The organism is Actinomadura chibensis NBRC 106107 (assembly GCF_001552135.1).
Classification (GTDB): domain Bacteria; phylum Actinomycetota; class Actinomycetes; order Streptosporangiales; family Streptosporangiaceae; genus Spirillospora; species Spirillospora chibensis.
The window spans coordinates 1-55,526 of sequence record NZ_BCQP01000029.1; the positions used below are offsets into that span (position 1 = coordinate 1).

Consider the following 55,526-nt stretch of genomic DNA (forward strand, 5'->3'; position numbering starts at 1 on the left):
TGCCGGGCGAGGTCGTCGTGGATGGCGGCGCAGTCGTCGAGGATCGCGGCGGCGTGGTGCAGGACGACGCGGCCGAGCGCGGTCGGGCGGACGCCGCCCGGGTGCCGGTCGAACAGCGTCCCGCCGAACAGGTCCTCCAGCCGCCGCAACTGGCGGCTCAGCGCGGGCTGCGGCAGCTGGAGCTGTTCGGCCGCCCGGTTGAGGCTGCCTGCCGCGGACACGGCCCGCAGGGTTCTGAGGTGATGCAGTTCCAACTGCATGTCCGCTCCCAAGGGGGGATCGGGACGGGCGCAGGGGAGCACGGCGCGGATCCGGGTCGGGGCTCGCTCTCCGGCCCCACCGGTCGCTTGGTCGCGAGCATTTTGACACACATCCCCGGCGCGGCAACGGGACGGAGCGGCCTCAACCGGCCTGCAGGAGAAGGTTCGGCGTGCCCTCCCCCGGGTCCTGGACCTTCTCCTTCGCCGCCTTCTCCCCGAGCGCCCTGTCGAGCTCCTCGGGCTTCGTGTCCGGGTGCGCGGAGAGGTACATCGCGGCGACGCCCGCCGCGTGCGCCGCCGCCATCGACGTGCCGCTCGCCCGCGTGTAGGAGACGTCGCAGGTCGCGCTCGCGGTGACGATGCCGTCGCCGGGCGCGAACAGGTGGACGCACGTGCCGACGTTCGCGGTCGGCAGGCGCCGGTCGGCCCGGTCGGTGGCGGACGCGGTGATCGCGGTCGTCTGCCGTCCGGGAGTGGTCATGCAGCCGTCCGTGCCGTCGTTCCCGGCCGCCGCCGTGTACGCCAGGCCCTTCTCCGTCATGCCGTAGAGGGCGAGGTCGAGCACCGACTCCGACGGCCCGGAGAAGCTGAGGTCGAGCAGCGCCGGACGCTGCGCGTGCGCGTCCACCCAGTCGACGGCCGTCATGATCTGCTCGCCCGTCCCGGTGCCGTCGCAGCCGAGCGCCCGCACCGACTCGATCCTTACGCCCTTGGCGACGCCGGTGTACCGTCCGCCGATCGTGGCGGCGACCCGCGTGCCGTGCCCGTTGCAGTCCGTCCCGCTCCTGCCCGCGGAACCGGCGGGGTCGAGGGCGTCGAAGGCGGCGCGGGCGCGCCCGGCGAACTCGCGGTGGCTCGTCCTGACCCCCGTGTCCAGGACGTACACCCGCACGTTCGCGGCGTCGCCCGGATACCGGTAGACGCGGTCGAGCGGAAGGGAGGGCTGGTCGATGCGGTCGAGCCCCCACGACGGCGGGTCGTTCTGCGTCCCCGCGACGCGGAACGTCTTGTCCGCCGTGATGGACTCGATGCGGCTGTCGGACAGGTACGCCATGTACTGGTCCATGGTGAGGTCGGCGGAGAAGCCCTGGATGGCGGAGTAGTACGTGCGCCGCAGCCGCCCGCCGTACTTCCCGGTCATCTCCTTCGCGGTCGCGTCCACCTGGGCCGGGTCGGCGGGGACGCCGCGCAGCCAGACGATGTAGACCTTGGCGTCGTCCTGCCGGACGGCGGGCGGGGACGCCGCCGCCTCACCCGCCTGGACGAGCGGGAGCGCGAGCGAGGCGGCGAGGAGCGCGGCCGCCCTCCGGTGCTTTCCGTTCATGGCGTTCTCCTTGGGAGCCTTCGGGAGGTGCCGGGGCCCGGGGGGCGCCGGGCCCCGGCACGGAGTGGGGGTGGGACCGATCGGGTGCCCGGCGCAGGCGGGGCCCGCCGGGAGTCCCGGATCAGTAGGTGCGGACGACGTTCGTCAGCCAGGCGCGCAGCGCCTCCGGCGACGACGGGTCGAAGCCGACGGACCGGCTGCCGTACTCGGCGCCCTTGCGGACGCTGACCAGCGCCGGGATGCCCCGCACCCCGTACTTGCTGGTCAGGTCCCTGTTCTGGTCGACGTCGACGCGGGCCCAGACCCAGGCCCCGTTGTCCGCGTCGTGGTACTTCTGCAGGTACGGCTTCTGCACCTGGCACCAGTGGCACCAGGTGGCGGTGAAGTCCAGCACGACGGGCTTCGTGTTGGACATCTCCATGACCTGCTGGTAGTTCGCCGACGTGACGTCGACGATCGTCTCGTCCGCGAACGACGCGGAGGCGGGACGGGGGGCGGGGGCGGCGACGGCGGGCGCCGCGAGGCCGGTGGCGAGCGCGCCGGCCAGGGACAGCGTCCCGGTGAGGAGGGCGATCGTGCGTTTCACGGTGGTACTTCCTTCCATGGGGGTGCGGGATATCCGGGCCCGGCGGCCCGGACGCTCAGCTGGCCGACGATTCGGTGGGCAGACCGGCGGCGACCCAGTCCTCGATCCCCTCGCGGTACTTGCGGACGTCCCGGTAGCCGAGTTCGAGCAGCCGCGCGCCGACCAGCCCGCTGTTGCGGCACGGCACGTTCGCGCAGTACACGACGACCGGCACGGACTTGTCGGGCAGCACGCGGGGCGCGTGCTCGTCGGTGGACTCGGCGGCCCGCTCGTAGGGGAAGCCGGGGATGTTGCGGGCGCCGGGAAGGTGCTCCTTCGCGTAGTAGGCGGGCGGCATCGTGTCGACGACGACGACCGTCCCGGCGTCCATCTCGGCGGCGAGGCGCTCTCGGGTGATCAGGGGCAGCACGTCAGGTTCCCTTCGGGGTCGCGGCGGTGACGGCGTGGGCGGACGCCTCGCCGCCGCCGCGCCGCAGCCGCCCGGTACGGAGCCGTCCGAGGGGCGCGCGGCCGAGGACGGCCTGCACGGTGAACGCGACGGCGACCGAGGTGAGGGCGGCGCTGCCGAGTCCGGCGACGGCGGCGGCCGTGCCCGCCGCCCAGCTGACCAGGGCGCGCGGCGCCCAGTCGGCCGGGTCGGGGGGCGGCGTGCCGGCGCGGCGGGCGTCCTGGAGCACCGGCCGGCACGCGCGTACGAGGTGGTACTCGGCGATGACGATCCCGGCGACGGGCGGCGCGAGCATCCCGACCGCGGTGAGGAACCCGGCGAAGGCGTGCACGATGCCGACCGCGGAGAGCAGCGTCCCGGCCGCGCCGAGCGCGACCGTGACCGGGACGCGGCCGACCCGCCGCCCGGTGAGCACGTGGACCGCGTTGACCAGGCCGAGCGAGGACGAGTACAGGTTCCAGTCGTTGATCTTCAGGATCGCGGTGGCGAGGACCAGCGTCCCGAGCACCCCGGACGAGGAGGTGACGATCCCGACGACGTCGTCGGTGCGGGCGGCGTGCGCGAGCAGCACGCCGATCAGCCCGATCGCGTACTCGCCGAGCGTCACCGACAGCAGCGTCTGCTTCACGACGTCGGAGGGCCGCCGGTTGAACCGGGTCATGTCCGGCGTCATGATCGCGCCGAGCACGAACGCGCCGGACACGAGCGTGACGCCCGCGCCGAGCGACAGCGGCGGCCCCGGCGGCTCCGCCGCGACCAGTTCGGACAGCGGGTGGCTGCGCAGCGCGTCCACGATGGAGACGAGCGCGAGCGCGAGGAACGCCGGGACGGTCAGGTACCCGACCCACGCCATCGTGCGGAACCCGTAGGTGGTGACGGCGGTGATGGCGGCGCCGCCGAGCAGGGCCCACTGCCATTCGGCCGACCACGGCGCGAGGTCGTGCATGCCCTGCGCGAACACGCCGTTCTGGACGCCGAACCAGCCCGCCAGGCTGATCGCGACGAGCATCCCGACGAGCGCGGAGCCGCGCCGTCCGAACCCGGCCCAGCGGGCGAGGACGGACGTCGACAACCCCTCCCGCACACCCGCGACGCCGAGCAGGATCGTGATCGCCTCCAGCAGGACGGAGCCGACCGTGATGGCGAGGACGGCGTCCCAGAACGTCATGCCGTAGCCGAGAATCGCGCCGACCATGAACTGCTGGAAAGACGAGACCTGGCCGAATCGCTGCACCGCGACGGAAATCCAGGAACGGCGCGCGGATTCCGGAACGGGGACGAGCGAGTAGTCGTCGTGGCCGACCGTCCGGCCACGGGAGGTCGGATCAAGGGCGGGGTGGGAGTTCACGATCTTTCACCCGGTCCTAGCTCGCATTTCCGAGCCGGGAAAGCGTTCGCTCGTCCTGCCGCGCCTCGCGGACGACGAGGAATCCCTGCCCGTCCCGGGGCGTCCACTCCAGCTCGCGGTTGAAGAACCTTTCGAGAAACCGCACCCGCTGGTGGTAGGCGAACACCGAGTGCGCCGCGCCGACGATGTGTCCCGATCCGGCGAACAGCGGCAGCTCGGCCAGGAAATAGCGGACGCCGAGCCGGAGTTCCTCGGCCGTGGCGGGCCGGCCGTCCGGGAGCTTGCCGTCCAGGACCCAGCGGGTCGCCTCCAGGCACGCGTCCCGGAACTCGCGATTGCCCAGGAAAAGAATGTTCGCCTGGTCGAGCAGCGCCTGGTAGCGGGGATTGGCGTTGAGCCGCACCATGCTCAGCACGTGGCCGTCCGGGTCCGGGACCGACAACGCCACCAGCGCGGACCGGATCTTGTTGTGCGTGTACCGGGCCTGCCGGTGCGCCTTCTGCCGGGCCCGCGACGGCGGGTACCCGAGCGCCTCGAACGTGTACGCGGTGATCTCGTCCGGGACGAAGAAGTGGAAATCGGCGAACGCGGCCGACGCCCACCGGGCGAGGCTCGCCAGCCGTTCCGCGCTGAAATAGCTGTTAAAGGGGCTGACCCCGATGCACACGTGATCGTTATGCCGCAGCACGTTCGCGCATTCGTCCGACAGCGGTTCGATCTCATACGCCGCCATGACACCCTCCGTTCGTTATCGCGGTTCGGAAGGGAGTGTGGGCGGCGGCCCATCGGGCCGCTAATGCCACCGGGGTATACCGCGCCTGCATAACCCCGGGAAGAACGGGAGCCGATCCGTACGCTGGCGGCGGCCGCGGCGCCGGAACGGCGGCCGCGCCGCGTAATAGCCCCCGCCAATAGCTTCACTAAATAAACCCTGCTGGACGCTTCTTCCCACCGCTCCCGAGACGAGGTACAGCGTGCGAACGGACCACGACGTGCGAAATCTGATCATCATCGGGTCCGGCCCGGCCGGGTACACGGCGGCGGTCTACGCCGCCCGCGCCGACCTGGCCCCGCTGGTGATCGAGGGCACCGCGTTCGGCGGTGCGCTGATGACCACCACCGAGGTGGAGAACTTCCCGGGCTTCCCGGTCGGCGTCCTCGGGCCCGACCTCATGGACGCCATGCGCAAGCAGGCCGCGCGGTTCGGCGCTGACCTGCTGTGCGAGGACGCCGTCCACGCCGAACTGGACGGCGACGTCAAGCGGGTGTGCGCGGGCGACGTCGAGTACCGGGCCCGCGCGGTCATCCTCGCGACCGGCTCGGCGTGGCGGCCGCTCGGCGTGCCCGGCGAGCAGCGGCTCCTCGGCCGCGGCGTCTCGTCCTGCGCGACCTGCGACGGCTTCTTCTTCAAGGGCCAGCACGTCGCGGTGGTCGGCGGCGGCGACTCCGCGATGGAGGAGGCGACGTTCCTGACCCGGTACGCGGAGAGCGTCACGATCGTCCACCGCCGGGACGAGTTCCGCGCGAGCCGGATCATGGCGGAGCGGGCGCTCGCCGACCCGAAGATCGCGGTGCGCTGGAACACGGTGGTGACGGGGGTGGAGGGCGCCGACCGCGTCACCGGCGTGTACGTCCGGGACGCGCGCACCGAGGCGACCGGCGCCCTCGACGTCACCGGCCTGTTCGTCGCCATCGGCCACGACCCGCGCAGCGAGCTGTTCGCGGGCCAGGTGGACGTGGACGCGCAGGGCTACGTCCGCACCCAGGCCCCTAGCAGCCGGACGAACCTCCCTGGCGTCTTCGCCTGCGGCGACCTGGTCGACCACACCTACCGGCAGGCCGTCACCGCCGCCGGGACGGGCTGCGTCGCCGCGCTCGACGCCGAACGCCACCTGGCCGACCTCGGCCTCTAGGCAGGCGTCAGTCGCCGGGGACGTCGAGCATCCGCGGCCGGGAGTCCGGGTTGTCGGCGAGCCAGGGCAGCGTCATGCCGTTGCGCTGCACGACCGGCCGGTACAGCTCGTGGTACGTCCGGTGCAGGATGTCGATCTCGCTGGCCGGGACGGTCGACGTCCGCCAGCGGAGCACGCGGTAGGCGTCGGTGGCGTGCCCGGACAGCGCGACGATCGTGATCCCGTCGCCGGGCAGCCAGGTCGGGGACGCGAGCGTGATCGCGAACCCGGCCGCGACGAACCCGACCATGCTGGTGAAGTCGGTGTCGGCGTACCGGAAGCGCGGGGTGAACCCGGCGGCCTCGCAGGCGGCGCGGAGCATGGCGGTGCCGCCGTCGTCGCCGCCCTGCGGCGGGATCCACGTCTCCCCGGCGAGGTCGGACAGCGACACCCGGCCGCGGCGGGCGAGCGGATGCGACGACGCCAGCGCTATCCCGCACGGCTCGACGGTGATCACCCGCTCGGTCGTCCCCGGCGGGCACGGCGGCGCGTGGTGGTCGGCGACGCGTCCCATGAACACCACGTCGACCAGGTCATTGGCGAGCAACTGCGTCAGCACGGCGCCCGAATAGTCGAGGCTGGTCGTCACCTCGCGGTGCGGCAGTTCGGTCTCCAGGCTGCGCAGCCATTCCCCGAGAAGAATGTGCGGATGGGTGCCCAGCCGGATACCCGAGCGGGACCCGCTGCCCGGCAGCGTCGCCAGCAGGTCGTCCATATCGGCGAGGACGCCGCGCGCCCTTGCGAGAACATGCCGCCCCAGCGGAGTTGGCGTGATTCCGCCAGCTCCGCGCACGAAAAGGGGCCCGCCGAACGCCTTCTCGATCCGCCGCAACTGGTTGCTCAGCGTCGGCTGGGACACGCCGAGACTGGCCGCCGCGCGGGTGATGCTGCCCATCTCGGCCAACTGGGTGAGAACCCGTAAATGCCGCAGTTCAACCTGCATAGCGGTGAAGCTATGCCGAAGTGGAAGGGGCCGCAACCGATTCGTAGATGTCACTCTCATCTTCGCAAGGCGCGACAAACCGTCCGCCCGCCCCGGTGCCCGCCCCCCGTTTATCCGCATTTCACCTCCCAATTCGGGAGCCGGCTCGCTCTCGTCCGGCCCGTGTGACCGCGGGTTCCCGTCCGCCGGTGGCGGTCGTCGTGCCTGCGGCCGCCCCGTCCCCCCGCGGAGCGGCCTCCCCCGTGTCGATGGAGGCATGCGGCAGTGAAACGCAAACCGATTCTGGCGGTCCTTGTGGCCGCCGCTCTCGTGGTGGCCGGCCTGGTGCCGGTGGCCCTGAGAGCGCTCCCGAACGCGAAGGGCGCGACGCCCGATCCGAAGACGGCCGCCGTGGCGTCCGCCGAGCGGGTCGTGGCCGGACGAGTCGCCGAGCTTCACCCGAGCAAGTTCGACGGCTACGTCCGCACGCAGGTCACCGGAACCCCCTGGGGCCTGAACTACGTCGCGTACGAGCGGACGTACCGCGGGCTCCCCGTGGTCGGCGGCGACTTCGTGGTCGCGACCGACGACAAGGGCCAGGTGCGGAACCTGTCGGTCGCGCAGAAGCGCGCGCTCGACCTTCGCAGCGTCACCCCGAAGGTGGGCAAGGCGGCCGCCCTGCGCACCTCGCGCACCGCGCTGACCAAGCCGGACAAGAAGGCGCTCCAGCCGCGCCTCGTCGTGCACGCGCTGGCCAAGCCGCGCCTCGCCTGGGAGACCACGGTCTCCGGCCGGGACGGCAAGCAGCCGAGCATGAAGAAGGTGTACGTCGACGCGCTCACCGGCAAGAAGTTCGCCGAGCAGGAGCTCATCTACGCGGGCACCGGCACCGGCATCTGGGAAGGGTCCAACCTCACCATCGGAACGACCCAATCCGGCAGCCAGTACACGATGCGGGACCCGGCACGGCCCGGCATCACCTGCGCCGACCTCAGCACGAACCAGATCTTCTCCGGTCCGGACGACGTCTGGGGCAGCACGTCCAAGACGAGCAGGGAGGCCGGCTGCGTCGACGTCATGTACGCCTCGGCCGGTGAATGGGACCTGCTGAAGAGCTTCGGGCGCAACGGCCTGAACGGCAACGGCCAGTGGTACCCGGCGCTCGTCGGGCTCGACGAGGTCAACGCCTACTGGAACGGCTCCAACGCCCGTTTCGGCCACAACAACTCCGGCCAGTGGATCACCGCGACCGACGTGGTGGCGCACGAGTTCGGGCACGGCCTGGACAACTTCACCCCCGGCGGCATCTCCGGCGGCGGGACCCAGGAGTTCGTCGGCGACGTCTGGGGCGCGGCCACCGAGGCGTTCCTCAACAACCCGACGGACAAGCCCGACTACACCGTCGGCGAGATGATCAACCTGACCGGTTCGGGTCCGATCCGGAACATGTACCAGCCGTCGCTGGTCAACAACGACCCGAACTGCTACTCCAGCTCCGTCCCGAACATGGAGGTGCACAAGGCGGCGGGACCGGGCAACCACTGGTTCTACCTGCTCGCCGAGGGCTCCAACCCGGGCGGCGGCAAGCCGAGCAGCCCGACCTGCAACAGCAGCACGCTGACCGGCATCGGCATCATGAACGCCGCGAAGATCTTCTACAACGCGATGGCGATGAAGACCTCCGGCACCAACTACGGCCGGTACCGGGTCCTGACGCTGTCCGCGGCGAAGAACCTCGACCCGTCCTGCAACTACTACAACAAGGTCAAGGACGCCTGGAACGCCGTCAGCCTCGGCGCGCAGTCCGGCGAGCCGACCTGCACGCCGACCGGGAACGACTTCTCGATCTCGGTGTCGCCGAGCTCCGGCTCGGTGAAGCCGGGCGCGTCGGTGCAGGCCACGGTCAACACGACGGTCGCGGGCGGCACCTCGGAGCCGGTCGACCTGACCGCCACCGTGTCCCCCGCGAACAGCGGGCTGACCGCGACGTTCAGCCCGTCGACGGTGAACTCGGGCAGCACGTCCGCGCTCACCATCGCGGCGTCCGACACGGCCAAGACCGGGCCGTTCACGGTCACCGTGACCGGTAAGGGACGCACCAACACGCACACCGCGACGTACAACCTCACCGTCGAGGGCGGCGGCAACCCGGGCACGGGCAACCCGCCGGACGTCAACGTCGAGAACGTGAAGGCGCACCTGCAGCAGTTGCAGACCATCGCCACGCAGAACGGCGGCACGCGGTACGCGGCCAGCGGCGGCTACACGGCGTCGGTGTCCTACATCGAGCAGAAGCTGCAGGCGGCCGGGTTCACCGTGGCGCGGCAGACCTGCGCGTCCGGCTGCACGGCGGGCGCGGGCCCGAACCTGATCGCCGACTGGCCGGGCGGCAACGCCAACAGCGTCTACATGTTCGGCGCGCACCTGGACAGCGTCCGGGCCGGGCCCGGTCTCAACGACAACGGCAGCGGCTCGGCCGCGCTGCTGGAGACCGCGCTGACCCTGGCGCAGTCGAAGCCGTCGATGCTGAACCACGTCCGGTTCGGCTGGTGGACGGACGAGGAGCAGGGCCTCAAGGGCTCGACCTACTACGTCAACCAGCTCCCGAGCACCGAGCGGTCGAAGATCAAGGGCTACTTCAACTTCGACATGGTCGGCAGCCCGAACGCGGGCTACTTCATCGACGGCCTCAACTCGACGCTGTCGGCCAACCTGAAGGGCTACTTCGACTCGGTCGGCATCGCGCCGGACGAGATGTCCGAGTGCTGCAGTGACGACGGCCCGTTCCGCAACGCCGGAATCCAGACGTCGTTCCTGTCCACCGGCGCGTCCGCGGTCAAGACGACCACGCAGGCGCAGAAGTGGGGCGGCACCGCCGGGCAGGCGTTCGACCGGTGCTACCACCAGTCCTGCGACACCTACCCGAGCAACATCAACACCACCGCGCTCGACCGGAGCGCCGACGCCATCGCGTGGGCGCTGTGGAAGACGTCGGTGAACAGCACACCCACGGACGACTTCTCGCTCACCGCGGATCCGTCGTCCGCAAGCGTCCAACCAGGGCAGTCGGCCACGGCCACCGTCAACACAGCGGTGACCGCGGGCGCCACCCAGCCGATCGACCTGACGGCAACGGTGTCGCCGGGCGGGCCGAAGGTCACCTTCAGCCCCGCCTCGATCCAGGCCGGCGGCAGGTCCACGATGACGGTCGCCACCACGTCGGACACCCCGGCGGGCGACTACAACGTGACGGTCACCGGCACCGGGAAGTCCGCTTCGCACACCGTGTCCTTCACCCTGTCGGTGCAGGGCGCGGGGACGGACGACTTCTCGGTGTCGGTGGACCCGTCCACCAGCACCGTGGAGGCCGGCAAGCCGGTGACGGCGACCGTCCGCACCGCGCTGACCAGCGGGACGGCACAGCAGGTCGCGCTGTCGGCGGCCGTGTCGCCCGATGGGCCGACGGCCACCGTCGACCCGGGCTCGGTGAAGACCGGCGGCACGGCGACGCTGACCGTGGCCACCACCAGCAGCACGCCCGAGGGCAGCTACACGGTGACGGTCACGGGCAAGGGCTCGGTCACGCGGACGGCGACGTTCACCCTCTCGGTGACGAAGCCGACCAACGGCCGGACCGCCAGCAGCGACACCCAGTACCCGCTCGACGACTACACCTGGACGGTCAGCCCGATCCAGGCGAACGTGTCCGGTCAGGCGGCCTACCAGGTGACGCTGTCGATCGACGTCGACCACACCTGCATGGAGGACCTCGGCGTCTGGCTGGTCTCCCCGGCCGGTCAGACCTACCAGGTCAAGCGGCAGGGCACCGGTCAGTACGAGTGCACGCCCTGGAACGGCCCGAAGACGTTCTACGTCCCGGGTGTCAATTCCCAGGCGTCCGGCACCTGGCAGTTGTACTTCTACGACTACGGCCCAGGTGACACCGGAACGCTCAACGGCTGGAGCGTGACCCTCTGACGAGGGTGACCCGCTAGCCACACCGGACGTGTCCGGCCCGGCCTCCCTCCCCTTCCGGGGGGCGGACGCCGGGGCCGGGCCGGGCACGCCCATCCCCCCGCTCCCTCTTCCCCCGCTCCCTCTCCCACCGCTCCCTCTCCTCGCTCCCCCCGCTCGAAAAGAGGAAGTGCGTCGCATGTCCCGCCAACCACGCACCCGCGCCCTGTCGACGGCGATCGCGGTCGCCGCGACGCTGCTCCTGCCGGCCGCCCTCGCGCCCGCCTTCTCCTTCCCCCGCGCCGACGCCGCCGTGCGGTCGGCGCCGGCCGAACCCGCTCCGAAGCCAGACGCCGCCGGTGAGGCGAAGGCGAAGGACGCCGTGCTGCGGTACGCGTCCGGCGCCCGCTCCTCGCGGGTCACCATCAGCGATCCGGGCTCCTCCTACATCAAGGTGCACTTCGCGTCGGTGCGGCTGCTCCCCGGCGACCGGATCACGGTCGCCGACCCGTCCGGCCGCGAGGTGCACACCTACCACGGCGACCCGACGAAGGGCCGGGCCCGCGGCGACTCGCCGTTCACCGTCCACGGGCGGACGGGCTTCGCCGCGCTGTCCGTCGACGGCGACACGGCCGTCGTCACCCTGCGGTCCGCCGCGCGCCGGGCCGACGCCGCCGACCTCGCCGGGCGCGGGTACGGCGTCCGGATCGACTCCTACTACCGCGGCTACTCCGCGGCCGAGTTCGCGGCCGCGAATCCGCGCCCGTTCAGCGTGTGCGGCGCGGACGGACGGCGCGACGTCGCCTGCTACAAGGACAGCCACCCGACCGAGTACGCCCGCTCGCGCGCCGTGGCCCGGCAGCTCCTCAACGGGCTCGGCTCCTGCACGGCGTGGCGGGTCGGCGACACCAACCGCATGCTCACCAACCAGCACTGCATGGAGAGCGCGGCCGACCTGAAGGCCAGCGAGTTCCAGTTCGACTACGAGTGCGCGACGTGCGGCGGCAACAACCCGAAGCCGGGCGTCAAGGTCAGCGGCGCGGAGCTGCTCAAGCTCAGCCCGCTCAGCGCCCTCGACTACGCGCTGTTCTCCGTCACCGACTTCGCGAAGATCCAGCCGTTCGGGACGCTCTACCTGGAGACCCGCGAGCCGTCCGCGAACGAGCGCATCTACATCCCCGGCCACGGCGACGTGAAGCCGAAGCGCCTCTCCCTGTACGAGGACGCCGACGGCGGCGCCTACTGCAAGATCGGGACGGTCGCGTCCGGTGTGAACACCGGCTACATGTGCGACAGCTCCGGCGGGAACTCCGGGTCGCCGGTGCTCGCCGCGTCCTCGCACAAGGTGATCGCGCTGCACCACCTCGGCGGCTGCCCGAACTGGGGAACCCGGATCAGCCTCGTCTACAAGGAGATCTCCGGGCTGATCGACAACGACCCGGCCGCGCCCCGCACGCGAGCCCCTGGCCTGTAGGGAGGAGCACGACCTCCCGTCCAGGACGGATCTCCCCTCGGGTCCTGGACGGCCCCCGCGTCCGGCCGGTCTCTCGGCGGGGAGAGACCGGCCGGACGCCTCGCCGGTACCGCGCCGACCCGTGACCTGGCCCACGCGTCGGCGCGGTACCGCATTTCGGGGCCCGCCGCGTTCCGGTCATCGGGACCCGCCTTGGCCCGGCGCCCCGGCCCCTCTTACCATCGCGGCACCCATTCACGTCGCCCCTCGAACCGGCGGCGCCCCGACGGGCCAGGCGCGGGCCCTCTGAGCGCGGCCGCCCGGCCGAAGTCCCGGCCCGGCGTCCGCTGGAGGAACTCATGGACGTGACGGCCGACTACGTTGTCGTGGGGGCGGGCAGCGCGGGATGCGTGCTGGCGAGGCGCCTCGCCGAGTCGGGGGCGGACGTCGTCCTCGTGGAGGCGGGCGGGCCGGACCGGACGCCGCTCGTCCGCAAGCCGGGGCTGATCGCCGTGTTCCACAACGTCCCGCAGTTGAAGAAGCGGCTGGACTGGGGGTTCTACAGCGTCCCGCAGAAGAGCGCGCTCGACCGGAGGATCCCGCAGACGCGCGGGCGCGTGCTCGGCGGGTCCGGGTCGATCAACGGGATGCTGTTCGTGCGCGGCAACCGGAAGAACTACGACGACTGGGCGGCGGACGGCTGCGACGGCTGGTCCTACGGCGACGTCCTGGGCAGCTTCAAGCGCATGGAGAACTGGGAGGACGGCGCGACCGAGCTGCGCGGCGCGGGCGGTCCGATCCAGGTGACGCGGCAGCGCGACCTCACCCCCGCGTCGGAGGCGTTCATCGAGGCGCTCGCCGACACGGCCGGGGTGAAGCGCAACGACGACTACAACGGCGAGACGCAGGACGGCGCGGGCATCTTCCAGCAGAGCGTCGACAAGGGCCTCCGGTACAGCTCGTCGGTCGGGTACCTGGACGACCACGGCCTGCCGAACCTGACCGTCGTGACGAACGCGCTGGTCGAGCGGGTGGTCGTGGAGAAGGGACGCGCCACGGGCGTCGCGGTCGTGACGAAGAAGGGGCGCCGCTCGACGGTGCGGGCGTCGCGGGAGGTCGTCCTCGCGGCGGGCGCGTTCGGGTCGCCGCAGCTCCTCCTGCTCTCCGGGGTCGGACCGGCCGCCCACCTGCGCGAGCACGGCATCGACACGCACGCCGACCTGCCCGTCGGGGACAACCTGCACGACCACATGTTCGTCCCGATGACCTACGTCATGGACTCGGCCCGGCACCGCGGCACCGCGCCCTACTTCGCGTCGGGCGTCGTCCGGGAGTGGACGAAGGGCGGGACGTGGGTGGCGCGCAGCGTGTTCGAGGCGGTCGGGTTCGTCCGCACCGGGCAGGCGGACGGCGTGCCCGACCTGCAACTCCACGCGCTGCCGTGGTCGTACCCGTTCCCGAACCAGGACGCGCCCGTCCGGCACAAGGTCGACAAGCGCTCGGCGCTCACCCTCATGCCGACGCTGATCTACCCGAAGAGCCGGGGGACGCTGCGGCTCGCGTCGGCCGACCCGTCCGCCGCGCCGCTGATCGACCCCGGCTACCTCACCGACCCGGACGACTCCCGGCTACTGCTCGACGGCATCGAACTGGTCCGCTCGGTCATGGCCAACAAGGTCATCGCGGGCGACGTGAAGGCCGAGCTGTCGCCCGGCCCCGGCTTCCCCGACCGCGCGGCGCTCGCGAAGGAGCTGCCGAACCGGGCGACGACCGTCTACCACCCGGTCGGCACCTGCCGGATGGGCGCGGACGAGCGCGCCGTCGTCGACCCGGCGCTGCGCGTCCGCGGCGTCGAGGGCCTCCGCGTCGCGGACGCCTCGATCATGCCGACCATCGTCGGCGGCAACACCAACGCCGCCAGCATGATGATCGGCGAGCACGCCGCCGCCCTCATCCTCGGCGCCTAACCCGGCGGGAACCTGATCACCCAGCGGCGTTGCCAGGGGGTTTCGACGGCGCGGGGGTGGTGGTGCTCGCGCGCCCAGGCGACGGCGTCCGCCGGGGCGACGCCGGACAGGACGGCGAGGCAGGCGATCACCGTGCCGGTGCGTCCGACGCCGCCGCCGCACGCGACCTCCACGGACTCCCCGGCCCTGGCCCGCTCGTGCAGCGCGCGGATCTCCCGGACGGCGGCGTCGCGGTCGCGCGGCAGGCGGAAGTCGGGCCAGTCGAGCCACGCGGACGGCCAGGTCGGCGCGGGCTCGTGGCGGCGGCGCAGCCGCCCGGAGCCGAGGTAGAGGCCGAAGTCGGGGACGGGCCCGTCCGGCAGCGGGTGGCGCAGGCCGCGTCCCCGGACGCGCGTCCCGTCCGGCAGCTCGATGGCGCCCGTCAGCGGGGCGCCGTTCGGCGGGGCGGCGGTCATGGCGCGGCCGTCCGGTGGCGGGCGCGGTGGTTGGCGACGTTGAGCCGGTTGCCGCACAGCTCGGGCGTGCAGTAGCGGCGCCGCCCGGCCCGGCTGACGTCGGCGAACACGCCCCGGCAGCCGGGCGCGGCGCAGGCGCGGAACCGGTCGTGGCCGAGCGCCCGGACGGTCCCGGCGATGCCGACGGCGGCGACGGCGGCCAGTTCGGCGGCGAGCGGCGCGTCCGGCGCGGTCGGCACGTGCCACCGCCACCGCCCGTCGTCTACGCGGCGGAGGACGGGCGCGCGTCCGGCCCGTCCGAGCAGCACGGACGCGCCCGCCACGGCCTGCTCGGCGGTCTCCGTCTCGATGATCCCGCGCACCTCCCGGCGCAGCAGGTGGACGTCGCGGACGTCGTCGTCGGCGGGCGCCCGCAGGTCGTACCCGTACCCGTCGAGAAAGGCGGCGAGGGCGTCGCGGCCCGGGAGGTCCTCCGTCCCGTGGACGGTCGGCGACGTCCTGACCAGGTCGTTCGCAAGCTCGGCCGCCGGAGCGTAGTCGGCGAGCGCTAGGTGCACGGCACATCCTCCTGTAATGGCTACAGAAGGACTATACCCATTACACGGTTTCCTCGGTGCTGACCCGGAACTGCAGGCCGCCGTTCGCCGCCGACACGTCCACATGGCTGCCGTGCCGGAGGTCGCCCGCGAGGAGCAGGTCGGAGAGCTGGTCGTCCACCTCGCGCTGGATCGTGCGGCGCAGCGGGCGCGCCCCGAACTCCGGCTGGTAGCCGCGCTCGGCGATCCAGTCGACGGCCTGGGTGCTGAACGAGACGTCGACGTCCTGGGCGCGGAGGCGGCGGCGAGTGTCGTCCAGGAGCAGGTCGGTGATCTGCCTGAGCTGCCCCTCCTCCAGCCGCTGGAACACGATGATCTCGTCGATCCGGTTGAGGAACTCGGGCCGGAACGACTCGCGCAGCCGCCGCATGATCCGGTCGCTGAGCGCGGCGTCCGGGCCGTCGCCGGTGCCGCCGAAGCCGATCTCGCCGCGCCCGGTGATCAGCTCCGAGCCGAGATTGCTCGTCATGATCACGACGGTGTTGCGGAAGTCGACGGTGCGGCCCTGCGCGTCGGTGAGGCGGCCGTCGTCGAGGAGTTGGAGCAGGACGTTGAACACGTCCTGGTGGGCCTTCTCGATCTCGTCCAGCAGGATCACCGAGTACGGCTGGCGGCGCACCGCGTCGGTGAGCTGCCCCGCCTCCTCGTACCCGACGTAGCCGGGCGGCGCGCCCATCAGGCGGCTCACCGTGTGCCGCTCCTGGAACTCGCTCATGTCGAACCGGATCAGCCGGTCGCGGCTGCCGAACAGCGCCTCGGCCAGCGCCTTCGCCAGCTCGGTCTTGCCGACCCCGGTCGGGCCGAGGAACAGGAACGAGCCGGTCGGCCGGTCCGGGTCGCCCATCCCCGCGCGGGACCGCCGGACGGCCCGCGCCACCGCCGCGACCGCGTCCTCCTGCCCGATCACCCGCTGGTGGAGGTGCTCCTCTAGCCGGGTCAGCCGCTCGCGCTCGGCCTGGGTGAGCTGCGTGACCGGGACGCCGGAGATCCGCGACACGACCTCCGCGACGTCCTCCGTCGTCACCTCGGGGACGACGGTCGCGCCGCTGCCCTCCTCGCGGGCGTCCTCCAGTTGCCGCTCCAGCCGCCCGACCTCGTCGCGCAGCTCGGACGCCTTCTCGTAGTCCTCGTCCGCGACGGCCTGGTCCTTCTCCCGCCGCCGCCGCTCAAGGCGCTGCTCCAGCTCGCGGCGGCCGCCGTCGCGCGTCCCGGAGCGCAGCCGCACCCGCGCGCCCGCCTGGTCGATCAGGTCGATGGCCTTGTCCGGCAGGAACCGGTCGGTCAGGTACCGGCTCGACAGGTCGACGGCCGCGACGAGCGCCTCGTCGGTGAACCGCACCGAGTGGTGCGCCTCGTACCGGTCGCGGAGCCCGCGCAGGATCTCGATGCTGTCCTCCGGCGTCGGCTCCGAGATCAGGATGGGCTGGAACCGGCGCTCCAGCGCGGCGTCCTTCTCGATGTTGCGGCGGTACTCGTCGATCGTCGTCGCGCCGACGACGTGCAGTTCGCCGCGCGCCAGCGGGGGCTTCAGCATGTTGCCCGCCGACATGGCGCCCTCCGCGCCGCCCGCGCCGACGATCGTGTGGATCTCGTCGATGAACACGACCAGCTCGTCGCCGTGGTCGCGGATCTCGTCCACGAGCTTCTTCAGCCGCTCCTCGAAGTCGCCCCGGTACCGCGTGCCCGCGACGATTCCGCCCAGGTCGAGCTGGACGATCCGCTTCCCGCGCAGCGTCTCCGGGACGTCGTCGTCCACGATCCGCTGGGCGAGCCCCTCCGCGATCGCGGTCTTCCCGACGCCCGGGTCGCCGATCAGCACCGGGTTGTTCTTGGTGCGCCGCGACAGGACCTCGACGGTCTCCTCGATCTCGCTCTCGCGGCCGATCACCGGGTCGATCCGGCCCTCGCGGGCGAGCGCGGTGAGGTCGCGGCCGAACTCGTCCAGGGTCGGCGTCCCGGACGGCTGCTGCCCCGGTCCGCCGCCGGGCGGCTGCCCGCCGCCCCCGGCCGCCGCCGACTGCAACGTGTCGGGGGTGACGTGCGCGGCGTCCAGGATCCGTCCGGCGCTCGACCCCCGGTCCAGCGCCAGCGCGAAAAGCAGGTGCTCAGGGCCTATGTAGGACGAGCCGAGCGCCCGCGAGACCTGGTGCGAATCGAGCAGGGCGCGCTTCGCCGAGGGGGTCAGCTCCGGCGGGACGTCCCGGGGCGTGCCGCGCCGCGCGTGCTCCTCGATCTCGCTCTGAATGCGGTCGGGGTCGGCCCCGGCACGTTCCATCCAGTGCCGGGTGCCCTGCTGGCGGGTCGCCGCCCACAGCAGGTGGTCGGTGTCGAGGTCGAGGCTGCCCCACTGCGCCGCCTGCGCGGCCGCGTCCCGGACCATCTCCCGCGCGGGCTCGCTCATCAGCCGCGCGATGCTCATCCGCTCCATCGGACGCCGCTGCGCCCGCGACCCGAAGAACCGCGCGAGCATCTCCTCGAACGGGTCCATGCCACCGGATCCATGCCATCCCGACGTCATCGTCCTAAACCCCCTGCACGTGGAAGGACAGGTCATAGCAACGGTCAGTCACGTGCCCGTGCCCGGCCCCTGGAAACCCGGGGCTCCGTCCCCGCCACTCCACCAGAACCGGGGCCGCCGCGAGGCCAAGACGCGGAGGAAGGCCCCGTCCCGCTGTCCTGTACCGGACGTCGCCGGACGCCGATGCGCGGAGTCCCCTGATAGCCCGCCCCGGACGGTTCAGGGAAACCCCCTACCGCCGCGATCACATGCGGTGACGGACCCCCCCGTCCGGGCCGTTCCAGCGAACACACCGTGACGGCCCACCATACGCAGCCGCCCGACCACAATACGCGTCACACTCACTCACATTTACAGGAATGGTCAACCCTGCGAGGATCCGACTCGGAATTCGCCTCGATCGCCCGATCGAGCGCACCGCAAACCACACCCCGCGGAGGAGGAACTGAATTTCATGAAAAGCTCCCGCAAGATCGCCGCGACCCTCGGCCTGGCCGCGGTCGGGCTCACCTCCGCAGTCGGCATGTCGCCCGCGCACGCCGCCGCTCCCGGCGCCGTCACCGTAAGGTCCGGCGCGCACGGCGCGTACACCGTGCACGTCACCCGGGCGTCCGGCCTCGCGGCGCTGGCCGCGCCGGCCACGTCGCCGTCCGTCGACCACCGGTTCGTCCCCGACGGCGGCTCCTTCACCTGCGCCCGCAGTTACGCGTGCGCCGTGGTGCCCTATTCGAACGGCGCATACGTCTTCAACTTCCTCCATTACCGCGGCTATTCACTGAGCTACTGGCACGGCAGCGGCGCGTTCATCAACAACCAGACGGACGGCGCCGCGGCCCGCTACGACGACGTGAACGGCCACCAGGTCGGCTGCGTCCCCGCCGGGATAGCCCGCAACGGGATCGACTGGAACCCGATCTGGCGGATCCGCCTGACCGCCGCCGCCTGCTGACCGTCCACTCCCGACGAGGCCCCGGCGGCGCACTCCCACACGCCACGCCGCCGGGGCCTCCCGCACCGGGGTGGGACAATGGGGGTATGACTGAGCGAAAGCCTGTGGGGCTGAGCTTCGAGTCTTGGATCGACCGGCAGATCCGCGAGGCGGAGGAGCGGGGCGAGTTCGCCGACCTCCCGGGCTCGGGGAAGCCGCTGCCCGGCGCGCACCAGCCGCTGGACGAGAACTGGTGGATCAAGCAGAAGCTCGCCAGCGAGGGCCTCACGGCGATGGTCCATCCGACGCTGGCGCTGCGCAAGGAGATCGAGGACGTCCTCGCCAAGGTGGCTGAGGCGCCGTCGGAGCGGAGTGTGCGCAGGCTGCTGGAGCCGGTCAACGAGATGATCGTCGCGAACCTGCGGATGCCGCCGCCGGGCCCGCCGCTCGGCTACCGTCCGATCGACGTCGACGCGGCCGTGGCGACCTGGCGGGAGAACCGTGCCGAGCGGTCGCGGGACGCGACGGCCCCGCCCGAGGACAAGCCGAAGCGCCGCGGGTGGAGGCCCCGTTTCGGCCGCCGACGGCGCGGCTGACCGTACGCCACGGCGGCGCGGTGGGGCCGCGCCGCCGCGTTCTCGCGGGTCAGGCGTGGGAGCTCCGGCACAGCTCGTCGAGGATGTCGGGGCAGAGGTCCGGGCCGGACGACGCGTGGCCGGTGGAGTGGGCGATGGCGCTCGGGTGGGCGACGGCGCTCGCGGGCGCGGCCAGTCCGGCGGCCAGCCATCCGGCCGCGATGACGGCCGCCGACATGGCGATGGCGCGGGCCACGGACTTGGCCAGAATCGTGCGATTCATCTGAGTTCCTCCAGGAAGTGTGTCGATGCTGCATCGACATCGCCAATATTACCCTGGGTAATCAGAAAACTACACAGCGTCCGCAGATCGTCGGCAGATCTATCCACGGGGGTAGACCTGCACCCCTGGATGCACGCCGCCCACCCGGCGAATCCGGCCGAAGGATGATCTGGATCAAAACCCGCCAGGACGACTAGAGGTCGAGCGCACCGGCCTTGATCCGCTGAACAAGCACCGCCCACGCGTCCACCCCGAGCGCAAGCCGCGGCCCCTCCGGGTCCTTGGAATCACGGACGAGCCGGTTCACGGTGCCGGTCGAGACCTCGACGCACTCGCCATGGTCGCCCATACTGTGGCTGCTCTTACGCCACCGGCTCATACTGCATCGCCTCCACCAGCAATCAGAGGTCGAACTCACCGGCCTTGATCTGGCCGAGAAGAGTAGCCAGCACAGCCGGTTCCAGGGCTAGGCGGGGGCCCTCGGGATCCTTTGAGTCACGCACGAGACGCGTCCGGGTGTTGGTCGAGACCTCGACGCATTCAAGCTGGCCACCGCCCTGACTCCGACTGCTCTTACGCCAGTTGATCATTTCGCATCGCCTCCATCGGGGATTAGAGGTCGAGCGCACCGGCCTTGATCTGCTGCACAAGCACCGCCCACGCGTCCACCCCGAGCGCAAGCCGCGGCCCCTCCGGGTCCTTGGAATCACGGACGAGGCGGTTCACGGTGCCGGTCGAGACCTCGACGCACGCGCCCCCGTCTCCTTGGCTGTGGCTGCTTTTACGCCACTGGATCATCCCGCATCGTCTCCATCGTTTCCCGGACCAGAGCACGCGTGTCCGCTTCGGACAGCGCATGGCACCTGATCTCGTCGAACCGAATCCCCAGTCGAGCGACCTCTTCCGGGTCTTCGATCAGTCTTCCACCGAATTGAGCCTCTGCATACCCGATGCGGCTTCTATCGGCCTTGGTCAAGACGATCATCGCTCCGCTCAGCCCGGAGTAAGCACCGTCGGTGATCCGCACCACCTGAATGTGCATGTGAGGCAGTTCTCCAACGTCAAGGAGAAGTTGGAGCTGCTCATACATGATGCTCCCATCCTTGCCACGCCTGAGGAGAGCGGCGTGGTCGAGCACCACGAAGAGATGAGGCGGGTCCGTCTCCCGAGTGATGTGCTCCCGTCGCGCCAACCGCTGCGCGACCAGGTCTTCGTTCGTCCTGCCCTTGGGTGCGATCGAACGCACGTATGCCTCGGTCTGGAGGAAGCCGGGGATGTAGAGCGGCTCGTAGGTGCGGATCTCCGTGGCTTCGTTCTCGTGCATGAGATAAGCGCCGAGCCACTCGTTGAGGTGTTCTCGTTGGGCGTGGTGCCAGAGGCCGCGGAACATCTCGCCGGTTTCGAAGAACTCGTCGAGTTTCTTGCAGAAGTCCTCGTCGGGGCGGTTTCGCTGGCTTTCGTAGGCGGCGACCGTCTCGCGGGTCGTGTAGAGCTCCTTCGCCAGGGTGCTCTGGCTCAGCCCTCGGAGCTCGCGCATGAGCCGCAGCGTGTAGGCGAGCTGCGCCCGCATGCTGTGCCGGGGGTCAATTGGGACAGATGGGGGCATTCTTATTCCTCCGCGAGTGGTATCTCGTGAAGTACCATCCGGATATGTAGCCACGATTAGTCAAGTGGGTCAAGCTGGTCGGCAAGAATCAACGAGACGCAGCGGAGAGAATCCGAATGAGCCCGTCCCCGCACCGAAACAAGATCGACCCATTCGAGCCCTTGCCCGCGGTGGGAGAGCCGCCGGACGGGCGTTGGGCGGTTCCTTATCTGGCCCAGAAAAGCGGTCTGTGGACGGTGCACGTCCGCCGCCCGCTGACGCGCAGGCAGCTCGACGCCGGGCTCGTCGACACGCTCAGCGCCTCGACCCTGGAGGCCCTGCGGGCTGCCACGACGCGCCAGGACGACATGGCGGAGAGGCTCGCCACCGACCGGGACGGCACCCCCGCCTGGGCGCGGGAAAAGTGACCGTGTCCGCCCCCGTCGCCCCCATTCTGATCTGGCTGCTGCTCTACGGAGTGACGTGTTTCCTGTTCGGATTCGGCGTCACCTGGCTGCTTTGGCCATGGGTTCACCGCAGAGGCGCACACCGCAGAGGCGCGACCCCACGCGCGTCATCCGGGCGGCGTTCGCCCCCGCTCTCGATTCCATGACTCCCCGCCTGTACGCCCAGTACATGCAGGGACAAGACCTGGCGGTAAGAAGGGATGGTGATTCATGGCTCAAGCCCTAGTGGCGTGACCCGTGCAGCAAGAGGCCCCTGGGCGGACGACATTCATCCAGGGGCCTCTTCGCGTGACGTGATCCGTCCACCGTGCCCGATGGATCAGGGGGCGTCGGCGTGGTCCAGGGCTCCGGCCTTCACCCGCTCGACCAGGCCCCGGAAGGCGGCCCGGCTTACGGCGAGGCGCGGCCCGGCGGGGTCCTTGCTGTCCCGGATGCCGATGGCGTGGGCCGCCCCGGCGACCTCGACGCACTGCTGCTGGGAGTTGTTGTGGCTGCGGCTGCTCTTGCGCCAGCGGGCGGCGGACAGGCCGGTCTCGGTCATGGCGACCTCTTCTGCTGGACGGCTTTGCCATCAGCGTACGGGGCGCCCGCCGGACGACGATGCCCCGAGAGCCGGACGGGAAAGCAGTGGTCCGCGGGATGTGGCCGGACTTCGCCATGAAGACCCAAGGGCGGGTGTTTCAGGGGTGTTCGGGGGGCTGGACCAGGGGGCGAAGCAGGGCGGCTTGGACGCGCTGGTCTTCACTCACGCCCGTCATCGGGTATTTCTGCGCCGTCTGGAGGTGGCCGCGGAGGAGGCGGGCCGCGCCTTCGGCGTCGCCTTCCTCGATGCGCGCCAGGGCCTCGGCGTGTTCGTCCAAGGCTTGGCGGCGGAGGGCGGGCTCGGGGAAGAAACCGGCGCGGGTCGCGTGCTCGGACCAGCTCCGCTCCTGCGCCGTCCACAGGGTTTCGAGCGCCCCCGCCACGACGAACAGCGTCTCGTTTCCGCAGAGGCGGACGATCGCCTCGTGGAACTCGCGGGACGCGGGCGTCGCGCGCTTCTCGTCGCCGGTTTCGACGGCCTCGACAAGGCTTTCGTGCGCGCGGCGCAGCGCGGGCACGACCTCGGTGTGACGGTCGGGACGCTGCGCGCACAGCGCGGCGCAGAACGGCTCTATCTGCTGGAGCGCGTACCCGACGTCCGGCAGCGCGGCCTGCCGCGACTCCAGGACGAGCGCGAGCATGTAGGCGACGCTGTCGCGTTTCGGCGCGTGCACCACCGACCCCCCGGTGTTCCCGCGCCGGACGGTGATCAGCCCCTCGGTCTCCAGGATGCGCAGCGCCTCACGGGCGGCGAGCTTGCTGACGCCGAACTCCTCCAGCAGGTCGGACTGCTTGGGCAGCAGGCTCCCGTCGGGCAGCTCGCCGCGCAGGATCCGCGCCCGCAGGGTGTCGGCGAGCAGGTCCGCCACCCGCGGCTGGCGCATCTGCGCGCGCGGCTCCGGGGCCCCCGTGTCCTCCACCGTGTGCCCGTCCTCTCGATCTTGTGATGTCTCATCTTCCACCTTGGGTCGGCACCGCGTCCTCGGGTCGGCCGGACGCGGTGACGCCCATCGCGCGCTGGTACGCGGCGTCCAGCTCGCGTCCGCCGTCGACCGGGTCGGACGCCTGGCCGCGCAGCAGAACGTACCCGCGGTCGAGCCGGTCCCTGATCGCGCCGATGGACGGTTCGACGACGACCACGACGGTGCCCTCGTCGGCGAGGCGGCGGGCGGTGTCCATCAGCTCGGCGACGATCAGCGGGGCGAGGCCGGTGGACATCTCGTCCAGCAGCAGCGCCTTCGGCGACCCCATCAGCGCGCGGGACACGGCGAGCATCTGCTGCTCGCCGCCGCTCAGCACCCCGGCGAGCGCGCGGGCGCGCTCCCGCAGGACGGGGAACCGGTCGAGCCCCGTCTCCACCTCGGCGGACGGGAGGCCGAGCGTGTCCGCCATGACCTGGAGGTTCTCCCGGACGGTCAGGCGCGGGAAGATCTGCCTGCCCTGTGGGACGAGCGCCAGCCCGCGTCCGGCGCGGCGCGCGGCGCTGAGCCCGGAGATGTCCTCGCCGTCGAGCGTGATCCGCCCGGTCGCCGCGACCGACCCGTAGGCGGCGAGCATCAGGCTCGACTTCCCGGCCCCGTTCGGCCCGACGACGGCGCTGACCGCTCCCCCGCCGAACGTGAGCGAGGCGTCCGACACCGCCGTCGACTCCCCATACCGAACCGACACCCCGCTCAGCACCAACTCATGCGACAACGTTCTCACCGCCGGTTCCGAAGTAGACGTCCTGCATTTCGGGGCTGGCCAGGCATTCGGCGGGGTCGCCGTCGAAGACGACCGTGCCGGAGCGCAGCAGCATGATCCGGTCGACGAGGGACGCGACGATGTCCACGTTGTGGTCGACCAGGATGATCCCGCAGCCCTGCGCGCGGACGGCGCGGATCGCCGCCGAGATCGCCGCGATGCCGCCCGAGTCGGCGCCCGCGAACGGCTCGTCCAGCAGGAGGACGGACGGTTCCTGCGCGAGCGCCCGCGCGACCTCGACGAGCCGCTGCTCGCCGAGCGTGAGGTCGCCGCAGCGGCGGCGGAGGTCGCCGAGTTCGAGCGCGTCCGCGACGCGGTGCAGGGTCGCGTCGAAGCGCGCCCCCGACGGCCGGAACGCGCCCGCGACCAGGCCCGCGACCAGCCCGCCGATCCCGGCGAGCTTCGGCGCGGCGGCCCCCAGCAGGACGTTCTCCCGCACGGTCAGGTCGAGCGCGAGGTGCGGGTGCTGGAACGTCCGGGCGAGCCCGGCGCGGGCCCGGCGGGACGGCGGGCCGGTCAGCCTCCGGCCCCGGATGGACAGCGACCCCCGGTCGGCGGGCTGCGCGCCGTCGAGCAGGTCGACCAGCGTCGTCTTCCCGGCACCGTTCGGGCCGATCAGGCCGAGCACCTCGCCCGCGGACAGGCGCAGCGACACGCCGTCCAGCGCGCGGACGCCGCCGTAGCTCTTGCCGAGGCCCTCGCCCTCCAGCAGGACGGTCATCGCCGTGCTCCTCTCGTGCGGGTCGCCGCGCCGCGCAGCCACCGCGCGCCCTGCCCGGCGTAGCCGAGGATGCCGCCGGGCGCGATCAGCAGCACGGCCAGCACCGCGACGCCGAAGATCAGCGACCCGGAGCGTTCGAAGATCTGCAGGTTGAAGGTCAGCTCGACGACCAGGACGGCGCCGAGCACCGCGCCCCACGCCGAGCCCTGCCCGCCGAGCAGCGGCATGAAGATCGCCAGCATGACGAGGTGCAGGGTGAACGTGTCCGGGCCGATGGTCTGGTTGGCGGTGGTGAACAGGCCGCCGCCGAGGGACGCGATCGCCGCGCCCGCGCCGAGCACCGTCAGCCGCAGCGCCGGGACGCCGACCCCGGCCGCCTCCACGGCGGCGGGGACGTCCCGCGAACTCTGCAGCGCCACGCCGAACGGCGACCGGCGGACCCGGTCGACGGCGACGCCGACGATCCACACGATGAGCAGGGTCAGCGCGATGAACGTCTGCCGGTCCAGCTCGCTGCCGAAGACCGTGAGCGGCCGGATCGAGCCGATGCCGACCGCGCCGCCGGTGATGTCCTTGGCGTCCAGCAGGAAACTCTGGAAGGCCATGCCGAACAGCAGCGTCACCGCCGCCAGGTAGAACCCGGACAGCCGCCGCGTCGCGAACCCCAGCACCACCGCCAGCGCGGCGGACGCGAGCGCGCCGAGCAGGTACGCGACGGGCAGCGGCCAGCCGGTCTTGGTCGCGACGAGCCCGACCGAGTACCCGCCGATCGCGACGTAGGCGCTGTAGGCGAGGGACAGCGCGCCCGCCAGGTTGAACGGCATGTACATGCCGAGCGCGAGCAGCGCGTAGGTCGCGCCGAGCAGCGCCAGGTCCTGCCGGAACAGGTCCGCGCCCGCCCAGCCGATCACGGCGAGGGTGAGGACGAGCGTCCCGAGGATCCGCGCCGACTCCGCCGACCGGACCGACCCGACGGCTCTCCGCAAGGGCAGCGCACTCATACGTACTCCTCCTGTGGGGGGACGACCCCCCACGCCCCCCGGATCGCTGCGCTCATACGCTGCTCCTGTGGGGGGACGACCCCCCACGCCCCCCGGATCGCTGCGCTCATACGCTGCTCCTGTGGGGGGACGACCCCCCACGCCCCCCGGATCGCTGCGCTCATACGCTGCTCCTGTGGGGGGACGACCCCCCACGCCCCCCGGATCGCTGCGCTCATACCCGGACCCTCCTCACGAACAGGCCGCTGGGACGCAGCGCGAAGAACAGGATCGCGACGGCGAGGACGGCGTAGTCGAGCGACGCGCTGCCGAGGTAGTACGGGACGAGCGTCTGCGCCAGCGCGAGCAGCAGTCCGCCCGCGAGCGGCGCCCACACCGAGCCCGTCCCGCCGATGACGAGGGCGAGGAACCCGGACAGCGCCCACCCGAACCCGGACTGGAAGCTCACCCCGGCCTTGGCCGAGAAGAGCTGCCCGGCGAGCCCGACGACCAGCCCGGCCAGCGCGAACGCGACCAGGCGCACCCGTCCGACCGGCATGCCGAGCGTGCGGGCCGCGTCCCGGTTGGACCCGACCGCGCGCAGGATCCGCCCATACTTGGACTTCCGCATCCACAGCCACACGCCGGTGAAGGACACGACGGTCGCGGCGACGAGCACGATCGTCTGGCCGTCCACGGTGACGAAGCCGAGGTCGAGGGACGTGCCGGGCAGCCACGACCGGCCCGGCATGAGCTGCCGTCCGAACAGCGTCCCGGCGAGCTGCTCGACCGCGAACAGCACCGCGACGACCGCGATGAGGGACGGCAGCTCGCCGCCGCCCGTCCGCGCGTCGATCGGCCGGACCAGCGCGACCTCGGTGACGACCGCGAGCACCGCGGCGATCGCGATGCCGAGGACGGCGGCGAGGCCGAGCGGCCAGCCCTGCTTCGCCATCAGCCACGACGCGGTGAGTCCGGAGAACATCGCGAACGGGCCGAGGGCGAAGTTGAAGAAATCCGCTCCTTCGAGGACGAGGTAGTAGCCGAGGGCCACCAGTCCGAAGAAGCACCCGATCTGGACGACCGAGACCCACAGTTGCGCTGACATCACGCTCCTTCTGCCTGCGTCTGTGGGATCTTATGTTTAAAAGAAAGCCATGACAATGCTAACTTCGGGGCAGCTTGCGAAACCGCGGGAGGCAGCTTTGACCAGTCCGTTCGACGAGGCGACCGTGGCGGAGTACCGGGCGGCCGGCTGGTGGGGATCGGAGACCGTGGCCGACCACGTCCGGCGGCACGCGGCGGAGCGCCCCGGCGGCGCCGCCTACGTGACGCCCGGCGAGACCCTCACCTGGACGCAGTACGACGACCACTCGACCCGGCTCGCCCGGCACCTCGCCGCGCTCGGCCTCGCGCCCGGCGAGCGCGTGGCGACCCAGCTCCCGGACGGCCCGGCCTGGCACGTCGCGGCCGTCGCGGCGGAGAAGGCGGGGCTGGTGCTGGTCGGCGTCGGCGCGCGGGCGGGCCGCCGCGAGCTGCGCCACCTGCTCGGACGCACCGGCTCACGCGCCCTGATCACCCTCGCCGAGCACCGCGGCGCGCCGTCCGCCGCGCTGGTGGACGAGCTGCGCGCGGACGGCCTCGACCTCGCCCACCACGTGGTCGTCGACCGGCTGGGCGTCCCCGCCGACCCGCGCGAGGCCGACATCGCGGGGCGCGCCCTCGGCCCGGACGACCTCTCCATGCTGAACTCGACGTCCGGGACGACCGGGCTGCCGAAGTGCGTGTCCCACACGCAGAACCGCTGGTTCTACTTCCACGAGCTGGCCTGCCGCTCCGGCGAGCTGAACGAGTCGGACGTGTTCATGGGCGCGGTGCCGTCCCCGTTCGGGTTCGGGCTGTGGACGGCGCACTTCTCCCCCGCCGCGCTCGGCGTCCCGACCGTCGTCATGGAGCGGTTCGACGCGCACCTGGCGCTCGACCTCGTCGAACGGCACCGGGTGACCGTCCTGCACTGCGTCAGCACGCAGTTCATCATGATGCTGAACGCGCAGGCGGAGCGGCCGCGCGACCTGTCGTCGCTGCGCTGCATGTTCACCGGCGGGGAGGCCGTCCCGTACGAGCGGGCGGCGGCGTTCGAGGACGCGACCGGCGCGAAGGTGCTCCAGTTCTACGGCTCGAACGAGACGGGCGCGCTCAGCTACACCGGACTCCACGACACCCGCGAGCACCGCCTCCGCACCGCCGGACGGATCATCCCCGAGATGGAGGTGCGGCTGTTCGACCCGTCCGACGGCACGGACATCACGGGCTCGGGGCGGCCCGGCCAGCCCGGCTGCAAGGGCCCGGCCACCTGCCCCGGCTACTACGACGACCCGGCCGCGAACCGCGAGCTGTTCACCCCGGACGGCTGGATGCTCATGGCCGACATCGTCGAGATCGACGACGACGGCTACCTCCGCGTCGTCGGACGCCTCAGCGACCTCATCATCCGCGGCGGCAAGAACATCAGCGCCGCCGCCGTCGAGGAGGAGGTCGCGACGCACCCGGCGGTCGCGCTCGCCGCCGCCGTCGCCATGCCGGACGAGGTGTTCGGCGAGCGCGTCTGCGTCTACGCCGAACTGCGTCCCGGGACGAAGCTCACCCTCGAAGACCTCACCGCGCACCTGGCCGAGCGCGGCGTGTCCCGCGAATGGCACCCCGAACGGCTGATCGTCCTGGACGCGCTGCCCCGCTCGTCCGGCGGCAAGGTGGCCAAGGGCGACCTGCGCGCGGACATCCGCCGCCGCGTCGCGGAGGTCACGGGGTGAAGGCGGCGGCGCCGCCGTCCAGGAGGAGGCTTCGGATCGCGTCGGGGACGCGGACGGCCTTGTCCGGCGCGTCCGGGTCGACGCAGACGAGGGTGAGGACGGCGGTCGCCGCGCGGTCGCCGTCCCCGGTGACGAAGTCGCCGCGCATGGTGAACGAGGTGCGGCCGACCCGGTCGGCGTACAACCGGCACTCGACCTGGTCGAACAGCGTGATCGTCTTCTCGTACTCGGCGCTCGCCGCGCGCGTCACGACCGCGACGCCGAGCCGCTCCGGGAGATGGTCGAACCGCAGCCCGCGCAGGAACCACCACTCGGTGTGGGTGCGCTCCATCCAGCGCTGGTAGTTGGCGTAGTAGACGATCCCGGCGGGGTCGCAGTCGCCGTAGGACAGGCGGAAGGTCACGCGGTGCAGCGGCTCGTCCGGCACATTCACTCCCTTTGCAGATGCTAAGATTTAGATGTTAAGGGGCGTCGGCCCTTCTGGCTCATGACAGCGTCCGGGCGGAGGTTCGGTGGAGGGAACGCGCCAGGCGCGCATTCGCCAGCCGCGCCTCGCCGACATGGTCGCCTCCGTCCTGCGCGAGCGGATCGTGAGCGGCGAGCTGGCCGACGGCGCGCTGATCGGCCCGCAGGACGACCTGCTCGCCGAGTTCGGCGTCAGCAAGCCGTCCATGCGGGAGGCGCTGCGGATCCTGGAGTCCGAGGGGCTCATCACCGTGCTGCGCGGCAACAAGGGCGGCGCGGTCGTGCACGTCCCGCGCACCGAGACGGCGGCGCAGGCGATCGACCTCGTCCTGCGGACGCGGCAGTCCGCGCCCGGCGACATCGCGGTCGCGCTGGTGCGGCTCGAACCGGTGTGCGCGGGGCTCTGCGCGGAGCGCCCGGACCGGGCGACGAGCGTCGTCCCGGCGCTGGAGGCGGCGCAGCGCGACGTGGAGGACAACCTCGACGACCTGCTCGGCTTCGTCCGGGCCGCGCGCGACTTCCACGCCCAGCTCGTGTTCGGCTGCGGCAACGCCGCGATGTCGGTCGCGGTCGGCGCGCTCGAACGGCTCTGGACCGCCGCCGAGGAGCAGTGGGCCCGCGACACCGCCGCCCGCGGCGACTTCCCCGGCCTCGACCAGCGCTCGGACGGCGTCCGCGCGCACCACCGGCTGATCAAGCTGATCGCGGCGGGCGACGCCGCGGGCGCGGAACGCGCCGCGCGGCGCCACCTCACCGCCGCCCAGTGCCACGTCCTGGACTGACCCCGCCCGGCTAGGCCGACCAGGCGATGGGCAGCTCGGACGGGCCCCACATCATGAACGAGTCGACGCGGGTCGGCTCGCCGTCCAGGCGCAGGCCCGGCAGCCGCTCGCCGAGCAGCCGCAGCGAGATCCGCGCCTCCAGCCGGGCGAGGGCCGCGCCCGGGCACAGGTACTGGCCGACGCCGAACGACAGGTGGCGGCGGCGCAGGTCGGCGAGGTCGCGGTCCAGCCTGAACGTGTCGGGGTCGTCCCATGCCTCCGGGTCCCGGTTCGCGGACGCGTACAGGCCGTGCGCCTTCGACCCCGCCGGGATCTCGACGCCGTGCATGACGACCGGACGGGTGTTCGTCCGGAACAGCCCGAGGACGGGCGGGTCGTAGCGGAGGCTCTCCTCCACCGCCGCGTCCACCAGCTCCGGACGCGTCCGGACGTCGTCCCACAGCCCGAGGTCGAGCAGCCGCCACACCGCGTTCGCGATCAGCGAGGTGGTGGTCTCGTTGCCGCCGACCAGCAGCAGCAGGATCAGCGGCAGCAGCTCCTCGGTCGTGAACGGGCGGCCGTCGTGCTCGGCGGTGAGCAGCGCGGTCAGCAGGTCGTCCGGGAGGGCGTCCGGCCCGGACGAGCCGAGCACCGCGCGCCGCTCCGCCAGCACCTCGGCGAAGTAGCCGTCGATCTTGGCGCGGGCCGCGCCCTGCACCGCCGGGTCGGCCGCGTTCTGCCCGGCCATGAACTGGTCGGACCACTCCTTGAACTCGTCCACCCCGGACGCGGGCACGCCGAGGATCTTCGCGATCACGAGCACCGGCAGCGGCACCGCGTACGCCGCGCACAGGTCGGCGCGCCCGGCGGCGGCGAAGCCGTCGATCAGGTCGGCCGCCGTCGCGGTGATCCAGTCCTCCAGCGCGGCGGTGCGGCGGGCGGTGAACGCCGCCGTCACGAGCCGCCGGTAGACGGTGTGCTCCGGCGGGTCGGACCGCAGCCCGCCCTCCTTCGTGAAGATCGGCCCCTGCCCCCACTCAGACGACCACAGGCCGACGTCGCCGAACATCCCGGCGACGTCGGCGTGGCGCGACAGCGTGTAGAAGCCGTTCTCGCCGAACCCGGCGTGGTGGTGCACGGGGCACCGCTCGCGCAGGGCGCGGTGCGCGGCGGCCGGGTCCTCCAGCACCTCCGCCGCGAACGGGTCGTACTCGCCGCCGGGTTCGCCCCCGGCGGCGCGCATGACCGTCATCAGAAGGCGTTCGGGTCGGCCTGGACCTCGGCCGGGACGGGGAACCGGTACAGCTCGGACGCGTTCTGCCAGGTGAAGCGGCGCACGTCCGCCTCGGGCAGCCCGCCGATCTCCGACTCGATGACCGCCTGGGTGTTCGGCCAGGTCGAGTCGCAGTGCGGGTAGTCGCTCTCCAGCAGGATGTTCTCCACGCCGATCCGGTCGCGGAGCGCGAACGACGACTGGTCCTCCACGGCGCAGAACCAGAAGTTGCGCTTGAGGACCTCGGCCGGGGTGAGGCCGATGTCCTTCGTCCACGTCCCGTACATGTCGTGGTAGCTGAGCATGTGGTCGAGCCGGTCCATCAGCCCGGCGACCCAGCCGATGCCGCCCTCGCTCAGGCAGATCTTCAGGTCCGGGTAGCGGACGGGCAGCATCGAGTACAGCCAGTCGACGGCGGCGAACATCGCGTACCCGAAGAACAGGACGCCGACCGTGTCCGGCGGGGCGTCGTCGGCCGTCGCCGGGGACGTCCCGGAAGACCCGATGTGCAGGTTCACGACCGTCCCGGTCTCGGCGCAGGCGCGCATGATCGGGTCCCAGTGCCCGGTGTGCAGGGACGGCAGCCCGAGCTTCTGCGGCGCCTCCGAGAACGTCACGGCCTTGAACCCGCGCTCGGCGTTGCGCCGGATCTCCGCCGCGCCCAGCTCGGGGTCGAGCAGCCACGGGATCTGGCACGGGATGATCCGGTCCGGGTAGGCCCCGGCCCACTCCTCCAGGTGCCAGTCGTTCCACGCCCGGACGGACGCGAGCGCGAGTTCCTGGTCGGACGTCGTGAGCTGCAACCGCTGCCCCGCGAACCCCGGCAGGAACGACGGGAAGTTGAGCGAGGCGTAGATCCCGGCGAGGTCCATGTCCTTGATGCGGTGGTGGATGTCCCACGCGCCGCGCCGCATCTCGTCGAACCGGGACGGCTCGAAGCTGTACTCCAACACCGGGCGCCCGACGACCGCGTTGAAGCCGACGTTCGGGAACTCCTGCCCGTCGTACACCCACACCTCGGCGCCGTCGTCCCGCTCCACGATCTTCGGCGCGCGGTCGGCGAGCTTCGCGGGGAGGCGCCCCTCGAACGTGTCGGGCGGCTCGACGATGTGGTCGTCCACGGAGATGACGGTGTACCTGCGGTCCTGGCGGTCCGGCTCGGGCAGCCAGGTCGGGCCCTCGGCGCCCTTGCCGCCGGTGGTGAAGCCCAGGTCCGACGCGAGGTCGTCGATGTTGATGCTCATTACTGCACCACCTCCGGGTGGTCGCGGAGCAGCGCGCGGACGGCGCCGTTCCAGAAGAAGTCGGTTCCGCGTTCGAGGAGCGACGCCTTCATGCTGCGCCGCAGGCCGGGCGTCACGAGCGTGTGGTCGCGACCTGTCACCAGCACGTCATACATGAGTCGACACTGCCGGTCGATGGTCGCGGCCCGGTAGGTGGTCTCCTCCACCGTCGGCCCGGTCACGATCACGCCGTGGTTGGCGAGCAGCACCACCGACTTGTCGCCGATCCGGTCGGCGAGGTCGGCGCCGAGGTCGGCGTTGGCGATCTCGCCGGTGTACTCGTCCACGAAGGCGAGGTCGCCGTCGAACATCGACCCGGTCTGGTGCAGGAACTCCGGCAGGACGCCGAGCGCCGCCAGCACCGTCGAGTGGTACGGGTGGTTGTGGACGACGACCCGCACGTCCGGGCGGCGGCGGTGCAGCTCGGTGTGGATGTGGATGGCGGGGGTGACGTCCCACTTGCCGTCCAGCACCTCCGCGTCCGGCGACACCTTGCAGATGTCGGACGCCTTGATCTCCTCCCACCACAGGCCCCACGGGTTGACCAGCAGGTCGTGCGTGTCGCCCGCGCGGAGCGTGATGTGGCCCGCGATGTTCTCGCTGAAGCCCGACGTCCCGAGGATCCGGAACGCGCAGGCGAGCTTCTGCCGGTCGGTCAGCTCCAGGCCGATCGGCGGCATCACCTTCGGCGTCCACTCGGCCGCGCCTCCCGCGACCGGGGCCGGCGCCCGGCGCTCCCGGTCCACGTCCGCGTCCGTTGTCACGGCGTCCGTCGTCACGGCGTCAGTTGTCACGGTGACCTCCCTTCCGTCAGCCACAGGCGGGCTGGTAGGTGGGCCACTGGCGGCCCGGCTTGCTGTTCTCGAACTGCATGAGGATCAGGCCGCACAGGCCGTCCGTGCCGCTGTGCTTGCCGGGCTTGAACGACAGCGTGTAGCCCTTCTGCCCGAACGAGGACGGGTAGGACGCCACCTGCTCCAGCCCCTTGTTGATGGACTCGCCGTCCGGCTTCGACCCGGCCTTCTCGATCGCCTTCACGAGCATCCCGATCGCGTCGTAGGCCTGCGCGTCGTAGGCCGTCACGCCCACCGTCCCGCCGCGTTTGCCGGACAGGAACTTCTGCAGCTCGTTGGTCTTGTCGTTCTGGTCGGTGATCGACCCGACGAAGACGAGCTTGTCGAGCGCGCCCGGCTTCGCCTGCCCCCACAGGTCGGGCTGGTTGCCGATGGACGCGAGCGAGAACCGGTCGGCGTCCGGGATGAGCTGGTGCGCGGTGTTGTGGACGAGCACCTCCATCTGCCCGCCGAGCGCGGCGACGAGCATCGCGTCCGGGTTCGCCCGCTTGATCCGGGTGACCTGCGCGGTGACGTCGTTGGCGTCCACCGGGGCCGTCTCGGTCGCGACGACCTGGATGCCCGCCTCCTTGATCGGCGTCATCAGCGCCTTCTCCATCCCGGCGATGGACGCGCTGTCGTCCTTGAACAGGGCGAGCCGCTTGAACCCGGCCTTCTTGAACGCCTCCGCGTAGACCTTGCCGAAGTCGGACGTCGGGTTCGCGAGCGAGTAGGTGTAGGCGGAGTTCGGGCCGTCGCCGATGCCGGGCGTGATGTTCACCGGCGCGATCGCGGGCACCTTCTGCTGCTTCAGCAGCGACTGGACCTGGAGCACCGACTGCCCGCCGGAGTTCATGATCACGGCCTGCGCGCCCTGGCTGAGCAGCTGCCGGACGACCGTCGGCGCCTTCGTCGCGTCGTTGTCGTCGCTCTTCACGACGAGCTTCAGCTTCTTGCCGCCGACCCCGCCGCCGTCGTTGACCTGCGCGACCGCGTCCTTGATCGTCTTGCCGACGATGGAGGCGTACGCGGCGGCGCCGCCGGACAGGTCCTGGTCCATCCCGATGACGATCGTGTCGTCGTCGGTCTTCACCGACCCGGAGCCGGACGCGCACGCGCCCGCCGCCAGCAGGGGCGCCGCCGCCGCGACCACGACGAGCGTCCTGCCCGGCCGACCGCGTCTCGCGAACGCCGTGTTCGTGGAACCAATGCTCATGAAGGGCTTGCTCTTGAAAGCCATGGGGGTGGTCCTCCTAGGGGTGGGTTGGAGGCGGGGGGACGGTCTGGCCTGGCTTGATCTGGTCCGGGTCGATCTGGTCCGCGGTGGTCTGGTCCGGGGTGATCACGACGCTGATCGGCCTGGATCCGGGACGGTTTCCGGCGAGCGTCTCGACGGCCTCGGCGGCGTCCTGGAGGCCGAAGGCATGGGTGACGAGCCGGTGCAGCGGCCGCTCGCCCGAGTCGATCAGCGCGACCGCCCGGCGGAACGACGTGTGCCCCACCGCCCGGACGCCCTGGACGCGCAGCCCCTTCGTGACGACGTCGTCGCTGATCCAGCCGGGCACGGGCCGCCCGCCCTTCAGCCCGGCGAGGATGACCGTCCCGCCGGGCCGGGCGAGCGCCAACGCGTCCAGGACGGTCTGCGGGTCGTAGGCGGCGACGTCGACCACCACGTCCGGGCGGACGCCGCCGGTCAGCTCCAGCACCTTCGCCGGGACACCGCCCCCGTCGGCGTCCCCGGCGTCCACCTCCACGGCGGCGGTCGCGCCGAGCTCCAGCGCCAGGTCGAGCTTGTGCCGGTCGGAGGCGAGCCCGGTGACGATCACCGGGTCGGCGCCCGCCGCCCGCGCCGCGAGGACGCAGGCGAGCCCGCGCTGCCCGGCGCCGAGCACGACCACGCAGTCGCCCGCGCGGGTGCCCGGCACCTCCACCGCCCACTCGACCCCGGCGGCGACCGCGTTGAACGTCGCGGCGGTCGTCGGGGCGACGGCGTCCGAGACCTTGTGGACGACGCTGTTCGGGTGCAGGTACATGTGGTCGGCGAACCCGCCCCACAGCGCGGGCGGGATCTTCGCGGGGACGAAGCCGTAGCTCATCGGGAAGTGGTCCCAGCCCGCGCAGAGGACGTAGCGGCCCGTCCGGCAGTCGCGGCACGCGCCGCACGGCAGCGCGGGCTCGACCACGACCCGGTCGCCCTCGGCGAGCGCCCAGCGCCGCGCCGCCCGCGCGCCGATCGCCGCGATCCGGCCGACCGGCTCGTGCCCCGGGACGAACGGCGACGTCGGTCCGATCGTGTCGAACAGCGCGCCGCTGTACTCCTCGACGTCCGTGCCGCAGATGCCGCACGCCTCGACGCGGAGCAGCGCCTCGTCCGGGCCGATGTCGGGCAGCGGCAGCTCGACCAGGTCGAGGTTTCCCGGACCGCGCTGCAGCACGGCCCGCGCCGCCCCCGCCCTGGCGCGGGGAGCGCGGGAGGCCGTCCCCGCACGGGAGCCCGTCATTTGGTGATCGTTCGGATGCCGCCGAAGACGCGGCGGACGCGCGGCGCGAAGTGCTCCAGCGGCGGCGTGTCGAAGTCGGGGTCGAAGGCGAGCTGGTCCCACTCGTCCGCGAACTGGACGGCCTGCGCGTACCAGGGACGGTCGGCGAACGTGTCGCGCTCCGCCGGGTCCCAGCCGAAGTGGTGGCCGTAGTGCTTCGCCTCGAACGTCTGGTGCGCGTAGATGATCCGGTACACCTCGTCCCGGACGTAGGGGCGCAGGATCTCGGCGGCGACCGCCGCGTGGTTCGCCGTGGAGATGACCTTGCCCATGTCGTGGCACAGCGCGGCGACGACCATCTCGTCGTCGGCGCCCGCCGCCTCCGCGTGCGCGGCGGTCTGCAGGCTGTGCTGGAGCTGGTCGACGGCGAACCCGTCGCGGAACGCCGACAGGCTCGCCAGCATCGGCATGACCCGGTCGGGCGCGTCGTCCTGCGTCTTCAGGGTCTCGCGGCGGATGTGCAGCCACTCCTCGCGGGTGCCCTGGTCCATTCGGGTGAACATGTGGCCTCCTTACCGGTAGCGCGGCCGGAAGTCCGGGTCCGCGGGGTCGAGCCCGTTCTCGTGCTCGGCGAACCAGCGCGTCCGCACGTTGCGGGTCAGCCGCGCGTCCACCAGCACCGGGCCGGACGGGTCGGCGATCAGCGTCTTCAGGTCGTCCAGCTCGCCGGGCGTCGCGACGGTCACGCCCCGCGCGCCGAACGCGCGGGCCACGGCCGCGAAGTCGGGACGCGGGATCAGCGACAACCCGACGTCCATGCCGCGGTGCAGCATGTTGTGGTACTCGTAGCCGAACGCCGCGTCGTTCATGACGACGACCACGAGCCGCAGCCCCAGGCGGACGGCCGTGTCCAGTTCGGCGAGGTTCATCATCAGCGCGCCGTCCCCGGTCACGGCGAGCGTCACCCGGTCGGGACGCGCCGTCGCCGCGCCGATCGCGGACGCCAGCCCGAGCCCGATCGACCCGAAGTTGACCGGGAACACGAACGCGGACGGGTCCGGCACCGACAGCCCCCGGCACGGCTCGGACAGCGCGGCGTGCCCGCCCTCGACCACGAGCGTCCGCTCCCGCGGGACGATCCGCTCCAGCGCCGCCACCACCGTGTGCGGGTCGAGGCCGGTCTCGTCGCTGGCGTCGGGGAACTCGTCCTCGTAGGCGTATTCGGCGATGCGCCGTTCGATCTCGGGCGTCCGCCAGCCGGTCCTCGGCTCGGCGGTCGCGGCGAGCATCCGCGCGAGCGCGCCCGCGTCCCCGAGGATCCGCAGGTCGGCGGGCACCCACTCGTCGAACGCCGCCGCCCGGACGTCGTTGTGGACGATCACCGGGTCGCCCGCCAGCATCCGGCCGCCGTCCACGGTGAAGGAGTTCAGCCCGGCGCCGACCGCGAGGATCAGGTCGGAGCCCCGGATCAGCTCCCGTCCGAGCGCGGTCGCGAAGCCCCCGCACACGCCGACGTCGAACGGGTCCCCGGCGAAGAACCCCTTGGCCTTCAACGTGGTGGCGAGCAGCGCGCCGGTGCGCTCGGCGAGGACGGCCAGGTCGTCGCGGGCGTGCGCGGCGCCCCGTCCCGCCACGATCACCGGGCGCTCGGCCCGCGCGAGCGCCTCCGCCACGCGGGCGACCTCCTCGGCGCTGGGCGGGGGCGCGGGCGTCCGATCCTCCCGGAACGTTCCAGCGTCGGCGGTCCCGGCCGCCAGGCCGAGCAGCGGCGTGGGGACGTTCAGCACGATCGGCCGCCGCTCGGTGAACGCCCTCCGCACGGCGCGCACCGTGTCCGCCGCCGCCGACTCCGCCGAGTGGACGTGCTGGACGCCCGCGCCCGTCGGACGGACCACGTCCTCCTGGTCTATGGCCTGCGGGTTGCGCCGGTCGCCCGGCGGCGTGTCGGCGGCGACGAGCAGCAGCGGCGTCCGCGCCCGCGCGGCCTCGGTGAGCGCGGTCACCGCGTTGGTGAGCGCCGGGCCGTGCGTCACGGTCGCGACCCCGAGCCGCCCGCTCGTGCGGGCGTACCCGTCGGCCATGAGGACGGCCCCGTCCTCCCGGGCCGCCGCGACGTAGTCGGCCCCGTGCGTCCGGACGAGAACGTCCAGGATCGGCAGGTTCCCGTCGCCGAGCACCCCGAACAGACACGACACCCCATGCGCGGCGAGCGTGCTCGCCACGACCTCGGCCACCCGCACCAGCTGCCTCCCAACGCGGCCGCGCCACCCGACATGGCCGCCTTGAGAGGGACTATCTTATAAAAGAAAGCCACCAGTCAAGAGTCCGCAGGCCCCCGAAACCGCAGCACGGAGGTTCGCGGTCAGCGGGGAGTGCCCGGCGGGCGGTCCGCGTCATCGGCCCGGCGTTCCAGGCCGCGTCGCATCGCCTCCAGGAACACCCGCGCGGCCAGGCCGAGGAAGACCAGGTCGCCGAGCATCTGCACGGTCGTCAGCCCGCGAGCCGCCTGGGAGACGGGCACGATGTCGCCGAACCCGACCGACGAGAACACCGTGATCGTGAAGTACAGCGAGTCGACGTGCGTCAGTCGCTCGTTGAACCCCGGCGGATCGTTGTTGGCGAGCAGGCAGTAGCCGGTCGCGAACACCAGGATGAACAGCGGGACGGACGTCGCGAGCGCCTCCGCCGCCCGCAGCCGCGGCGACCGCGCCCGCGCGATCGCCCGGGCCTGCCAGCCCACCAGACCCGCGAGCGCGACCAGCAGGGCGCCGAGCACCACCGCCGACACCGGGGTGAACGGACCGGTCAGCGGGGCCGCGAAGAACGCGCCGAGCACGACCGCCGTCGTCAGCGCGACGCGCGCGACGGTCCGGAGCAGGGGCCCGTGGCGGGCTCGGCGAATGTCCACGCACTGTCCATGCCCGCTCACGGACGGTCCGTGCCGCCCGCGGCACGCGAGGATCGTTCGGCTTCAGCGGTCCTTCTGAAGCCGTTCAATTCGCGCGATCGGCCTGCTCCGGGGGGTCGTTCAGGCCCGTTGATCGTCCGACTGTATGGATCGTTCGCTTTTTGGACGCGTTCTGATCGGAACTCGTCGGCCGGGCCGCGACTAGAAGACCCCCTGCTCAGAACCCCCGCCGCCTAGAACGCGCCGCCAGACGACGGCGCCCCGTCCCGTCCGGCCCGGTCCGGGCGGACAGGCCGGGAACGCTCCCCAGCGACACCGCGACCGGCGGCGGCCCCGGTCAGATGAGGCCCTGGGCGAGCATCGCGTCGGCTACTCGCTCGAAGCCCGCGATGTTGGCGCCGACCACGTAGTCGCCGGGGGCGCCGTAGCGCTCGGCCGTCTCGTAGCAGGTCGCGTGGATGTCGCTCATGATCCCCGCGAGCTCGTCCTCGACCTGGGCGAACGACCAGGCGGCGCGGGCCGCGTTCTGGCGCATCTCCAGGGCGCTCACCGCCACGCCGCCCGCGTTCGCGGCCTTGCCGGGGCCGAAGGCGACGTCCGCCTCCTGGAAGATGTGGACGGCCTCGGGCGTCGTCGGCATGTTCGCGCCCTCCGAGACGGCCTTCACCCCGTTGCGGACGAGGAGCGCGGCGGCGTCGGCGTCCAGCTCGTTCTGCGTCGCCGACGGCAGCGCGATGTCGGCGGGGACGTCCCAGACCCGGCCGCCCGCGACGTACCGGGCCGACGATCCGCGCAGGTCGGCGTAGTCGGAGACGCGGCCCCGGTCGACCTCCTTGACGTGCTTGAGCAGATCGAGGTCGATGCCCTTGTCGTCCACCACGTAGCCGCCGGAGTCGGACACGGTGATCACGTTCGCGCCGAGCTGCTGCGCCTTCTCGATCGTGTAGATCGCGACGTTGCCGGACCCGGACACGACGATCTGCTGGCCGTCGAGGTCCTCGCCGCGGTGCCGGAGCATCTCGGCGGTGAAGAGAACGTTCCCATAGCCGGTGGCCTCGGTCCGGCCCGCGGAGCCGCCCCACAGCATGCCCTTGCCGGTGAGGACGCCCGCCTCCCAGCGGTTCGTGACCCGGCGGTACTGCCCGAACAGGTAGCCGATCTCGCGGCCGCCGACGCCGATGTCGCCCGCCGGGACGTCGGTGTGCTCGCCGACGTGGCGGTACAGCTCCGTCATGAACGACTGGCAGAACCGCATGACCTCCTGGTCGGAGCGGCCGTGCGGGTCGAAGTCGCTGCCGCCCTTGCCGCCGCCGATGCCGAGCCCGGTCAGCGCGTTCTTGAAGATCTGCTCGAAGCCGAGGAACTTCACGATGCCGAGGTTGACGGTCGGATGAAACCGCAGCCCGCCCTTGTACGGGCCGAGCGCGCCGTTGAACTCGACGCGGAACCCGCGGTTGACGTGGACCCGACCGTCGTCGTCCTGCCAGGGGACGCGGAACATGATCTGCCGCTCGGGCTCGATCAGCCGCTCCAGCAGCCGGGCGTCGGCGAGGCCGGTCCGCGCGGCCAGCACCGGGCCGAGGGACTCAAGCACCTCGTGGACGGCCTGGTGGAACTCCGCCTCGCCGGGGTCGCGCCGCAGGACCCTCTCGTAGGTCTCCTCCAGGACGGCCAGGGTCTCGGGCGGGGCCGGCAGACGGGGGGCCAAGGGCATGGTGAAGGTCCTTCCTCAGACAACCCCTCCACTGTAAAACCTGCCCTCACCGGCTTTGACAGGCACGCCGGGACCTGGTCGAAACATGGAACGCCGGGCCGCGTCCTCCCTGGGTGAGGGCGCGGCCCGGCGAAAGACGGAAGGTCAGGCGGCAGGGCATTGCTTCCACGCGAAGTGATACGTGGTCTTGACGCTTCCGTCTGTGGAGTCGAAGGCCAGGAAGCTGGTCTCCGACGATCCGCCCGCGTAAACGCGGAGCTCGGTGTTGATGTTGAAGTTACGGTCCTCGCCGCACGGCTTCCAGACAAGCTCGGCGACGTCGGTCCGGTCGGAGAACTGCCAGTTGTCGGAGTACTCGCCCTTGATCGTGTGGCTCACGGGCGTGGTCTGCGACATACCCTGGTGGTAGTAGCTGGCGCGCTCCAGACCGGAGGCGCCGTCCGCCAGGCTCGCGAAGCCGCGGTAGTCCGCCCCGGCGATCGCGTAGGTGAATCCCTGCGGCACGTGGACGCGGAGGTTCAGCTGGCAGTTCTTGCGGAAGTCGGTCGGCTTGGAGCCGCCGCCCGCCTGTGCGAGGTAGTCACTGTAGGTGACGGTGAACCCGGTGTTGTCGCTCGCCGGCGCCACCGCGGCGGTCCCGGCGGGGCAGCCGGAGCCGTTCACGGTCAGGACGTCGATGACGATCTTGTCCGGGGGAGGGGTGGTGTCGGCGTGAGCCGCGGGGGCGATGGACGCCGGTAGCGCCAGGGCGGCCGCGCAGGCCGCCGAGACGGTCAGACCCTTGCGCATTTTTCTACTCCTTTACCAGGCGGGGGGGCAGGTCATCCACGCGAAGTGGTACGTGGTCTTGATGCTGCCGTCGGTGGAGTCCATGGAAATGAAACTCACGTCGTCGGCGGCGGAAGTACCCTTCGCCACTCGCAGTTCGGTGTTGATGTTGAAGTTGCGCTCTTCGCCGCAGGGCTTCCACACCAACTGGGCCACGTCGTTCGTGTCCGTGAACTGCCAGTTGTCCGCGTACTCGCCACTAATGTTGTGCGTTCTGGCGGCGGTCTGCTGCTGCCCCTGGAAGTAGTAGCTAGCCTTTTCCACGGCGGTGGCGCCGGGTGCCAGGCTGGCGAACCCCCGGTAGTCGGTAGAGGAGATCGCGTAGGTGAAGCCCTGGGGGACGTGCACCTTCATGCTGATCTGGCAGTTCTTGCGGAAATCGGTCGGCTTCGCGTCGCCGCCGATCTGCGCGAGGTAGTCGCTGTAGGTGACAGTGAATGCCTCTTTGTCTTCCGACACCGCGACGGCGGCGGTGCCGGCCGGGCAGCCGGAGCCGTTCACTGTCGCGATCTCGATGGTCACTCCTTTAGGCCCGGGAACGAAGTACGAGCCGTAGGAACCGGCCGAGGCCGGCGTGGCCGTCAGGGCCGTCACCGCGGCCACGGCCATTGCGCCCGCGGCGCAGCTGGCGATCCCTTTTCGCATGCGATTCCTCCTTCTTGGCCCTGCGCAAAGGGAGCGTAAACTCGCCTGATCAACTTGGTCAATCACCACTTTTTAACAATAGAAAACGATCGAAGCCGGCGCGGTTGACGGGCGTGATCAGGAGAAATGGAAGGTCCAACGACCGGGTTTCGAATGGGACCGTTCCATCAAGCTGGTTTGAACGTTTCAACCGCTCATCCAGAAGTCATAGAAAACGGCCCCGGGGTACCGCGCGGGAAAAGCGCGAGCCCAGGGGCTTGTCACGCTCGGTGACGAAGGGGCCGCGTCAGCCCTCGGCGCGCAGCCGGGCCGCGAGGACGGCCGCCTGGCTGTGCTCGACGTCCCTGGTCGCGGTCAGGAGGGTGAGGGGGCCCCGTCCCGCAAGCCCTCGTAGACGGTCGTAGGCCGCCGCTCGTTCAGGATCGTTCAGTTCGCCTTCATATCGGCGGGTGAACTCCTCGAACCTGTCCACCCGGTGCCCGTACCACTTGCGCAGGTCGGTGGAGGGGGCGACGTCCTTCTCCCACTCGTCCAGCCGCGCCTTCTCCTTGGACAGGCCGCGCGGCCACACCCGATCGACCAGGACCCGCAGCCTGCCGTCGTCGTCCGAGGCGGGCTCGTACACCCTGCGCAGCCTCACGTCCATGATCCCTCCCCTGGTCTGTCTACCGCGCCCCGTCCGGCCCCCGGACGCCGGGGTCCCCTGTACGCTCCCCGCCCCGTCCCGGACGACACACCCGGTCGTCCGGCCACCGAAGACGCACCCCGGAGCCACCCGCCGGGCACGCGCTCCGACAGCCCCGCGCGGGAGACACACCGCTGACTGAACACGCTGCGGATACACCGCCGAGGACACCCCGAGAGCTATCCGCCGAGGCCACACCCTCGGTCGGCGGCCGTACGGCGGGCGAACTCCGCGGCGGCGGTGCGGCGGGCGAACTCGCCCGCGAGCGCGCGGCTCAGCACGTCGTCATCCGGTCTGTGCCGGTCCAGGAAGGTGAGCGCCTCGGCCAGTTCGTCGGTGGTAAGGCGTCCTACCGGCTTCGCGGCCCAGCGCGGCGGAGCCGGGCCGGGACGCCCGCCGGACGGCGCGGCGCGCGGTTCCGTGGTCACCGGGCACATCCTTTCCTTCTCGCACTCGGCGGGCGGCGGCGCGGCGGCCCGTCCGCCGCAACCCGGTCGAATAGGATCGGCGCGTGCATTGGTGGAGCCAACTCGCCTTCGACGCGGCGGCGGAGTCGCAGGCCGCGGATCCGTCGCCGGGAAATCAAATGGCGGCCGCCCAGGTGCACGCGCTCGTTTCGATCGCGGAGGCATTGCATCGCGTCGCGGCGGCGCTGGAGGAGGGGGACGGCCCCGAAATCGTCCCGGCGCTGCCCGCCCGGCCGAGAAAGTGAAGTGCCGGTGCGCCCGCGGCGGGCGCACCGGCATTCGTCCGGCGTTTCACGCACCGGCATGTCGCATACCGGCATTCCGGGCATCCCGTGTTTCAGGCGCCGGTGTCGTGCGGGCCGGTGTCCGCGCGGCGGTCAGGCATCGCTGAACGACCTGCGGTCCGTCCGGCCGTTGGAACTAGCGGCGAGGCGGGAGGTCTTGGCGACGGGCGGGCGGGGCGGCGGGATCTGCGCGGTGTGCTCGGCGGGCGGCGGCGGGTCGGCGGCGGGTTCCTCCACCGGCTCGGCCTTGGGCGGCTCGTCGCGGGGCCGGTCCCGCAGGCGCCGGGCGGCCTGGCGGAGGGCGCGCTCGCCGACCAGCCGGGTCAGTTCGAGCCCCCAGCAGTCCAGCTTGTCGGCGTCGGTGAGGTCGTCGCGGTGGCTGAGCTCGGCGGCGAGCCCGCCGAGCCGCTGCGCCTCGGCCAGGTCGAACTCGCGCATGAGGTGGCAGCACAGCTCGGCGAGGGCCGCGTGGTCGCGCGCGTACGACAGCCCGGCGAGGTCGTCGCGGGACAGCCTGCTCAGCGCGCGTTTGCGGGCCAGCTCGCCGTCCGCGAGCCGCAGCACGCCGTTGAGCAGCGCGACGGGGCCGGTGCCGATCGCCCTGGTGGACGCGGGTCCGAACGACATGCGCAGGACGGCCGCCGCGCCGATCGCGGCGACCAGCACCCGGACGATCATGGTGCTCGCGGGCGGGGTCGTCACGGGCAGCCCGAACGTCCAGCCGGACGCGGTCACCGCGATCAGCGCGACGATCGACGCGCTCGCGTTGACGAAGACGAACAGCAGCCCGCCCGGGGACAGCAGCGCGGTGACCGGCTTGTCGCGGTACCGCGCGACCAGCTCGGCGAGGCCGATCGCGCCGCCGATCAGGGCGGCGAGGAGCATCTCGACGGTCATGGGCCCTCCCCTAGGCGCTGCGGGCGGTCAGCCGGCCGAACGGGGACTCCCACGGCCGCCCGGCCGCGTCCGCACGGCTCGGCGGCACCGCGGCGGGGCGCCGCCGCCGGGACGCGAGCTCGGCCCGCTCGACCTCCAGGAAGACGAGCAGCCACTCCGCGGGGCCGGCGGCGAGTCCGGTGTGGGGGCGCAGCGCCCGTTCGCGCGCGCCGAGAAAGGCCAGGAGCCATCCGGTGGGTCCGGCGCCTCTAATCCGTGAATCCATGGGGGAGACCATTCCGCAGCGGGCCGGGGAAGTCGACCTCCGCCGCGTCAATTTTTCCGGTCGCGCGATTGGCGGAGGCATTCACCGGTATCTCGCGCGATACGCCCTGAGATGTCGCTAGAGAGCGGGGAATCTTCTTTCCCTTGGCGCGCCGCGCATTTCCGGTGGAGCGGCCCCGGGAATTTCTTTACGAAAGATTCCGGCGGGGCCCCGGGAACGGACGGAGGGGCCACTTCCCCCGAAGTGACCCCTCTCCCCCCGTTCCGCCGAGCCGGGCCGGGACGCGCACACAGGACCGGCCGCTCCCCCCGAAGCGGCTCGTCCCGGCCCGCCCGGCGGATGTGTCGAAGGTAGCGACCTGGACGCGCCGTGGCGGTGGCTTTACCCCCGCGCGTCGATGAGCGGGCCACAGTGTGCGACGAGCGGACCACGCTCCGCGTTCGTCCCGCGACCCCCGTCCGGCACGGGCGTGGTACCGGCGCGGGACGCGCTCGTTACGCTTGCGGAGGCGGCCGCCACGTGGGCGGGGCGCCTACCGGGAGGGACGCGGCCGATGGCGGGACAGGTGCGACCGATCACGCTCGTGGGGACCCCGGTCCTGCACGCGCCGTGCCGGCGCGTCGAGGACTTCGACGCCGGGCTGGCGGAGCTGGTCGACGACATGTTCGCCAGCATGTACGCGGCGGAGGGCGTCGGCCTCGCCGCCAACCAGATCGGCGTCGACCTGCGCGTCTTCGTCTACGACTGCCCGGACGCGGACGGCGCGCGGCACCGGGGCGCCGTCGTCAACCCCGTCCTGGAGCTGCCCGCGCTGGAGGACAGGCGGCTGGACGACGGCGACGAGGGCTGCCTGTCCGTGCCCGGCCCGCACGCGCGGCTGGCCCGCCCGGACCACGCGGCCGTGCGGGGCTTCGACGTCGCGGGGAAACCGGTCAGGGTCGAGGGGACGGGCCTGCTCGCCCGCTGCCTCCAGCACGAGACGGACCACCTGGAGGGCAGGCTCTACATCGACCGCCTCTCCGCCCGCGCCCGCAAGAAGGTGCTGAAGGAGTACAAGGAGTACGAGGCGGCGCGCGCGGAGGCCGAGGAGTCGCTCCCGTCAGGCGGCCAGTAGCCGTTCGTACTCGTAGAGGGCCCCGGCGAACTCCCTGACCGGCACCTCGCACGCGTGCCCGGGAAGCCACAGATGCTCCAGCCGGACGGTGTGCGCGTCCACCCGCAGATGGCACGCGTTCCCGGTGTGCTCCCATCCCGGGCGCGCGCCGCGGACGACCTCCAGGTGGTGGCGATGGCACTGCACGTCGTGGAGCAGGAACGCGGCGAGGACATGGCGCGGCCCGTCCACGGCCGCCGGGAACGCGCTCGCGCCGGACGCCGCCGACGCCGGGTCGGCGCCGGAGTCCACCAGTTCCGGGAAGAACACCCGCACGTGCTTGAGGACGCCTCCGGCCTCGATCGGTTCGCAGGGCAGGCGCAGCACCGACTCCGGATCGACGTAGCCGTGCACCGGAACGCCTGCCACGCGCCCGGACCACGCCCCTGGGATGCCGCCGACGAAACGGGCTCGGGTAAGGGCGTCCCCCAGCTCGGCCATGAGGCGCTCAGGGTCGATGCCACGCGGCATGAACGTCTTGGTGCCGCTGCGTAGGCGCGTTCCGGTCTCGTCCAGGACGGCGAGGTCCGCCCAGCAGGGCCCGGTCCCGGTCTCCAGGACGCCGTGGGGCAGGCACGCGTCCGGGTGCGGGGTGAGGCCCGCCATGTCCTCCAGGACGGAACGCGGCGTCCGGACGAGACTCCACCCCTGCGTCCGCCACGACACCGACCCCAGCGCCAGCGATGCCGCGACGGACTCGCCGGGCGCCGGGTCGGCCGGCGGCGGCGGTTCGGCGAGGGCGCGGCGGTTGTGCAGGGTGTCGACCTCGTGGAGGTACTCGTCCAGGCACTGGCGCAGGACGGTCGGGTCGAGGTCGCAGGACGCCCACCCGCCGATGTCCCGCACGTGGACGATCGCCCCGTCGAAGTCGAGGCGGTGGTAGCGGTAGTGCTCCTGCCAGGGCTCGGCGGGGGCGCCGCGCAGCCGCCCCTGGGCGCGGACGATCGCGGCGACGTCCTCGCCCAGGTCGTTGATGAGGAAGTCGCGCAGCGGGGCGTGCAGCGGATCGGTCTCCACGGCCACCCGCACCCCGTCACTGCGGAACCGCACCGGAAGCGACATCGCCATCCGGGTGATTATGCCGATAAGCGAAGATCATCACCTGATATGGCGAAATGATGCCTTCGGCCGGGGTGTCGGCACGCCCGTCCCCGGTCCGGCCGCCGCGTCAGTCCGGGTCGGTGAGGGGGGCGGGGGTCTTGACCGGGGCCGGGAACTCCGCCCACACCACGGTTCGCGGGCCGTCGGCCCGGACGCCCCAGCGGGACGCGAGCGCGTCCACGATCCGCATCCCGCGGCCCGTCTCGGCGCCGATCTCGTCCTTCACGTGCGGCTTCCCGTCCGCGGCGCCGTCGTCGCCGACCTCCAGCCGGTACCGGCCGTCCACGGCGGCGAGGAGGACCGTCACGCTGCCCCCGTCCAGCCCGGACGCCGTGTGCGTGATCGCGTTCGCGACCGTCTCGCTCACCACCATGACGATGTCGTCCAACACGGTCTCATCGACGTCGCCGTAGTCGATCCCGGTTCGGCCGGCGGCGTCCGGGCTGCCCGCGTTCTTGCCGAGGACCGCGTCCCGGACGAAGTTCCGCGCGTGGCCGACCGCCCGTCGCGTGCCGGGCAGGGTGACCTCGCCGATCACCGTGGGGTCCCGCGACTCGCCCACCGCACCGCCTCCCCGACGCCGGGCGCGCCGGGGAGCCCGGCCCGCCTCGCCCACCCGGGCCGCCTCAGCCGCCCGGGCCGCTTCGCCCGCCCGGGCGGCCTCGACCACCCGGCCGGTCGTCCGCACCACGTCCTCGGTACCCACGCGACGGCTCCCTTCGCGTCCGGAAAGTCGCCCGTCACCCTCGCTGTACGGCCGCGGGTCCGCGTTCCGTTCACGTTCCAATCGACCGTTCCGCCTGATCGCACCGCACGTTCCGCACGCGGACACGCGACCATAACCTACCCTGAGTGACGGATGGTCACGCTGAGTATCCAACCGTTTCGGATCCGGGGAGTCGGCTGTGCGGACGGCGGGGCGGGAACGCGACCCCGGGTGGCGGGCGCGCCTGCTCACCTCGGCGCGCGGCCGCGCGACCGTCATCACCGCCGCGGTGTCGGCGCTGATCCTCGCGCTGGTGTTCGTCCTGCTGATGCTGCTCGGGCGGGACTACGTGCTGAACCGGGTCCTGCGGGAGTCCGAGGAGACCGTCGAGCGGGTCGTGACGGACGTCGCGCGAGGTCAGGGCGCGGGCGCCCTCGTCCCCCGGCCGGACGAGACGCGGCTGATCCAGGTCGTCGGGCCGGACGGGCGGGTCCACGCGTCGAGCCCGGCGCTGCGCGGGCGCCCGGCGCTCGCCGCCGCGGAGGCGCGGACCGGCAGGATGCTCGTCGACCGGCGCGACTGCCCGGCGTTCCTCGACGAGTGCGTGTGGGTCTTCGGCGTCCGGCTGCGGACGTCGCCGTGGGGCGAGGGCGTCCTGGTGATCGCCGCGGCGCCGCTGCCCGACACGCTGAGCGTGTGGGTGCTGCCGACCGTGATCGCGGTGGTGATGGCGGGGCTGCTCGTCCTGATCACCTGGTGGACGTGGCACACCATCGGGCGGGTGTTCGTCCCGATCGACGGGATCCGCGCGGAGATGGCCGACTTCAGCGAGCGGGGCCTCGACCACCGGGTGCCCGTCCCGCAGACCGGCGGCGAGGTCCGCTCGCTCGCCGAGACCGTCAACTCGACGCTCGCCCGGCTGCAGGAGGCCACGGACCGGGAGCGCCGCTTCGTCTCGGACGCCTCGCACGACCTGCGCAACCCCATCGCCGGGCTGCGGACACGCCTTGAGGTCCTGCTGGACGAGCCCGCCGACACCGACTGGAAGCCCGCCGTCCGCGCGGCGCTGCGCGACACCGGGCGGCTCAACGACATCGTCTCCGACCTGCTGGAGCTGTCCCGGCTCGACGCGCGCTCGCCCGTCCCGGAGGAGCCGGTCGACCTCGCCGGGCTCGTCCGCCGGGAGCTGGACCGGCGAACCCCGCGCGTGCCGGTCGCGACGCGGCTGGAGCCGGACGTCGTCGTCCTGGCGAACCCGGTCCGGCTGGCGCGGGTGCTCGGCAACCTGCTCAGCAACGCCGAGCGGCACGCGGTGGGGCGCATCGACGTGACCGTCGCGCGGGACGGCGACGACGCCGTGCTCGAAGTGCTCGACGACGGCGCCGGCGTCCCCGCCGAGTCCCGCGAGCGCGTGTTCGAGCGGTTCGCCCGCCTCCCCGAGTCGCGGGCCCGCGACCCGCAGGGCACCGGGCTCGGCCTGCCCATCGCCCGCGAGATCGCCGAGGTCTACGGCGGCACGCTGCGGATCCTCGACAGCCCGCGCGGGGCGCGCTTCGTCCTCCGGCTTCCCGCGTCCTGATCCGGGACGTTCCAGGGCACGTCCCGCGTTGTCGCCACTGAGAGGGACGAGCACGACGGCGAAGGGACGGCGATGAGCGAGGATCTCGGCTACGGATGGCAGGGCGACCTCGTCGACCTGCCCGCCTACCTGGAACGGGTCGGCCACGACGGGGACGTCGCCCCGACCCCGGCGACGCTGCGCGCCCTGCACCGCGCTCACACCACGTCCATCCCGTTCGAGAACCTGGAGATCATGCTCGGGCGGCCGGTGGACCTGGCGCTCGACGCCGTCCAGGCGAAGCTCGTCCAGCGGCCGCGCGGCGGCTACTGCTTCGAGCACACCCGGCTGTTCGCGGCGGTGCTGGAGCGGCTCGGCTACGAGGTGGTCGCGCTCGCCGGACGGGTCACGCTCGGGGCGCGCAAGATCCTGCCGTCGACACACGCGCTGCTGCACGTCCGGCCGCCGGACCGGCCGCGCGACGAGCCCGGCTGGCTCTGCGACGTCGGCTTCGGCTCCGGGCCGCTGGAGCCGCTGCGGTTCCGCGACGGCGAGGAGGTCGACCAGGACGGCTGGGGGTACCGCCTCCAGCGGGGCCGGACGGTCACCGCGTGGAGCCCGCACACCGTCGGCTGGGAACTGCACCAGCGCGGCCCGGACGGCTGGGTCCAGCGCCACACGTTCGCGATGAACGAGACCTTCCGCGTCGACTTCGACCTGTTCAACTACTTCGTCTCGACGAGCCCGCACTCGCCGTTCACGACCCGTCCGTTCGTCCAGAAGTTCACCCGCGACGCCCTCTACGTCCTGGACGGGACGAACGAGTCGGTCACCTACCCGGACGGCACCACGAAGCGGTACGCGCACACCGTGGACGACCTGCCCGACGTCCTGGCGAAGGACTTCGGGATCGTCCTGGACGACGCCGACATCACGCGCCTCACCGACTTCATGCACACCCGCCGGGAGGCGACGCCCTAGGGCGGGTCACTCGCTGTCGTCGTCGTGGTCGGAGCCGATGGTGACGCCGACGATGTCCGGTAGTTCGCCGAGGCTCGCCGTCAGCTCCGGAACGGACCCGGCGCCCTCCACCACGAGCGTCACCACCGCCGTGCCGGGGCGCCGCCGGTCGTCCTCGCGCCTGTCCCGGCGCTCGTCCCGGCCCCGGTCGGTGTCGTCCGGCAGGTACTCGCGCTCGACGTTCAGCTCGACCACCACGAACTCCCGCCGCGTGCACTCCATGAGGGCCCGGCGCAGGGCGCCCCTGCCGTCCAGGTAGACGAGCCGTATCCGCGCCCGTCCCACCGGGCGGAACCGGTCGAGCGGCAGCCGCCGCGACGCCGCGCTCAGCCCGTACACCACGAGGAAGTGCAGGGCCGTGACCGTGACCGCGAGGACGGGCAGCCCGCCGCCCGCCGCCATCCCGACCGCGGCCGTCACCCACACGACCGCCGCCGTGGTCAGCCCGCGCACCGCGTCCCGCCGGACGAAGATCAGCCCGCCGCCGATGAACCCGATCCCGGACACGATCTGCGCCGCCACCCGGGACGGGTCGAACGACACCGGCCCCGGCGCGCCCTCGAACCCGTACTTGCTGACCAGCATGAACAGCGCCGCGCCGACGCCGACGAGGGTGTGCGTGCGGAGCCCGGCGCTCTTGTTGCGGAGCCCCCGCTCCAGCCCGATGGCCGCGGACAGGACCAGCGCGAGGAGCAGCTCACCGACCTGCTCGATCCCCTGCCCAGGGGAGAGCTCGATCACCCGCTCGGCCGCGGGTCCGGCATGACCGGCATGCCGCTACGCGCTGGACGGTTCGGGACGCAGCGGGTCGTGCCCCACCGTCATCAGCGCGTGCCGCCAGGCGTCGTCCCGCAGCCCGTCGCGGGGCGGGTCGTCCAGCCTGTCCTCCACGTAGTCGACGACGCGGCGCATCACGTCGGTGTCGCTTTCGGTCAGGTCGACCTTGCGCTTGCGGAGGATGTCCACCACGCGGGCCCCCAGCTCCGACACGCCCGGGCCGGGGCCGGGCTCCGGGAACGCCTCCTCGCCGGACGCGTCCGTGAGCAGCCAGTTTCGCAGTTCGTCGGACGTCATGTTGACGAGCCGGTGGAAGTCCTCCCAGGCCAGCTCCGTGTCGACCGGTATGCGATCGTTCATTGGATAAAACTCCCTGTCGCCCGTATCAACCCGCTCTACCCGCAACGCACCGCTCCCATGCCCCGCCCGTCCCGCGTCCGTTACATCGCGGGCGGCCCGGGAACACGCCGGGACATGGACCATTCGCGCGCCCCCGTCCTCGACGCCCTCGCCGCCTACCACCAGGAGGGACAGCTCCCGTTCACGCCCCCCGGCCACAAGCAGGGCCGGGGCGCCGACCCGCGCGTCCGGGAGGTGCTCGGCGACGCCGTGTTCCGCTCCGACGTCCTCGCGATCTCCGGGCTGGACGACCGGGCGTCCGGCCATGGCGTCCTGGAGCACGCGCAGGAACTGATGGCGGACGCCGTCCATGCCGAGCAGACGTTCTTCTCCACCTGCGGCAGCAGCCTGTCGGTGAAGAGCGCGATGCTGGCCGTCGCCGGTCCGGGGGAGGAACTGGTGATCGCCAGGGACGCGCACAAGTCCGTGGTGTCGGGGCTGATCCTGTCCGGCGTCCGGCCGATCTGGGTGGAGCCGCGCTGGGACCCCGACCGCCACCTCGCGCACCCGCCGCCCGCCGAGGCGTTCGCCGCCCGGCTGGACGAGCACCCGGAGGCGCGCGGCGCCCTCGTCACCAGCCCGACCCCGTACGGGGGGACCGCCGACCTCGTCGCGATCGCCGCGGTCTGCCACGAGCGCGGCCGCCCGCTGATCGTGGACGAGGCGTGGGGCGCGCACCTGCCGTTCCACCCCGGCCTGCCGTCCTGGGCGATGGACGCGGGCGCCGACGTGTGCGTGACGAGCGTCCACAAGATGGGCGCCGGGCTGGAGCAGGGGTCGGTGTTCCACCAGCAGGGCGACCTGGTCCATCCGACCGAGCTGAAGGCGCGGGAGGACCTGCTCGGCACCACCAGCCCGTCCGTGCTGATCTACGCGGGGCTCGACGGATGGCGCAGGCAGATGGTCGAGCACGGCCGCGACCTGCTCCAGAACGCGCTTGACCTGGCCGAACGCGTCCGCGAGGAGATCGCGGGCATCCCCGGGTTCGCCGTCCAGGGCCGGGCCGAGTTCACCGGCCACGGCCGCGCCCACGACCTCGACCCGCTGCCCGTCGTCATCGACATCGCCGAACTCGGCACGACCGGGTACCAGGCCGCCGACTGGCTGCGCGAGCACCACCGGATCAACCTGCATCTGGCCGACCACCGCAGGATCAGCGCCCAGCTCACCTTCGCCGACGACGAGGACACCGTCGCGCCGCTGCTCAGCGCCCTCCGCGACCTGCGCGACCACGTCGAGCGCACGGCCGGGGCGGGGCACGCGCCCAGGGTCGCCGTCCCGTCCCCGGAGGACCTGCGCCTCGAACTCGTCCGGCCGCCCCGCGAAGCCTTCTTCGGGGACGCCGAACAGGTCCCCGCCGCCGAGGCGGTCGGACGGATCTGCGCCGAGATGCTCACCCCGTACCCGCCCGGCATCCCCGCCGTCCTGCCCGGCGAACGCATCAACGCCCCCGTCATGGAGTACCTGCGAACGGGCGTCGACGCCGGAATGGTGATCCCGGACGCGGCCGACCCCACGGTCAAGACCGTCCGCGTCCACAGGGAGCCGTGACCGCCCGGCCGCGCGGCGGGGAGGCGGGAGTGCGCGCGGGAAGCCTGATCGCGACGATGGACGGGGGTTGTGCGAGACTCCATTCCGGCATGGAGAGGTGAGGAGCACCATGGAGCTGGTCCACTCGGGCAAGGTCAGGGACGTCTACGCGGACGGCGACGAGCTGATCCTCGTCGCGACCGACCGGGTGAGCGTGTACGACGTCGTCCTGCCGACGCCGATCCCCGACAAGGGGAAGATCCTCACCCAGCTCTCCCTGTGGTGGTTCGAGCAGCTCGCCGACGTCGTCCCGAACCATGTCGTGTCCGCGACGGACGTCCCGGACGAATGGCGGGGACGCGCGATCCGCTGCCGGCGCCTCACCATGCTCCCCGTCGAGTGGATCGCGCGCGGCTACCTCGCCGGGCTCGGTCTCAAGGAGTACGAGAAGGGCGGCGCGGTCTCCGGCGTCCCGCTGCCGGACGGTCTCGTCGAGGCGTCCCGGCTCCCCGAGCCGATCTTCACGCCGACCACCAAGGCGACCGTGGGACATGACGAGTTCATCACCTACGACGACGTCGTCCGGGAGATCGGCGCGGACACCGCCGCCCGCCTCAGGGACGTCACCCTGGAGGTCTACCGGCGCGGCGCGGCCCTCGCCGCCGAACGCGGCATCGTCATCGCCGACACCAAGCTCGAATTCGGCCGTGCCGCCGACGGGACGCTCGTCCTCGGCGACGAGGTCCTGACCCCCGACTCGTCCCGCTTCTGGCCCGCCGACCAGTGGAAGCCGGGAGGCCCGCAGCACTCGCTGGACAAGCAGTACGTCCGCGACTGGAGCGGCGGCCTCGACTGGGACCGCACCCCGCCCGGCCCGCCCATCCCGCAGGACGTCGTGGCCGCCACCCGCGCCCGCTACATCGAGGTCTACGAACGCCTCACCGGCCGGCGCTGGGAATCCTGACGGCACGGGACGGGCCCGGCGGGTGAACCCGCCGGGCCCGTCGATGCGGCCGGGAACCGTCAGCGGCCCTGAAGGCTGCGGACGTTGTCGCCGAACGTCCAGTTCCTCGACCCGTCCCAGTTCATGGACCAGGTCATGAGGCCCTTCAGCTGCCCGTTGAACGAGTTCCAGGCCTGGCCGACGAGGCCGGGCGACATGTAGCCGCCGCCGGCGCCCGGCTGCGCGGGCAGGCCCGGCGCCTGCTTGTCGTACGGGACCTTGATCGTGGTGCCCTGGATGACGAGGCCGTCGTTGAGGCACTGGGTCTGCTTGACGAAGCCCTCGACGGTCGCGGCGGAGTAGGAGTCACCGTGGCAGCCGTACATGCTGCCGTTGTAGTACTGCATGTTCAGCCACCACAGGCGGCCGTTGTCCGCGTACTTCTTGATGATCGGCAGGTACGCGCCCCAGATGGAGCCGTACGTCACGCTGCCGCCGGTCACGTACGCGGTCTCCGGGGCCATCGTGAGCCCGAAGTTGGCGGGCATCTGGCCGAGCACGCCGTCGATGATGCGGATCAGGTTGGACTGCGACGCGGACAGCTGCGTGATGCTGCTGCTCGCCGTCAGTCCCGTCTCGATGTCGATGTCGATGCCGTCGAAGTTGTACTTCTTCAGGATCGGCACAATCGTCGCGACGAACTTGTCCGCGACGCTGGAGGAGTTGAGGTCGATGCCCGCGGTCGCGCCGCCGATCGACATCAGGATGGTGGCGCCCGCCTCCTTGGCCGCGCACATCTGCTCGGGCGTGGCGACCTTCACGGTCGAGTCCATGCCGTCCTCCCAGAGGACGGTCCCGTCAGAGTTGATCACGGGGAACGCCGCGTTGTACACGTTGTAGCCGTGCTGCTTGAAGACGGGGTTCTCGATCGGGCTCCAGCCGAACGGCGGGTGGACGCCGTTGGACGCGCCGTCCCAGTTCTCCCAGTAGCCCTGCAGCACCTTGCCCGCGGGCTTGCCCTTCGTCGCGCAGGTCTCGCTCCCCGCCGGGGGGCTGGTCGGCGGATCCGTCGGCGGGTCCGTGGGCGGGTCGGTCGGCGGCGTCGTCCCGTCGCAGGCGCCGAGGTCGCGCCAGAGGGTGGGGGTGGACGCGGGGTTCCAGTTGGCGCCCGCGTAGGCGGTGTGGGCGACGGTGGCCTGGTAGCCGTGGCCGGTGTAGACGACCTTCGAGCCGGCCGTGTAGCTGGTGCCCTCGGCCCAGGCCGGGAAGGTGCAGGCGACCAGGGACGGGGACTGGGCGGACGACGGGGCGGAGAACGCGACCACGGCGCCGGCCGACAGCACCAGCGCCGCACCGGCCGACGCCAGCGCCGCGGCGGCCGCGGACCGTCGGCCGCGTCTGACGTTGACGCGCTTGTGCTTGAGTTTCACGGGACTCCTCAGCGAAGCGGGACAGAGGAGCCGGCGCAGAGCCAAACAAGTCCCGCGGACGGGACCCTCCCAGGCGCAAGGCGCATAACCGGCATGGACGCCAGTAGCAGAGTAACCGTGCCGCGCGACGCCGGGAAGACCTTTCGCAGCCCACCGCGCGGAGTCCTACAGGGTGGGGGTCAGGTCGTGCACCAACCGCGCGGCGGGGGCCTCGGTCGTGGACTGGTAGGACTCTCCCGCCCAGAGGTTGATCCCGTCCGGGTCGCCCTGGGCGGCGGACGCCTTGCGTAGCGGCGCGGTCATGTAGTGGACGTCGGGGTAAGCGGCCGGTGCGTGTGCCGTGTGGTCGGTCAGGAAGCGGTTGACCAGGCCGCGGGCCAGGCGTCCGCTGAAGGCGCGGGTCATCGCGGTGGAGGTGAAGCGCGGGTCCCCCAGCGCCGCCTTGTGGACGTCGCTCGCCCCGCTCTCCGGGCAGCGGACGAACGCCGTCCCGAGCTGGGCCGCGAACGCCCCCGCCGCCAGGACGTCCGCGACGTCGGCGGCCGTGGCGAGGCCGCCGGCGGCGATCAGCGGCTGCGGCGTCATCGCGCGGACCGCCGCCAGCAGATCGCGCAGCGGCAGCGGCGCGCCGGAGGCGGTGTCGGAGGCTGTGTCGGAGAAGGAG

General features: G+C 72.0%; 58 protein-coding genes (1 of these 58 running past the window's edge). 15 read left to right on the top strand and 43 right to left on the bottom strand.

Going from position 1 to position 55,526, the window contains the following annotated elements; translation table 11 throughout:
- The 6 genes from ACH01S_RS17205 to ACH01S_RS17230 all read right to left on the bottom strand — a co-directional run.
- The coding region (locus ACH01S_RS17205) for a LysR family transcriptional regulator (RefSeq protein ID WP_157406291.1) at positions 1-260 on the bottom strand (260 nt) is incomplete at its 3' end.
- Between the two features lie 142 nt (positions 261-402).
- The gene (locus ACH01S_RS17210; protein WP_067892350.1) at positions 403-1,584 is read right to left on the bottom strand and encodes a S8 family peptidase; all 1,182 of its coding nucleotides are present in this window, start codon (positions 1,582-1,584) and stop codon (positions 403-405) included.
- Between the two features lie 121 nt (positions 1,585-1,705).
- Positions 1,706-2,170 carry a thioredoxin family protein gene (locus tag ACH01S_RS17215; RefSeq protein ID WP_169809286.1) on the bottom strand — a complete coding sequence of 155 codons (465 nt, stop codon included), beginning with the start codon at positions 2,168-2,170 and terminating at the stop codon, positions 1,706-1,708.
- 55 nt (positions 2,171-2,225) lie between these two features.
- On the bottom strand, positions 2,226-2,579 hold the full coding sequence (locus ACH01S_RS17220) for a rhodanese-like domain-containing protein (protein ID WP_067892355.1): 354 nt from the start codon (positions 2,577-2,579) through the stop codon (positions 2,226-2,228).
- A gap of 1 nt (position 2,580) precedes the next feature.
- The gene (locus ACH01S_RS17225) at positions 2,581-3,966 is read right to left on the bottom strand and encodes a purine-cytosine permease family protein (protein WP_067892357.1); all 1,386 of its coding nucleotides are present in this window, start codon (positions 3,964-3,966) and stop codon (positions 2,581-2,583) included.
- 16 nt (positions 3,967-3,982) lie between these two features.
- The gene (locus ACH01S_RS17230; RefSeq protein ID WP_067892359.1) at positions 3,983-4,699 is read right to left on the bottom strand and encodes a tRNA-dependent cyclodipeptide synthase; all 717 of its coding nucleotides are present in this window, start codon (positions 4,697-4,699) and stop codon (positions 3,983-3,985) included.
- Positions 4,700-4,958: 259 nt separating this feature from the next.
- Here ACH01S_RS17230 and trxB point away from each other — a divergent pair, with 259 nt between their 5' ends.
- The gene (trxB, locus tag ACH01S_RS17235; protein WP_246236530.1) at positions 4,959-5,879 is read left to right on the top strand and encodes a thioredoxin-disulfide reductase; all 921 of its coding nucleotides are present in this window, start codon (positions 4,959-4,961) and stop codon (positions 5,877-5,879) included.
- A 7-nt stretch (positions 5,880-5,886) separates the two neighbouring features.
- On the opposite strand, the gene ACH01S_RS42290 is transcribed toward trxB, so the two are convergent.
- Complete coding sequence (locus ACH01S_RS42290; protein ID WP_169809287.1) at positions 5,887-6,861, bottom strand: LysR family transcriptional regulator; 975 nt, start codon at positions 6,859-6,861, stop codon at positions 5,887-5,889.
- Between the two features lie 264 nt (positions 6,862-7,125).
- Between ACH01S_RS42290 and ACH01S_RS17245 the strand changes: the two genes are divergently transcribed.
- The 3 genes from ACH01S_RS17245 to ACH01S_RS17255 all read left to right on the top strand — a co-directional run bounded on the left by ACH01S_RS17245 (position 7,126) and on the right by ACH01S_RS17255 (position 14,214).
- Complete coding sequence (locus ACH01S_RS17245; protein ID WP_083980791.1) at positions 7,126-10,818, top strand: M28 family peptidase; 3,693 nt, start codon at positions 7,126-7,128, stop codon at positions 10,816-10,818.
- 175 nt (positions 10,819-10,993) lie between these two features.
- A complete protein-coding gene (locus tag ACH01S_RS17250) occupies positions 10,994-12,268 on the top strand; it encodes a trypsin-like serine peptidase (protein WP_067892366.1) in 1,275 nt (424 codons plus the stop codon).
- A 338-nt stretch (positions 12,269-12,606) separates the two neighbouring features.
- Positions 12,607-14,214: a GMC family oxidoreductase gene (locus ACH01S_RS17255; protein ID WP_067892368.1), complete on the top strand. Its 1,608-nt coding sequence runs from the start codon at positions 12,607-12,609 to the stop codon at positions 14,212-14,214.
- Here ACH01S_RS17255 and ACH01S_RS17260 read toward each other — a convergent pair.
- From ACH01S_RS17260 to ACH01S_RS17270, 3 genes are read right to left on the bottom strand one after another with little or no spacing between them, the layout of a single operon-like run.
- A complete protein-coding gene (locus ACH01S_RS17260) occupies positions 14,211-14,669 on the bottom strand; it encodes a protein-tyrosine phosphatase family protein (protein ID WP_067892370.1) in 459 nt (152 codons plus the stop codon). The genes ACH01S_RS17255 and ACH01S_RS17260 overlap by 4 nt on opposite strands.
- Entirely contained in the window at positions 14,666-15,226 is a 561-nt protein-coding gene (locus ACH01S_RS17265; protein WP_067892372.1) for a CGNR zinc finger domain-containing protein, read from the bottom strand. Before ACH01S_RS17265 ends, ACH01S_RS17260 begins: the two co-directional genes overlap by 4 nt.
- A gap of 40 nt (positions 15,227-15,266) precedes the next feature.
- The gene (locus ACH01S_RS17270) at positions 15,267-17,783 is read right to left on the bottom strand and encodes an ATP-dependent Clp protease ATP-binding subunit (RefSeq protein ID WP_067892374.1); all 2,517 of its coding nucleotides are present in this window, start codon (positions 17,781-17,783) and stop codon (positions 15,267-15,269) included.
- Positions 17,784-18,237: 454 nt separating this feature from the next.
- Between ACH01S_RS17270 and ACH01S_RS17275 the strand changes: the two genes are divergently transcribed.
- On the top strand, positions 18,238-18,732 hold the full coding sequence (locus tag ACH01S_RS17275; RefSeq protein ID WP_067892377.1) for a hypothetical protein: 495 nt from the start codon (positions 18,238-18,240) through the stop codon (positions 18,730-18,732).
- A gap of 86 nt (positions 18,733-18,818) precedes the next feature.
- Positions 18,819-19,307, top strand: a complete 489-nt coding sequence (locus ACH01S_RS17280; RefSeq protein WP_083980792.1) for a DnaJ family domain-containing protein — start codon at positions 18,819-18,821, stop codon at positions 19,305-19,307.
- Positions 19,308-19,356: 49 nt separating this feature from the next.
- Here the strand turns inward: ACH01S_RS17280 and ACH01S_RS17285 are convergent, their stop codons facing one another.
- The 5 genes from ACH01S_RS17285 to ACH01S_RS17305 all read right to left on the bottom strand — a co-directional run bounded on the left by ACH01S_RS17285 (position 19,357) and on the right by ACH01S_RS17305 (position 21,106).
- Complete coding sequence (locus ACH01S_RS17285) at positions 19,357-19,569, bottom strand: hypothetical protein (RefSeq protein WP_067892381.1); 213 nt, start codon at positions 19,567-19,569, stop codon at positions 19,357-19,359.
- Positions 19,570-19,762: 193 nt separating this feature from the next.
- On the bottom strand, positions 19,763-19,948 hold the full coding sequence (locus ACH01S_RS17290) for a DUF397 domain-containing protein (RefSeq protein WP_067892383.1): 186 nt from the start codon (positions 19,946-19,948) through the stop codon (positions 19,763-19,765).
- A 22-nt stretch (positions 19,949-19,970) separates the two neighbouring features.
- The gene (locus tag ACH01S_RS17295; RefSeq protein ID WP_067892385.1) at positions 19,971-20,159 is read right to left on the bottom strand and encodes a DUF397 domain-containing protein; all 189 of its coding nucleotides are present in this window, start codon (positions 20,157-20,159) and stop codon (positions 19,971-19,973) included.
- Between the two features lie 22 nt (positions 20,160-20,181).
- Positions 20,182-20,367, bottom strand: a complete 186-nt coding sequence (locus ACH01S_RS17300; RefSeq protein ID WP_067892387.1) for a DUF397 domain-containing protein — start codon at positions 20,365-20,367, stop codon at positions 20,182-20,184.
- Positions 20,351-21,106 carry a helix-turn-helix domain-containing protein gene (locus ACH01S_RS17305; RefSeq protein WP_169809288.1) on the bottom strand — a complete coding sequence of 252 codons (756 nt, stop codon included), beginning with the start codon at positions 21,104-21,106 and terminating at the stop codon, positions 20,351-20,353. Before ACH01S_RS17305 ends, ACH01S_RS17300 begins: the two co-directional genes overlap by 17 nt.
- A 305-nt stretch (positions 21,107-21,411) precedes the next feature.
- Here ACH01S_RS17305 and ACH01S_RS43590 point away from each other — a divergent pair, with 305 nt between their 5' ends.
- On the top strand, positions 21,412-21,582 hold the full coding sequence (locus tag ACH01S_RS43590) for a hypothetical protein (RefSeq protein WP_157406292.1): 171 nt from the start codon (positions 21,412-21,414) through the stop codon (positions 21,580-21,582).
- A gap of 358 nt (positions 21,583-21,940) precedes the next feature.
- Here ACH01S_RS43590 and ACH01S_RS17315 read toward each other — a convergent pair whose 3' ends face one another.
- The 6 genes from ACH01S_RS17315 to ACH01S_RS17345 form a co-directional block, all read right to left on the bottom strand.
- A complete protein-coding gene (locus tag ACH01S_RS17315; protein WP_067892393.1) occupies positions 21,941-22,162 on the bottom strand; it encodes a DUF397 domain-containing protein in 222 nt (73 codons plus the stop codon).
- A 139-nt stretch (positions 22,163-22,301) separates the two neighbouring features.
- Positions 22,302-23,123 (bottom strand): FadR/GntR family transcriptional regulator, encoded by an 822-nt coding sequence (locus ACH01S_RS17320; RefSeq protein ID WP_218010293.1) that lies wholly within the window; start codon positions 23,121-23,123, stop codon positions 22,302-22,304.
- Positions 23,124-23,154: 31 nt separating this feature from the next.
- A complete protein-coding gene (locus ACH01S_RS17325; RefSeq protein ID WP_067892394.1) occupies positions 23,155-23,898 on the bottom strand; it encodes an ABC transporter ATP-binding protein in 744 nt (247 codons plus the stop codon).
- Entirely contained in the window at positions 23,888-24,667 is a 780-nt protein-coding gene (locus ACH01S_RS17330; protein ID WP_067892396.1) for an ABC transporter ATP-binding protein, read from the bottom strand. Before ACH01S_RS17330 ends, ACH01S_RS17325 begins: the two co-directional genes overlap by 11 nt.
- Positions 24,664-25,668, bottom strand: coding sequence for a branched-chain amino acid ABC transporter permease (locus ACH01S_RS17335; RefSeq protein ID WP_083980794.1), 1,005 nt, complete (start codon positions 25,666-25,668; stop codon positions 24,664-24,666). The genes ACH01S_RS17330 and ACH01S_RS17335 overlap by 4 nt, the downstream gene beginning before the upstream one ends.
- A gap of 214 nt (positions 25,669-25,882) precedes the next feature.
- The gene (locus ACH01S_RS17345; protein WP_067892400.1) at positions 25,883-26,755 is read right to left on the bottom strand and encodes a branched-chain amino acid ABC transporter permease; all 873 of its coding nucleotides are present in this window, start codon (positions 26,753-26,755) and stop codon (positions 25,883-25,885) included.
- Positions 26,756-26,852: 97 nt separating this feature from the next.
- On the opposite strand from ACH01S_RS17345, the gene ACH01S_RS17350 reads away from it, so the two are divergent.
- Entirely contained in the window at positions 26,853-28,457 is a 1,605-nt protein-coding gene (locus ACH01S_RS17350) for a class I adenylate-forming enzyme family protein (RefSeq protein ID WP_067892402.1), read from the top strand.
- Here the strand turns inward: ACH01S_RS17350 and ACH01S_RS17355 are convergent.
- Entirely contained in the window at positions 28,447-28,884 is a 438-nt protein-coding gene (locus ACH01S_RS17355) for an acyl-CoA thioesterase (RefSeq protein WP_067892404.1), read from the bottom strand. The genes ACH01S_RS17350 and ACH01S_RS17355 overlap by 11 nt on opposite strands.
- An 85-nt stretch (positions 28,885-28,969) precedes the next feature.
- Between ACH01S_RS17355 and ACH01S_RS17360 the strand changes: the two genes are divergently transcribed.
- Positions 28,970-29,704 (top strand): FadR/GntR family transcriptional regulator, encoded by a 735-nt coding sequence (locus ACH01S_RS17360; RefSeq protein WP_218010294.1) that lies wholly within the window; start codon positions 28,970-28,972, stop codon positions 29,702-29,704.
- 10 nt (positions 29,705-29,714) lie between these two features.
- Here ACH01S_RS17360 and ACH01S_RS17365 read toward each other — a convergent pair whose 3' ends face one another.
- The 13 genes from ACH01S_RS17365 to ACH01S_RS17425 all read right to left on the bottom strand — a co-directional run bounded on the left by ACH01S_RS17365 (position 29,715) and on the right by ACH01S_RS17425 (position 42,760).
- Complete coding sequence (locus tag ACH01S_RS17365; protein ID WP_083980797.1) at positions 29,715-30,935, bottom strand: cytochrome P450; 1,221 nt, start codon at positions 30,933-30,935, stop codon at positions 29,715-29,717.
- Complete coding sequence (locus tag ACH01S_RS17370; protein ID WP_067892406.1) at positions 30,935-32,200, bottom strand: amidohydrolase family protein; 1,266 nt, start codon at positions 32,198-32,200, stop codon at positions 30,935-30,937. Before ACH01S_RS17370 ends, ACH01S_RS17365 begins: the two co-directional genes overlap by 1 nt.
- A complete protein-coding gene (locus ACH01S_RS17375) occupies positions 32,200-33,033 on the bottom strand; it encodes a class II aldolase/adducin family protein (RefSeq protein WP_218010295.1) in 834 nt (277 codons plus the stop codon). The genes ACH01S_RS17370 and ACH01S_RS17375 overlap by 1 nt, the downstream gene beginning before the upstream one ends.
- 16 nt (positions 33,034-33,049) lie before the next feature.
- A complete protein-coding gene (locus ACH01S_RS17380; protein ID WP_067892633.1) occupies positions 33,050-34,288 on the bottom strand; it encodes an ABC transporter substrate-binding protein in 1,239 nt (412 codons plus the stop codon).
- Positions 34,289-34,325: 37 nt separating this feature from the next.
- A complete protein-coding gene (locus ACH01S_RS17385; RefSeq protein ID WP_083980799.1) occupies positions 34,326-35,573 on the bottom strand; it encodes a zinc-dependent alcohol dehydrogenase in 1,248 nt (415 codons plus the stop codon).
- Complete coding sequence (locus ACH01S_RS17390) at positions 35,570-36,115, bottom strand: HD domain-containing protein (RefSeq protein ID WP_067892411.1); 546 nt, start codon at positions 36,113-36,115, stop codon at positions 35,570-35,572. The genes ACH01S_RS17385 and ACH01S_RS17390 overlap by 4 nt, the downstream gene beginning before the upstream one ends.
- A gap of 9 nt (positions 36,116-36,124) precedes the next feature.
- Entirely contained in the window at positions 36,125-37,792 is a 1,668-nt protein-coding gene (locus tag ACH01S_RS17395) for a thiamine pyrophosphate-binding protein (protein ID WP_067892413.1), read from the bottom strand.
- Between the two features lie 122 nt (positions 37,793-37,914).
- Positions 37,915-38,460 carry a potassium channel family protein gene (locus ACH01S_RS17400; protein ID WP_148344204.1) on the bottom strand — a complete coding sequence of 182 codons (546 nt, stop codon included), beginning with the start codon at positions 38,458-38,460 and terminating at the stop codon, positions 37,915-37,917.
- Positions 38,461-38,797: 337 nt separating this feature from the next.
- Positions 38,798-40,174, bottom strand: coding sequence for an NADP-specific glutamate dehydrogenase (gene gdhA / locus ACH01S_RS17405; protein ID WP_083980801.1), 1,377 nt, complete (start codon positions 40,172-40,174; stop codon positions 38,798-38,800).
- Positions 40,175-40,318: 144 nt separating this feature from the next.
- Entirely contained in the window at positions 40,319-40,963 is a 645-nt protein-coding gene (locus tag ACH01S_RS17410; RefSeq protein WP_067892415.1) for a DUF4360 domain-containing protein, read from the bottom strand.
- A gap of 12 nt (positions 40,964-40,975) precedes the next feature.
- Entirely contained in the window at positions 40,976-41,647 is a 672-nt protein-coding gene (locus ACH01S_RS17415; RefSeq protein WP_067892417.1) for a DUF4360 domain-containing protein, read from the bottom strand.
- Between the two features lie 286 nt (positions 41,648-41,933).
- Positions 41,934-42,293: a DUF488 domain-containing protein gene (locus tag ACH01S_RS17420; protein ID WP_067892419.1), complete on the bottom strand. Its 360-nt coding sequence runs from the start codon at positions 42,291-42,293 to the stop codon at positions 41,934-41,936.
- 218 nt (positions 42,294-42,511) lie between these two features.
- On the bottom strand, positions 42,512-42,760 hold the full coding sequence (locus ACH01S_RS17425) for a hypothetical protein (RefSeq protein WP_148344203.1): 249 nt from the start codon (positions 42,758-42,760) through the stop codon (positions 42,512-42,514).
- Between the two features lie 83 nt (positions 42,761-42,843).
- On the opposite strand from ACH01S_RS17425, the gene ACH01S_RS17430 reads away from it, so the two are divergent.
- The gene (locus ACH01S_RS17430; RefSeq protein ID WP_067892423.1) at positions 42,844-43,044 is read left to right on the top strand and encodes a hypothetical protein; all 201 of its coding nucleotides are present in this window, start codon (positions 42,844-42,846) and stop codon (positions 43,042-43,044) included.
- A 132-nt stretch (positions 43,045-43,176) separates the two neighbouring features.
- Here the strand turns inward: ACH01S_RS17430 and ACH01S_RS17435 are convergent, their stop codons facing one another.
- Positions 43,177-43,980 carry a hypothetical protein gene (locus ACH01S_RS17435; RefSeq protein ID WP_067892425.1) on the bottom strand — a complete coding sequence of 268 codons (804 nt, stop codon included), beginning with the start codon at positions 43,978-43,980 and terminating at the stop codon, positions 43,177-43,179.
- Positions 43,981-43,990: 10 nt separating this feature from the next.
- The gene (locus ACH01S_RS17440; protein ID WP_067892427.1) at positions 43,991-44,245 is read right to left on the bottom strand and encodes a hypothetical protein; all 255 of its coding nucleotides are present in this window, start codon (positions 44,243-44,245) and stop codon (positions 43,991-43,993) included.
- Between the two features lie 553 nt (positions 44,246-44,798).
- On the opposite strand from ACH01S_RS17440, the gene def reads away from it, so the two are divergent.
- Positions 44,799-45,359 (top strand): peptide deformylase, encoded by a 561-nt coding sequence (gene def, locus ACH01S_RS17445; RefSeq protein ID WP_067892429.1) that lies wholly within the window; start codon positions 44,799-44,801, stop codon positions 45,357-45,359.
- Here def and ACH01S_RS17450 read toward each other — a convergent pair.
- Positions 45,345-46,466, bottom strand: a complete 1,122-nt coding sequence (locus ACH01S_RS17450) for an SNARE domain-containing protein (protein ID WP_067892431.1) — start codon at positions 46,464-46,466, stop codon at positions 45,345-45,347. The two genes, def and ACH01S_RS17450, sit on opposite strands and share 15 nt — an antisense overlap.
- A gap of 100 nt (positions 46,467-46,566) precedes the next feature.
- Complete coding sequence (locus ACH01S_RS17455) at positions 46,567-47,205, bottom strand: ATP-binding protein (RefSeq protein ID WP_148344202.1); 639 nt, start codon at positions 47,203-47,205, stop codon at positions 46,567-46,569.
- Positions 47,206-47,404: 199 nt separating this feature from the next.
- Between ACH01S_RS17455 and ACH01S_RS17460 the strand changes: the two genes are divergently transcribed.
- Complete coding sequence (locus tag ACH01S_RS17460) at positions 47,405-48,784, top strand: sensor histidine kinase (RefSeq protein ID WP_246236529.1); 1,380 nt, start codon at positions 47,405-47,407, stop codon at positions 48,782-48,784.
- 72 nt (positions 48,785-48,856) lie between these two features.
- Positions 48,857-49,744 (top strand): arylamine N-acetyltransferase family protein, encoded by an 888-nt coding sequence (locus tag ACH01S_RS17465; protein WP_067892433.1) that lies wholly within the window; start codon positions 48,857-48,859, stop codon positions 49,742-49,744.
- Positions 49,745-49,750: 6 nt separating this feature from the next.
- Here the strand turns inward: ACH01S_RS17465 and ACH01S_RS17470 are convergent, their stop codons facing one another.
- Together ACH01S_RS17470 and ACH01S_RS17475 are read right to left on the bottom strand one after the other, a co-directional pair.
- Positions 49,751-50,524, bottom strand: coding sequence for an MgtC/SapB family protein (locus tag ACH01S_RS17470; protein WP_067892435.1), 774 nt, complete (start codon positions 50,522-50,524; stop codon positions 49,751-49,753).
- Positions 50,525-50,560: 36 nt separating this feature from the next.
- Positions 50,561-50,920 carry a DUF3140 domain-containing protein gene (locus ACH01S_RS17475; protein ID WP_067892437.1) on the bottom strand — a complete coding sequence of 120 codons (360 nt, stop codon included), beginning with the start codon at positions 50,918-50,920 and terminating at the stop codon, positions 50,561-50,563.
- 114 nt (positions 50,921-51,034) lie between these two features.
- Between ACH01S_RS17475 and ACH01S_RS46535 the strand changes: the two genes are divergently transcribed.
- Entirely contained in the window at positions 51,035-52,510 is a 1,476-nt protein-coding gene (locus ACH01S_RS46535) for an aminotransferase class I/II-fold pyridoxal phosphate-dependent enzyme (protein WP_067892439.1), read from the top strand.
- Positions 52,511-52,619: 109 nt separating this feature from the next.
- A complete protein-coding gene (locus ACH01S_RS17485; protein WP_067892440.1) occupies positions 52,620-53,453 on the top strand; it encodes a phosphoribosylaminoimidazolesuccinocarboxamide synthase in 834 nt (277 codons plus the stop codon).
- 59 nt (positions 53,454-53,512) lie between these two features.
- Here ACH01S_RS17485 and ACH01S_RS17490 read toward each other — a convergent pair whose 3' ends face one another.
- Together ACH01S_RS17490 and ACH01S_RS17495 are read right to left on the bottom strand one after the other, a co-directional pair.
- Complete coding sequence (locus ACH01S_RS17490) at positions 53,513-54,862, bottom strand: carbohydrate-binding protein (protein WP_083980803.1); 1,350 nt, start codon at positions 54,860-54,862, stop codon at positions 53,513-53,515.
- A gap of 165 nt (positions 54,863-55,027) precedes the next feature.
- Positions 55,028-55,526: the final stretch of a nitronate monooxygenase gene (locus ACH01S_RS17495; protein ID WP_067892442.1), read on the bottom strand. It continues 530 nt past the right edge of the window; 499 of the gene's 1,029 nt are visible here — the last part of the coding sequence; its start codon lies beyond the right edge, outside the window — the gene reads right to left on this strand; it ends in the stop codon at positions 55,028-55,030.

Bases quoted from the DNA above. Each gene is read 5' to 3' on its own strand.
- ACH01S_RS17420 (WP_067892419.1), bottom strand. From the start codon at position 42,293: ATGGACGTGAGGCTGCGCAGGGTGTACGAGCCCGCCTCGGACGACGAC.
- ACH01S_RS17305 (WP_169809288.1), bottom strand. From the start codon at position 21,106: ATGCGCGAGCTCCGAGGGCTGAGCCAGAGCACCCTGGCGAAGGAGCTC.
- ACH01S_RS17290 (WP_067892383.1), bottom strand. From the start codon at position 19,948: ATGAGCCGGTGGCGTAAGAGCAGCCACAGTATGGGCGACCATGGCGAG.
- gdhA (WP_083980801.1), bottom strand. From the start codon at position 40,174: ATGCCCTTGGCCCCCCGTCTGCCGGCCCCGCCCGAGACCCTGGCCGTC.
- ACH01S_RS17485 (WP_067892440.1), top strand. From the start codon at position 52,620: ATGGAGCTGGTCCACTCGGGCAAGGTCAGGGACGTCTACGCGGACGGC.
- ACH01S_RS17380 (WP_067892633.1), bottom strand. From the start codon at position 34,288: ATGAGCATTGGTTCCACGAACACGGCGTTCGCGAGACGCGGTCGGCCG.
- ACH01S_RS17280 (WP_083980792.1), top strand. From the start codon at position 18,819: ATGACTGAGCGAAAGCCTGTGGGGCTGAGCTTCGAGTCTTGGATCGAC.
- ACH01S_RS17365 (WP_083980797.1), bottom strand. From the start codon at position 30,935: ATGACGGTCATGCGCGCCGCCGGGGGCGAACCCGGCGGCGAGTACGAC.
- ACH01S_RS17345 (WP_067892400.1), bottom strand. From the start codon at position 26,755: ATGTCAGCGCAACTGTGGGTCTCGGTCGTCCAGATCGGGTGCTTCTTC.
- ACH01S_RS17315 (WP_067892393.1), bottom strand. From the start codon at position 22,162: ATGACCGAGACCGGCCTGTCCGCCGCCCGCTGGCGCAAGAGCAGCCGC.
- ACH01S_RS17330 (WP_067892396.1), bottom strand. From the start codon at position 24,667: ATGACCGTCCTGCTGGAGGGCGAGGGCCTCGGCAAGAGCTACGGCGGC.
- ACH01S_RS17300 (WP_067892387.1), bottom strand. From the start codon at position 20,367: ATGATCCAGTGGCGTAAAAGCAGCCACAGCCAAGGAGACGGGGGCGCG.
- ACH01S_RS17275 (WP_067892377.1), top strand. From the start codon at position 18,238: ATGAAAAGCTCCCGCAAGATCGCCGCGACCCTCGGCCTGGCCGCGGTC.
- ACH01S_RS17450 (WP_067892431.1), bottom strand. From the start codon at position 46,466: ATGGCGATGTCGCTTCCGGTGCGGTTCCGCAGTGACGGGGTGCGGGTG.
- ACH01S_RS46535 (WP_067892439.1), top strand. From the start codon at position 51,035: ATGGACCATTCGCGCGCCCCCGTCCTCGACGCCCTCGCCGCCTACCAC.
- ACH01S_RS17435 (WP_067892425.1), bottom strand. From the start codon at position 43,980: ATGACCGTCGAGATGCTCCTCGCCGCCCTGATCGGCGGCGCGATCGGC.
- ACH01S_RS17410 (WP_067892415.1), bottom strand. From the start codon at position 40,963: ATGCGCAAGGGTCTGACCGTCTCGGCGGCCTGCGCGGCCGCCCTGGCG.
- ACH01S_RS17255 (WP_067892368.1), top strand. From the start codon at position 12,607: ATGGACGTGACGGCCGACTACGTTGTCGTGGGGGCGGGCAGCGCGGGA.
- ACH01S_RS17465 (WP_067892433.1), top strand. From the start codon at position 48,857: ATGAGCGAGGATCTCGGCTACGGATGGCAGGGCGACCTCGTCGACCTG.
- ACH01S_RS17285 (WP_067892381.1), bottom strand. From the start codon at position 19,569: ATGAATCGCACGATTCTGGCCAAGTCCGTGGCCCGCGCCATCGCCATG.
- ACH01S_RS17370 (WP_067892406.1), bottom strand. From the start codon at position 32,200: ATGAGCATCAACATCGACGACCTCGCGTCGGACCTGGGCTTCACCACC.
- ACH01S_RS17260 (WP_067892370.1), bottom strand. From the start codon at position 14,669: ATGACCGCCGCCCCGCCGAACGGCGCCCCGCTGACGGGCGCCATCGAG.
- ACH01S_RS17230 (WP_067892359.1), bottom strand. From the start codon at position 4,699: ATGGCGGCGTATGAGATCGAACCGCTGTCGGACGAATGCGCGAACGTG.
- ACH01S_RS17385 (WP_083980799.1), bottom strand. From the start codon at position 35,573: ATGACGGGCTCCCGTGCGGGGACGGCCTCCCGCGCTCCCCGCGCCAGG.
- ACH01S_RS42290 (WP_169809287.1), bottom strand. From the start codon at position 6,861: ATGCAGGTTGAACTGCGGCATTTACGGGTTCTCACCCAGTTGGCCGAG.
- ACH01S_RS17440 (WP_067892427.1), bottom strand. From the start codon at position 44,245: ATGGATTCACGGATTAGAGGCGCCGGACCCACCGGATGGCTCCTGGCC.
- ACH01S_RS17270 (WP_067892374.1), bottom strand. From the start codon at position 17,783: ATGACGTCGGGATGGCATGGATCCGGTGGCATGGACCCGTTCGAGGAG.
- ACH01S_RS17210 (WP_067892350.1), bottom strand. From the start codon at position 1,584: ATGAACGGAAAGCACCGGAGGGCGGCCGCGCTCCTCGCCGCCTCGCTC.
- ACH01S_RS17250 (WP_067892366.1), top strand. From the start codon at position 10,994: ATGTCCCGCCAACCACGCACCCGCGCCCTGTCGACGGCGATCGCGGTC.
- ACH01S_RS17415 (WP_067892417.1), bottom strand. From the start codon at position 41,647: ATGCGAAAAGGGATCGCCAGCTGCGCCGCGGGCGCAATGGCCGTGGCC.
- ACH01S_RS17295 (WP_067892385.1), bottom strand. From the start codon at position 20,159: ATGATCAACTGGCGTAAGAGCAGTCGGAGTCAGGGCGGTGGCCAGCTT.
- ACH01S_RS17335 (WP_083980794.1), bottom strand. From the start codon at position 25,668: ATGAGTGCGCTGCCCTTGCGGAGAGCCGTCGGGTCGGTCCGGTCGGCG.
- ACH01S_RS17475 (WP_067892437.1), bottom strand. From the start codon at position 50,920: ATGAACGATCGCATACCGGTCGACACGGAGCTGGCCTGGGAGGACTTC.
- def (WP_067892429.1), top strand. From the start codon at position 44,799: ATGGCGGGACAGGTGCGACCGATCACGCTCGTGGGGACCCCGGTCCTG.
- ACH01S_RS17390 (WP_067892411.1), bottom strand. From the start codon at position 36,115: ATGTTCACCCGAATGGACCAGGGCACCCGCGAGGAGTGGCTGCACATC.